Origin of the sequence: Bacillus sp. FSL W8-0920, assembly GCF_038593215.1 — a bacterium.
Lineage (GTDB): Bacteria > Bacillota > Bacilli > Bacillales > Bacillaceae > Bacillus > Bacillus pumilus.
This window is the reverse complement of the sequence record NZ_CP151974.1, coordinates 1,498,333-1,556,003: the sequence shown is the minus strand read 5'-3', so window position 1 is coordinate 1,556,003 and position 57,671 is coordinate 1,498,333. Positions and strand designations below refer to the sequence as shown.

60 protein-coding genes, 1 riboswitch and 1 other annotated feature (2 of these 62 only partly in view) are annotated in these 57,671 nt (G+C 43.3%); of the genes, 2 read left to right on the top strand and 58 right to left on the bottom strand.

Annotated elements, in window-relative coordinates:
- The 5 genes from recG to NSS78_RS07695 form a co-directional block, all read right to left on the bottom strand.
- Positions 1–1,019, bottom strand: partial view of an ATP-dependent DNA helicase RecG gene (recG, locus tag NSS78_RS07715; protein WP_342468326.1) — the start only. 1,030 nt of this gene lie to the left of the window's left edge; 1,019 of the gene's 2,049 nt are visible here — the first part of the coding sequence; its start codon is at positions 1,017–1,019; its stop codon lies beyond the left edge, outside the window.
- Positions 997–1,899 (bottom strand): L-serine ammonia-lyase, iron-sulfur-dependent, subunit alpha, encoded by a 903-nt coding sequence (sdaAA, locus tag NSS78_RS07710; RefSeq protein WP_342468376.1) that lies wholly within the window; start codon positions 1,897–1,899, stop codon positions 997–999. The genes recG and sdaAA overlap by 23 nt, the downstream gene beginning before the upstream one ends.
- Positions 1,900–1,919: 20 nt before the next feature.
- Complete coding sequence (sdaAB, locus tag NSS78_RS07705; protein WP_003212160.1) at positions 1,920–2,582, bottom strand: L-serine ammonia-lyase, iron-sulfur-dependent subunit beta; 663 nt, start codon at positions 2,580–2,582, stop codon at positions 1,920–1,922.
- A gap of 149 nt (positions 2,583–2,731) precedes the next feature.
- The gene (locus NSS78_RS07700) at positions 2,732–4,405 is read right to left on the bottom strand and encodes a DAK2 domain-containing protein (RefSeq protein WP_050945060.1); all 1,674 of its coding nucleotides are present in this window, start codon (positions 4,403–4,405) and stop codon (positions 2,732–2,734) included.
- A gap of 15 nt (positions 4,406–4,420) precedes the next feature.
- The gene (locus NSS78_RS07695) at positions 4,421–4,783 is read right to left on the bottom strand and encodes an Asp23/Gls24 family envelope stress response protein (protein WP_003211680.1); all 363 of its coding nucleotides are present in this window, start codon (positions 4,781–4,783) and stop codon (positions 4,421–4,423) included.
- A gap of 271 nt (positions 4,784–5,054) precedes the next feature.
- Between NSS78_RS07695 and rpmB the strand changes: the two genes are divergently transcribed.
- The gene (gene rpmB / locus NSS78_RS07690) at positions 5,055–5,243 is read left to right on the top strand and encodes a 50S ribosomal protein L28 (protein WP_003212514.1); all 189 of its coding nucleotides are present in this window, start codon (positions 5,055–5,057) and stop codon (positions 5,241–5,243) included.
- A gap of 69 nt (positions 5,244–5,312) precedes the next feature.
- On the opposite strand, the gene spoVM is transcribed toward rpmB, so the two are convergent.
- The 17 genes from spoVM to NSS78_RS07605 form a co-directional block, all read right to left on the bottom strand.
- On the bottom strand, positions 5,313–5,393 hold the full coding sequence (gene spoVM / locus NSS78_RS07685) for a stage V sporulation protein SpoVM (RefSeq protein ID WP_008354550.1): 81 nt from the start codon (positions 5,391–5,393) through the stop codon (positions 5,313–5,315).
- A 71-nt stretch (positions 5,394–5,464) separates the two neighbouring features.
- Positions 5,465–6,109 (bottom strand): thiamine diphosphokinase, encoded by a 645-nt coding sequence (locus tag NSS78_RS07680; RefSeq protein WP_003210934.1) that lies wholly within the window; start codon positions 6,107–6,109, stop codon positions 5,465–5,467.
- Between the two features lie 60 nt (positions 6,110–6,169).
- The gene (rpe, locus tag NSS78_RS07675; protein WP_050945061.1) at positions 6,170–6,820 is read right to left on the bottom strand and encodes a ribulose-phosphate 3-epimerase; all 651 of its coding nucleotides are present in this window, start codon (positions 6,818–6,820) and stop codon (positions 6,170–6,172) included.
- Positions 6,821–6,823: 3 nt separating this feature from the next.
- Positions 6,824–7,720: a ribosome small subunit-dependent GTPase A gene (rsgA, locus tag NSS78_RS07670; RefSeq protein WP_050945062.1), complete on the bottom strand. Its 897-nt coding sequence runs from the start codon at positions 7,718–7,720 to the stop codon at positions 6,824–6,826.
- A gap of 12 nt (positions 7,721–7,732) precedes the next feature.
- Positions 7,733–9,688, bottom strand: coding sequence for a Stk1 family PASTA domain-containing Ser/Thr kinase (gene pknB / locus NSS78_RS07665; RefSeq protein WP_003212486.1), 1,956 nt, complete (start codon positions 9,686–9,688; stop codon positions 7,733–7,735).
- The gene (locus tag NSS78_RS07660) at positions 9,682–10,452 is read right to left on the bottom strand and encodes a Stp1/IreP family PP2C-type Ser/Thr phosphatase (protein ID WP_050945063.1); all 771 of its coding nucleotides are present in this window, start codon (positions 10,450–10,452) and stop codon (positions 9,682–9,684) included. The genes pknB and NSS78_RS07660 overlap by 7 nt, the downstream gene beginning before the upstream one ends.
- A 3-nt stretch (positions 10,453–10,455) precedes the next feature.
- Positions 10,456–11,538, bottom strand: a complete 1,083-nt coding sequence (rlmN, locus tag NSS78_RS07655; protein ID WP_003212089.1) for a 23S rRNA (adenine(2503)-C(2))-methyltransferase RlmN — start codon at positions 11,536–11,538, stop codon at positions 10,456–10,458.
- A gap of 3 nt (positions 11,539–11,541) precedes the next feature.
- On the bottom strand, positions 11,542–12,885 hold the full coding sequence (gene rsmB, locus NSS78_RS07650; RefSeq protein ID WP_342468325.1) for a 16S rRNA (cytosine(967)-C(5))-methyltransferase RsmB: 1,344 nt from the start codon (positions 12,883–12,885) through the stop codon (positions 11,542–11,544).
- On the bottom strand, positions 12,872–13,825 hold the full coding sequence (fmt, locus tag NSS78_RS07645; RefSeq protein ID WP_137054644.1) for a methionyl-tRNA formyltransferase: 954 nt from the start codon (positions 13,823–13,825) through the stop codon (positions 12,872–12,874). Before fmt ends, rsmB begins: the two co-directional genes overlap by 14 nt.
- A gap of 5 nt (positions 13,826–13,830) precedes the next feature.
- Complete coding sequence (def, locus tag NSS78_RS07640) at positions 13,831–14,313, bottom strand: peptide deformylase (protein WP_050945066.1); 483 nt, start codon at positions 14,311–14,313, stop codon at positions 13,831–13,833.
- Between the two features lie 15 nt (positions 14,314–14,328).
- On the bottom strand, positions 14,329–16,737 hold the full coding sequence (priA, locus tag NSS78_RS07635; protein ID WP_050945067.1) for a primosomal protein N': 2,409 nt from the start codon (positions 16,735–16,737) through the stop codon (positions 14,329–14,331).
- Positions 16,734–17,951 carry a bifunctional phosphopantothenoylcysteine decarboxylase/phosphopantothenate--cysteine ligase CoaBC gene (gene coaBC, locus NSS78_RS07630; protein WP_065097254.1) on the bottom strand — a complete coding sequence of 406 codons (1,218 nt, stop codon included), beginning with the start codon at positions 17,949–17,951 and terminating at the stop codon, positions 16,734–16,736. Before coaBC ends, priA begins: the two co-directional genes overlap by 4 nt.
- A gap of 117 nt (positions 17,952–18,068) precedes the next feature.
- Entirely contained in the window at positions 18,069–18,272 is a 204-nt protein-coding gene (gene rpoZ, locus NSS78_RS07625) for a DNA-directed RNA polymerase subunit omega (protein WP_050945069.1), read from the bottom strand.
- Between the two features lie 3 nt (positions 18,273–18,275).
- On the bottom strand, positions 18,276–18,890 hold the full coding sequence (gene gmk, locus NSS78_RS07620; RefSeq protein ID WP_212045853.1) for a guanylate kinase: 615 nt from the start codon (positions 18,888–18,890) through the stop codon (positions 18,276–18,278).
- Between the two features lie 9 nt (positions 18,891–18,899).
- Positions 18,900–19,169 carry an extracellular matrix/biofilm regulator RemA gene (gene remA, locus NSS78_RS07615; RefSeq protein WP_008344898.1) on the bottom strand — a complete coding sequence of 90 codons (270 nt, stop codon included), beginning with the start codon at positions 19,167–19,169 and terminating at the stop codon, positions 18,900–18,902.
- Between the two features lie 76 nt (positions 19,170–19,245).
- A complete protein-coding gene (locus NSS78_RS07610; RefSeq protein ID WP_003211878.1) occupies positions 19,246–20,121 on the bottom strand; it encodes a YicC/YloC family endoribonuclease in 876 nt (291 codons plus the stop codon).
- Positions 20,122–20,204: 83 nt separating this feature from the next.
- The gene (locus NSS78_RS07605) at positions 20,205–22,880 is read right to left on the bottom strand and encodes a calcium-translocating P-type ATPase, SERCA-type (protein ID WP_251191283.1); all 2,676 of its coding nucleotides are present in this window, start codon (positions 22,878–22,880) and stop codon (positions 20,205–20,207) included.
- Positions 22,881–23,044: 164 nt separating this feature from the next.
- On the opposite strand from NSS78_RS07605, the gene NSS78_RS07600 reads away from it, so the two are divergent.
- Positions 23,045–24,754, top strand: a complete 1,710-nt coding sequence (locus tag NSS78_RS07600) for an NFACT RNA binding domain-containing protein (RefSeq protein WP_327840655.1) — start codon at positions 23,045–23,047, stop codon at positions 24,752–24,754.
- 30 nt (positions 24,755–24,784) lie between these two features.
- Here the strand turns inward: NSS78_RS07600 and NSS78_RS07595 are convergent, their stop codons facing one another.
- The 36 genes from NSS78_RS07595 to NSS78_RS07420 all read right to left on the bottom strand — a co-directional run.
- On the bottom strand, positions 24,785–25,288 hold the full coding sequence (locus NSS78_RS07595) for an NAD(P)-dependent oxidoreductase (RefSeq protein ID WP_212045850.1): 504 nt from the start codon (positions 25,286–25,288) through the stop codon (positions 24,785–24,787).
- Positions 25,269–26,054, bottom strand: a complete 786-nt coding sequence (locus NSS78_RS07590) for a sirohydrochlorin chelatase (protein WP_327840651.1) — start codon at positions 26,052–26,054, stop codon at positions 25,269–25,271. The genes NSS78_RS07595 and NSS78_RS07590 overlap by 20 nt, the downstream gene beginning before the upstream one ends.
- A 74-nt stretch (positions 26,055–26,128) precedes the next feature.
- Positions 26,129–26,884 carry a uroporphyrinogen-III C-methyltransferase gene (gene cobA, locus NSS78_RS07585; RefSeq protein WP_327840649.1) on the bottom strand — a complete coding sequence of 252 codons (756 nt, stop codon included), beginning with the start codon at positions 26,882–26,884 and terminating at the stop codon, positions 26,129–26,131.
- 29 nt (positions 26,885–26,913) lie between these two features.
- The gene (gene cysC, locus NSS78_RS07580) at positions 26,914–27,507 is read right to left on the bottom strand and encodes an adenylyl-sulfate kinase (RefSeq protein ID WP_003212173.1); all 594 of its coding nucleotides are present in this window, start codon (positions 27,505–27,507) and stop codon (positions 26,914–26,916) included.
- Between the two features lie 14 nt (positions 27,508–27,521).
- Positions 27,522–28,658, bottom strand: a complete 1,137-nt coding sequence (sat, locus tag NSS78_RS07575) for a sulfate adenylyltransferase (RefSeq protein WP_050945075.1) — start codon at positions 28,656–28,658, stop codon at positions 27,522–27,524.
- Positions 28,659–28,715: 57 nt separating this feature from the next.
- Positions 28,716–29,780: an inorganic phosphate transporter gene (locus tag NSS78_RS07570; RefSeq protein WP_003211192.1), complete on the bottom strand. Its 1,065-nt coding sequence runs from the start codon at positions 29,778–29,780 to the stop codon at positions 28,716–28,718.
- 13 nt (positions 29,781–29,793) lie between these two features.
- Entirely contained in the window at positions 29,794–30,495 is a 702-nt protein-coding gene (locus tag NSS78_RS07565; protein WP_003211029.1) for a phosphoadenylyl-sulfate reductase, read from the bottom strand.
- On the bottom strand, positions 30,482–30,673 hold the full coding sequence (locus NSS78_RS07560; RefSeq protein WP_003211143.1) for a DUF2292 domain-containing protein: 192 nt from the start codon (positions 30,671–30,673) through the stop codon (positions 30,482–30,484). Before NSS78_RS07560 ends, NSS78_RS07565 begins: the two co-directional genes overlap by 14 nt.
- A gap of 68 nt (positions 30,674–30,741) precedes the next feature.
- Positions 30,742–30,844, bottom strand: a riboswitch (SAM riboswitch).
- A 213-nt stretch (positions 30,845–31,057) separates the two neighbouring features.
- Positions 31,058–31,696 carry an orotate phosphoribosyltransferase gene (gene pyrE / locus NSS78_RS07555; protein ID WP_044141967.1) on the bottom strand — a complete coding sequence of 213 codons (639 nt, stop codon included), beginning with the start codon at positions 31,694–31,696 and terminating at the stop codon, positions 31,058–31,060.
- 7 nt (positions 31,697–31,703) lie between these two features.
- A complete protein-coding gene (gene pyrF, locus NSS78_RS07550; protein ID WP_212045847.1) occupies positions 31,704–32,408 on the bottom strand; it encodes an orotidine-5'-phosphate decarboxylase in 705 nt (234 codons plus the stop codon).
- Entirely contained in the window at positions 32,380–33,312 is a 933-nt protein-coding gene (locus NSS78_RS07545) for a dihydroorotate dehydrogenase (RefSeq protein ID WP_050945079.1), read from the bottom strand. The genes pyrF and NSS78_RS07545 overlap by 29 nt, the downstream gene beginning before the upstream one ends.
- Positions 33,306–34,082: a dihydroorotate dehydrogenase electron transfer subunit gene (locus NSS78_RS07540; protein WP_003211895.1), complete on the bottom strand. Its 777-nt coding sequence runs from the start codon at positions 34,080–34,082 to the stop codon at positions 33,306–33,308. Before NSS78_RS07540 ends, NSS78_RS07545 begins: the two co-directional genes overlap by 7 nt.
- Entirely contained in the window at positions 34,079–37,294 is a 3,216-nt protein-coding gene (gene carB / locus NSS78_RS07535; protein ID WP_050945080.1) for a carbamoyl-phosphate synthase (glutamine-hydrolyzing) large subunit, read from the bottom strand. The genes NSS78_RS07540 and carB overlap by 4 nt, the downstream gene beginning before the upstream one ends.
- Positions 37,279–38,373 carry a carbamoyl phosphate synthase small subunit gene (locus NSS78_RS07530; protein WP_212045846.1) on the bottom strand — a complete coding sequence of 365 codons (1,095 nt, stop codon included), beginning with the start codon at positions 38,371–38,373 and terminating at the stop codon, positions 37,279–37,281. Before NSS78_RS07530 ends, carB begins: the two co-directional genes overlap by 16 nt.
- Positions 38,370–39,656, bottom strand: a complete 1,287-nt coding sequence (locus NSS78_RS07525) for a dihydroorotase (protein WP_106033181.1) — start codon at positions 39,654–39,656, stop codon at positions 38,370–38,372. The genes NSS78_RS07530 and NSS78_RS07525 overlap by 4 nt, the downstream gene beginning before the upstream one ends.
- Positions 39,640–40,563: an aspartate carbamoyltransferase catalytic subunit gene (locus NSS78_RS07520; RefSeq protein WP_212045845.1), complete on the bottom strand. Its 924-nt coding sequence runs from the start codon at positions 40,561–40,563 to the stop codon at positions 39,640–39,642. The genes NSS78_RS07525 and NSS78_RS07520 overlap by 17 nt, the downstream gene beginning before the upstream one ends.
- Before the next feature lie 130 nt (positions 40,564–40,693).
- Positions 40,694–42,022: a solute carrier family 23 protein gene (locus NSS78_RS07515; RefSeq protein ID WP_050945084.1), complete on the bottom strand. Its 1,329-nt coding sequence runs from the start codon at positions 42,020–42,022 to the stop codon at positions 40,694–40,696.
- 153 nt (positions 42,023–42,175) lie between these two features.
- On the bottom strand, positions 42,176–42,718 hold the full coding sequence (gene pyrR, locus NSS78_RS07510) for a bifunctional pyr operon transcriptional regulator/uracil phosphoribosyltransferase PyrR (protein ID WP_003211705.1): 543 nt from the start codon (positions 42,716–42,718) through the stop codon (positions 42,176–42,178).
- A 170-nt stretch (positions 42,719–42,888) separates the two neighbouring features.
- Positions 42,889–43,803, bottom strand: a complete 915-nt coding sequence (locus NSS78_RS07505; RefSeq protein WP_050945085.1) for an RluA family pseudouridine synthase — start codon at positions 43,801–43,803, stop codon at positions 42,889–42,891.
- The gene (gene lspA / locus NSS78_RS07500; protein ID WP_003212011.1) at positions 43,800–44,267 is read right to left on the bottom strand and encodes a signal peptidase II; all 468 of its coding nucleotides are present in this window, start codon (positions 44,265–44,267) and stop codon (positions 43,800–43,802) included. Before lspA ends, NSS78_RS07505 begins: the two co-directional genes overlap by 4 nt.
- Before the next feature lie 94 nt (positions 44,268–44,361).
- Positions 44,362–44,736, bottom strand: coding sequence for a TraR/DksA family transcriptional regulator (locus NSS78_RS07495; RefSeq protein ID WP_342468324.1), 375 nt, complete (start codon positions 44,734–44,736; stop codon positions 44,362–44,364).
- 160 nt (positions 44,737–44,896) lie between these two features.
- Positions 44,897–47,662 carry an isoleucine--tRNA ligase gene (gene ileS, locus NSS78_RS07490; RefSeq protein WP_339162060.1) on the bottom strand — a complete coding sequence of 922 codons (2,766 nt, stop codon included), beginning with the start codon at positions 47,660–47,662 and terminating at the stop codon, positions 44,897–44,899.
- 59 nt (positions 47,663–47,721) lie between these two features.
- Positions 47,722–47,957, bottom strand: a binding site (T-box leader).
- Between the two features lie 61 nt (positions 47,958–48,018).
- Entirely contained in the window at positions 48,019–48,513 is a 495-nt protein-coding gene (locus NSS78_RS07485) for a DivIVA domain-containing protein (protein ID WP_003211323.1), read from the bottom strand.
- Positions 48,514–48,539: 26 nt separating this feature from the next.
- On the bottom strand, positions 48,540–49,316 hold the full coding sequence (locus NSS78_RS07480; RefSeq protein ID WP_212045842.1) for an RNA-binding protein: 777 nt from the start codon (positions 49,314–49,316) through the stop codon (positions 48,540–48,542).
- A gap of 53 nt (positions 49,317–49,369) precedes the next feature.
- Positions 49,370–49,651 (bottom strand): YggT family protein, encoded by a 282-nt coding sequence (locus tag NSS78_RS07475; protein ID WP_106028977.1) that lies wholly within the window; start codon positions 49,649–49,651, stop codon positions 49,370–49,372.
- A 6-nt stretch (positions 49,652–49,657) separates the two neighbouring features.
- On the bottom strand, positions 49,658–50,116 hold the full coding sequence (sepF, locus tag NSS78_RS07470) for a cell division protein SepF (RefSeq protein ID WP_003212271.1): 459 nt from the start codon (positions 50,114–50,116) through the stop codon (positions 49,658–49,660).
- Between the two features lies 1 nt (position 50,117).
- The gene (locus NSS78_RS07465) at positions 50,118–50,807 is read right to left on the bottom strand and encodes a YggS family pyridoxal phosphate-dependent enzyme (protein ID WP_106028978.1); all 690 of its coding nucleotides are present in this window, start codon (positions 50,805–50,807) and stop codon (positions 50,118–50,120) included.
- Between the two features lie 6 nt (positions 50,808–50,813).
- Positions 50,814–51,677, bottom strand: coding sequence for a peptidoglycan editing factor PgeF (pgeF, locus tag NSS78_RS07460; protein WP_212045841.1), 864 nt, complete (start codon positions 51,675–51,677; stop codon positions 50,814–50,816).
- A gap of 212 nt (positions 51,678–51,889) precedes the next feature.
- Positions 51,890–52,126, bottom strand: a complete 237-nt coding sequence (locus tag NSS78_RS07455) for a YlmC/YmxH family sporulation protein (protein ID WP_008344958.1) — start codon at positions 52,124–52,126, stop codon at positions 51,890–51,892.
- Positions 52,127–52,205: 79 nt separating this feature from the next.
- Positions 52,206–52,982 carry an ABC transporter ATP-binding protein gene (locus NSS78_RS07450; RefSeq protein ID WP_034620040.1) on the bottom strand — a complete coding sequence of 259 codons (777 nt, stop codon included), beginning with the start codon at positions 52,980–52,982 and terminating at the stop codon, positions 52,206–52,208.
- Between the two features lie 130 nt (positions 52,983–53,112).
- On the bottom strand, positions 53,113–53,469 hold the full coding sequence (locus NSS78_RS07445; RefSeq protein WP_007499733.1) for a PTS glucitol/sorbitol transporter subunit IIA: 357 nt from the start codon (positions 53,467–53,469) through the stop codon (positions 53,113–53,115).
- A gap of 26 nt (positions 53,470–53,495) precedes the next feature.
- Positions 53,496–54,506, bottom strand: a complete 1,011-nt coding sequence (locus NSS78_RS07440; protein ID WP_050945092.1) for a PTS glucitol/sorbitol transporter subunit IIB — start codon at positions 54,504–54,506, stop codon at positions 53,496–53,498.
- Positions 54,507–54,519: 13 nt separating this feature from the next.
- A complete protein-coding gene (locus tag NSS78_RS07435; protein WP_003210918.1) occupies positions 54,520–55,050 on the bottom strand; it encodes a PTS glucitol/sorbitol transporter subunit IIC in 531 nt (176 codons plus the stop codon).
- A gap of 18 nt (positions 55,051–55,068) precedes the next feature.
- On the bottom strand, positions 55,069–55,500 hold the full coding sequence (locus NSS78_RS07430; RefSeq protein ID WP_003212289.1) for a transcriptional regulator GutM: 432 nt from the start codon (positions 55,498–55,500) through the stop codon (positions 55,069–55,071).
- Positions 55,501–55,512: 12 nt separating this feature from the next.
- On the bottom strand, positions 55,513–56,757 hold the full coding sequence (locus tag NSS78_RS07425; RefSeq protein WP_003212501.1) for an SAF domain-containing protein: 1,245 nt from the start codon (positions 56,755–56,757) through the stop codon (positions 55,513–55,515).
- 244 nt (positions 56,758–57,001) lie between these two features.
- On the bottom strand, positions 57,002–57,671 hold the 3' portion of the coding sequence (locus tag NSS78_RS07420; RefSeq protein ID WP_050945093.1) for a sugar-binding transcriptional regulator. It continues 269 nt past the right edge of the window; only the last 670 of its 939 coding nucleotides appear in the window; the start codon falls outside the window, past its right edge; it ends in the stop codon at positions 57,002–57,004.

Sequence of the window (57,671 nt, the reverse complement as noted above, 5' to 3'; positions counted from 1 at the left end):
GTTAGTAGAGCGATATTTAGTCCCCATTTTTCAAACAGCTGATAAAGGGAATCTGCATGCTGCTCTGCCAAAATCTCTGTTGGAACCATTAATGCACCTTGATAGCCGGATAAATGAGCGGCATATAGTGCAATAGCTGCAACAGCAGTTTTCCCTGAACCTACATCCCCTTGCAGCAGACGGTTCATCCGGTACGGGGACGCCATATCAGTCATAATTTCATCAAGCACTCTTGATTGTGCCTTTGTCAGCGGAAATGGCAGACTGTGAACAAACTCAAAAACAGCGTCTTTAGAAAACGGATGCTGGATGCCCGATGTTTTTTCTCGTTCTTTCTTTCTGATGGCCTGCATCTTCAGCTGGAAAATAAGAAATTCCTCGTACACAAAGCGGCGTCTTGCTTGCTTGAGCGAGTCTCTTGTTTCTGGCAGGTGAATGGTTTTTAATGCTTCCTGATAGGACATGAGTTTATAGGTAGAGACAAGCTGCTTTGGCAGTGGATCTTCAGCTTTATCTACATAAAGTGACAAGGCTTGTTTGACAAAACGCCTCATCATTTTCACGGATACATTTTCTTTTACTGAATAAACAGGCTCTATACTGCCATCTTGCTCGTGCGTCCCTTTTTTAAATTCCTGCACCATGATCGATTGACGGTTTTTATCCCATTTGCCAGTGACGGATACCGTATCACCTAACACAAGGCTTCGTTTTAAATAAGGACGATTGAAGCAAATTGCTGTGATGAGAAAACGCCCGACAAGCAGCCTGAATGTCAGCCTGCTTCGTTTTTTTCCATAATAGGTGAGGACGGGCTCACTGTGCACTTTTCCTTCAACTGTGACACGTTCGTCATGCTTTACTTCTTCTAAGTTACGAAGCTCATAGTCGTCATATCGATAAGGAAAGTAGCCAAGTAAATCGGCTACTGTGTGAATTCCAAGTTCATTGAGTGTTTTTTCGGTTTCTTCTCCAATCCCCTTAAGGACTGAGACATTATCTTGCAGTTTCTGTATCACGAGATGGGGTCACACCTCCGAAAATCTTCTTTTCAAGCTCTCTTGCTGTCGGTGTCGCAGCAAGTCCGCCTTGTGCTGTTTCGCGAAGTGCCGTTGGCATGGTTTGACCGATTTTATACATCGCATCAATGACTTCATCACATGGGATACGGCTTGTGATGCCGGCAAGTGCCATATCTGCTGCAATCATCGCATTTGATGCACCCATGGCGTTTCGTTTTACGCACGGTACCTCAACAAGTCCAGCTACTGGGTCACAAACAAGTCCAAGCATATTTTTCAGTGTAATCGCCATTGCTTCAGCAGATTGCTGAGGTGTACCGCCTGCCATTTCGACAATGGCTGCTGCCGCCATCCCTGATGCTGAGCCTACCTCAGCCTGACAGCCGCCTGCTGCACCAGAGATGCTCGCATTATTGGCCACAACAAAACCAAATGCGCCAGAAGTGAATAGGAATCTGACCATTTGTTCCTTTGTTGGCTTTAATGTTTGTTTTACTGCAAATAACGTACCTGGCACAACACCTGCTGAGCCTGCTGTAGGCGTTGCACAGATCGTCCCCATTGCGGCATTGACTTCATTTGTTGCCACTGCCTTACTAACAGCATCTAATATCGTATGACCAGACAATGTTTTGCCTGATGCGATATACGCTTGAAGTTTGACCGCATCTCCGCCTGTTAAACCGGATAATGATTTCACACCTTTTAGCCCGTTTTCTACGGCTTGTTCCATCACTTCTAAGTTGCGGTACATCTGGGAGAAAATATCTTCACGTAATTTCCCTGTTACTTCCATTTCTTGCGTAATCATGATTTCTGAAATGGAGGTATTCCGTTCTTCTGTTAGCTGCACGAGTTCTTTGACGTTTTTAAACATCATTCATAACCTCCTTGTTGTTACTCTGCAATTTGTGTGACTTGAATAATGTTTGGCAGTGTTTCAAGCTCTGATAAGGCAGCTGGGTCAATATTTTGATCCACTTCGATGGTCATCAGAGCCTCTTGCCCGACATCTTTACGCGCCACTTCCATATGACCGATGTTGATGGCGAATTTCGCTAACACGTTGGCGACTGCCGCAATCGTGCCGTAGCGATCGTTATGAACCACAAGAATGGCAGGATGATTTCCTGAAAGTCTGAGCTCAAAGCCATTCAGTTCAGTAATTTCGATTTTACCACCGCCGATGGAAATCCCGATTAATTCAAGGCTTCCGTTCGCATCTGATATCTCTACTTTTGCTGTATTCGGATGCGCTGGTACCGCATCTTCTTCTTTAAATTCAATGTCGATCCCTTTGCTTTTTGCAATATCGATCGCTGTTTTGATGCGTTCATCAAATGTATCAAAGTCAAGAACGCCGCCGATCATGGCGACATCTGTACCATGTCCTTTATACGTATCTTTAAAAGAGCCATAAAATGAAACGACAATTCGCTTCGGTTCTCTTCCAAATAAGCTGCGAGCCACTCTTCCTATTCGAGCCGCACCCGCTGTGTGCGAACTTGATGGACCAATCATGACGGGTCCAATAATATCAAACACACTTCTAAATTTCATAGGTCTTCCCCTCTCATAACCACTCACATATTGGTTTGGTTCTTTCTTTAGACTAATGGATTCAATCGTTTCCCGCAACTCATTTCACCGTTGAATCGTTAGTAAAAAATTGCAAAAGAAGAAGAAGGGCTTTATTTGCCCTTCTTTCGTTATTCGACAGCCAAAATATATGAATAAAGCGGCTGTTTTCCATCGTGGACTTCAACTTCTATATCTTCAAATGTTTCTTCAATAAAGGCTTCTAACTCATCCATCTCTTCAGATGATGCATCTTCCCCTTTAATGATCGTAACAATCTCATCATCTTCTGTCACCATTTTGGTCAAAAGTTCTTTTGCTGCATCTAATTGATTTTTCGCAGTTAAGGTGATTTTTCCGTTAAAGAGACCCATATAATCTCCTTTGGCAATGTCGATTCCATCAATTTGGGTATCTCTCACCGCAAAGGTAATTTGGCCGCTTTTCACGTGGTCAATCGCTTCTAGCATCGCCGCTTCGTTGTCTTCATTTGAAGCTGCTTCATTGAGAGAAAGAAGTGCCGACATTCCTTGAGGAACGGTCTTCGTTGGAATGACAACAACCTCACGACTCGAGACAGTTGCCGCCTGTTTCGCTGCCATGACAATATTAGAATTATTAGGTAAGATAAAGACGGTTTCGGCATGTACGCTTTCAATTGCTGTGACAATGTCTTCTGTACTTGGGTTCATCGTCTGTCCGCCTTCAATGACGACGGAAGCTCCGATACTTTTAAACAAGTCAGCAATTCCTTCTCCCATTGCGACACTGACGACTCCAAAGCGCTGTTTTTCAGCAGCAGGTGCCTTTGGTGCAGCGGGCGCATGTTCTTTTTCTTCGTTCACAATCGAGCTATGCTGCTCTCTCATGTTTTCAATTTTCATATTGATCAGGCTGCCGTAGCGCTGTGCATAGGATAAGACATCTCCAGGCTGCTCTGCATGAATATGAACTTTCGCCAGCGTTTCATCAGATACCACAAGAAGTGAATCTCCGAATTCGCTTAAGTCTTCTCTGAAGGCATTCTCATCAAAGGACTGTTTCTCTTCTTCAAATTTCACCATAAATTCAGTACAATAACCAAATTCAATATCTTCAGTGTTCATATGGCTTTGTGCACTTTTATGATGCTCTGCACTGACAAGTTCTTTTAACGTTGGCAAAGAGGCCGCTTTCAGATGGAGGTCCTCTCCTCTTAATGAAGCAAGGAAACCTTCATATACGCAGAGAAGTCCCTTACCTCCACTATCGACAACGCCTACTTCTTTTAAAACAGGAAGTAGATCTGGCGTTCGATCAAGTGATGCTCTCGCTTCCTCAATCGTTAACTCAAGAACGCGATCAATGTCTTTTTCTGTTACTGAAACAGCAACCGCTTTCTTTGCTGCATCCTTTGCGACCGTTAAGATGGTCCCTTCAATCGGCTTCATCACGGCTTTATATGCTGTATCGACACCTGCCTGTAAGGCAAGGGCAAATTCTTTGGCGTCAATCGTCTCTTTTTGTTCTATATTTTTACTGAAACCTCTAAAGAGCTGTGATAGGATGACGCCTGAGTTTCCTCTTGCGCCCATCAATAGCCCTTTTGACAAGGCCACGCCGACCTTCCCAATATGATCGGTATTTGTTTCTTCAACTGCTTTTGCCCCTGAAGTCATTGACAAATTCATATTTGTCCCCGTGTCTCCGTCTGGCACTGGAAAAACATTTAACGCATCCACAATTTGTGCGTTTTGAGAAAGATGGTGAGCACCTGCAAGAATCATTTTTGCAAATGAGCGGCCATCAAGATTTCTAATAGACAATATATTTCCTCCTTACTACGGGTTCGTAACTCTTACTCCTTGTACATAAATGTTGACCGAATCAACAGAAAGTCCAACTGTGTGAGAAATCGTATATTTGACTTTCGTTTGAACATTATGTGCGACTTCTGATATTTTTGTACCGTAGCTGACGATGATGTACATATCAATATGAATGCGGTCTTCTTTTTGACGCACAAGAACACCCCGGCTGAAGTTCTCTTTACGGAGAATATCCGTCAAGCCGTCCTTGATTTGATTTTTGGACGCCATCCCAACAATACCATAGCAATCGATCGCAGCTCCTCCTGCCACCATTGCAATGACTTCATTTGATATATCAATTTGTCCGTATTTCGTTCTAAGTTCAATGGACACATTGGTTCCCCCTTTTTGAGAAATTGCCCTGAGTTATCACTATTTTACTATAAGACCCTTCTTTTTAAAAGAAATCATTCAATCCGACCCAATCCTACTTATACTATAGCCTTGATTTTTTATCAAGATGTCAAGGTATTTTTCTTGAAAGAGGAGTAAACAATCCTTGCAAACCCCTTGAAGCTGTGGTAAATTATTAAAGTATCTTGAGGCATCTCTAAGTACGTATATGAAGAATATGATGATGTTTTCGCAGTTAGGAGGGAAACAAATGGCACGTAAATGCGTTATTACAGGCAGAAAAACAAAAGCTGGGAACAATCGTTCTCACGCAATGAACTCTACAAAACGTACATGGGGCGCGAACCTTCAAAAAGTTCGTATTCTAGTGGACGGTAAGCCTAAAAGAGTATATGTATCAGCTCGAGCTTTGAAATCTGGTAAAGTTGAGCGTGTATAAGCAAGAGTAAACGCCTGCTACAATAACTTGTAGCAGGCGTTTTTATGTGGAAATAAAGGAGATTACTCATTAATCTTTCTTAAATGAACCAAGCATCGCACGGACAATGCCGCCAAGAAATCTAGGCAGTTTGATTGTATAAAATTTCATTTTGTCCCCCTCCTAAAAGTACCGCTTGCAGCACAATTGAGCTTAATCAGCCATCCACATTGATAGGTTGGTCAATCTTTGCTTCTTACCATTATTAATATGCCTTCATGAAAAGAAAAAGTACCATTTGAGTGGATGAGTTCGTTACTAATACATAGTGTGGAACCAGGCTCAATATGACAATTTTTCAGAGGATATTTGAAACCTTTTAACGTCAGCTTTTCAACCGGTGTTCCAAAGGGTAAAAACGATACATATTTTTTATCCTGATCTTCTTTTATTTCGTATGTACCAGGTTCAAACATTTGAATGATATTTTGTTTGTCTACAAGGGTGATATTCTGCTTGTGCTGAATCCCTTTGTAAAGAAGATGGATATTTCCTAGAAAATGATCCGCCCTTCCTCCTGTAATACCATAGATGTAAATATGTGCTGGGTGCTGACTTAGTGCCCAGTTCAGTGCAAGCTCTAAATCGGTTTCATCCTTTTCAGCTTGAAATACATTCAGAGCAGGCAATTTCTCTTTCAGCTCCCGAAGCTCTTTTTCTGTCACACTGTCAAAATCACCAAAGGCTTTGGCAGGGGTAATACCGTGCTCTAGTAAGAAGAGGGTTCCACGGTCTACGCCAATCCAGAGAACATCCTCCTGTGATGCTTCACGTTCAAGTGGCGGGATGTATTCAAAAGGACCGCCGGCTACGATATGTATGTGCATGATACACGCTCCTCTCCATGTAAAAAGAACCAAAGATCACAATGACTTTGGTTCCTTCCTTTACGCTTCTCGAATTGCCTGGATCGCTGCTGCGCGGTTTTCTTTACCATATACCGCAGAGCCCGCTACTAGTAAATTAGCGCCTGCTTCTTTGCAACTCTTTGCAGTCTCTACATTGACACCGCCGTCTATTTCTATTAGTAAATCGGTTAAGCCCTTTTGTTCACTCAGTGCTTTTACTTCTTTTACCTTCGTGAGGACAGATGGAATAAATGCCTGTCCCCCAAAACCAGGGTTCACTGTCATGAATAACACAAGGTCCACATCTTCTAATACATGCTCAATGTGAGAAACAGGTGTGTGCGGATTCAAGACGACCCCTGCTTTTACACCTTGTTCTTTCATATGTTGTATTGTTCGGTGTAAGTGCGGACAAGCTTCCACATGAACAGAGATAATATCAGCGCCTGCTTTTGCGAATGCAGGAATATACCGATCTGGCTGCTCAATCATTAAGTGAACATCAAGCGGCAGACGCGTATGCGGTCTGATCGCTTCAACGACATTTGGCCCAAATGTCATATTCGGAACAAAATGACCGTCCATGACATCGATGTGAATGTAATCTGCACCGCCTTGTTCCACATCACGGATATCTTTCTCCAAATTGGCAAAATCGGCCGATAAAATGGAAGGGGCAATATAAACCATGATTTAGTACCTCGGCTTTCTGTCTTTGATTTCAGTTAAAAACTCTAAATAATGCTGATAGCGATATTCTTTGATTTGATCATGCTCGACCGCATCTTTTATCGCACAGCCAGGCTCTTTCACATGCAGGCAGCCTCGAAATTTGCAATCTGCACTCCGGTCTCTAATGTCTAAAAAGTATAGACCTAGATCTTCTGCTTCGATGCCAGTAAATTCGAGCGAGCTAAAGCCCGGAGTATCTGCAATGAGCCCGTCTGCTGTTCGAATGAGTTCGACATGTCTTGTCGTATGCTTTCCTCGTCCGAGATGGGATGAGATATCATCTGTTTTCAGCGCCAATTCAGGACTCATCGCATTTAAAAGGGAGGACTTGCCTACACCAGACTGACCGGCAAATACCGTGATTTTATTGTGAAAATGCGGGGTCAGCTTCTCAATGCCATCTCCTTCAATCGTAGAGGTTAAATGAACCTCATAACCAATTTGCCGATAGTCGTCTGCATATGCCTTGATGGTTTCACGCTCTTCGTCTGTTTTCAATAAGTCAATTTTAGTGATACAGATAATCGGCTCAATATGATTGGCTTCTACAAGCACTAAAAATCTGTCTAAAAGTGAGGTGCTAAAGGCTGGTTCTGCCGCTGAGAAAACAAGTACCGCTTGATCAACGTTACTAATAGGCGGACGAACAAGTTCGTTTGTCCGTTCTTTTACTTCTAATAAGTAGCCTTCTTTATCATTGTCTGCTTGATACACGACGTAATCGCCAACAAGAGGTGTAATTTTGTTTTTTCGAAAGATGCCTCTCGCTCTGCACTGAACTACTTTTCCACTCTCTTGCGACTCATCCAGCACATAGTAGAATCCGCTTAATGCTTTAATAATTTTGCCCTCAGGCATAAAGTCCCTCCTTTATTCATCATCAGGGTATTCGATCGTTTTCGAGCTGACGACTTTATCATCAACCGTCACTTGATAATATCCTTTTTGACCTGGTTCAATCTTAAATTTAATGGTCCGTTCAGTCGGCGCAGTGATTTTAAAGCTTTCGTATGAATCAGAGATGCTATGCTCCGCATCATCAATGGAAATTTGGACATTCATCTCCTGCCCTTCCGCTTCTGGTTCATAAGGGATCTCAATCTTTTCAGTTACCGTTTTAGCTGGTTTTTCCTTCGGTCCAAGAGAGAATGTAATCTTGACCGTATCACCTGGTTTAACAGCCGTTCCTGCTCCTGGTTCCTGCTTCATGACCTCGCCTTTTGGCACATCGTCAGAATGCGCTTCTTTTTCATCGAGCTTTAAGCCGTTATCCTCTAAATAATTCGATGCCGCTTGCTTACTATACGTCGTTAAATCACGTAATGTAATATCGGCAGGACCTATGCTGACAGTCAACGTGACTTCTTCATCTGCTGCTACAAGCTCAGTATTCGCGGAAGGACTCTGTTCCATGACAATCCCAGACTCGGTGTCATTATCATTCACTTCCTCCACAACGACCTGTTTAAATCCTTTTTTCTCTAATATTTCTTTTGCTTTATCAACCTTTTCGCCTGTAACATCAGGTAATTCGGTCTTTTCCTTGCCAGTACTTTCGTAAAGCTGAATCTCTGTTCCTTCTTTGACCTTTGTGCCGATTTTCGGGTCTGTTTTGACGACGAGACCTTTTTCAATTTTCTCATCAGCGATCTCTATTGACTCCGAAGCGACGGTAAACCCAGCTTTCTTTAAGGTATCTTCTGCTTTTTCAACCGTCATGCCAGATACATCTGTGACTTCCACATCTTTTGGAAAAAGCAGCCCTGGAAACACAGTGATGGCTAAAATTGACGCAGCAGTCAATATAAATAAGATGGATGCCACAATCCATGGCCATTTTTTTCGTTTCTTTTTCGGCTTTTGTTTCTCTTTTTTCTTCGGTTTTTGAGCCGGATGGACGGCTGTTTTTTCATTGTCTTGATCGATTTGATGATCTTGAATGATTGGGATCGCTTTCGTTGCTTCATGGTCTTCTTCAATAACAAAGCGTTTTTCTTTTAATCTGGCTGGATCGAAAGCGGTTTTTAAGTCTTTTTGCATTTCAGATGCATCTTCATATCGATAAAATGGATCTTTGGCCATCGCCTTTAAAATGATGTTTTCCACGCTTTGTGGAACAGAAGGATTCCATCTTCTCACAGATGGTGGCTCTGATTGCAAATGCTTCAGTGCAACACTGACAGCCGATTCTCCTTCAAATGGCATGCGTCCTGAGATGAGTTCATAGAGCACAATCCCAAGTGAATAGATGTCTGATTTTTTCGTTGCAAGACCCCCGCGTGCTTGTTCTGGAGACAAGTAGTGCACGGAGCCTAGGACAGAATTTGTATGGGTAATGGTCGCTGAGCTGAGTGCCATGGCAATCCCAAAATCAGTGACTTTGATGTTCCCCATATTGTCTATTAATATATTGTGAGGCTTAATGTCTCGGTGGACGAGCTGTTTCGCATGGGCTTCTTCCATCGCCGCAACGACTTGCTCCATGATGCGAACGGCTTCTTTCGGATGAAGCGGGCCATTGGCGTGTATGTATTCTTTCAGCGTCATCCCTTCGACATATTCCATGACAATATAATAAATGTCATCTTCTTCCCCAACATCGTAGATGCTGACAATATTCGAATGATCTAAGCTTGCAGCTGACTGCGCTTCCCGCCGGAAACGTCTAATAAAATCATCATCGCTCGCAAAGTCAAACCGCAAAATTTTAATCGCTACTTCGCGATCTAAAATCATATCCTCCGCCAAATAGACGTTGGCCATTCCGCCTCCGCCTATGACGCGAAGAATCTGATAACGGCCGCTGATCCTTTTTCCGATCAACACTTGCTGTCACCCTCCTCTGGCTGGGAGGAGATTTCTAACAGTACTGCTGTAATGTTATCTTCACCGCCGTTGTCATTCGCTGTTTGTATTAACTCTGTTACTTTTTCCTCTGGCGCGGTCATTTGCGTTAATATATGAGTCAAATTCTCTTCTTCTACTTTATTCGATAGACCATCTGAGCAAAGCAGGATTTGATCTCCTGGGTCCACTTCAAAAGTACGTGCATCAATTTGAACCTGTTTATCTGTTCCTAATGCTTTCGTGAGCACATTTTTTCTTGGATGATATTCTGCATCCGCTTTTGAAATTTCACCTGTTTTCACAAGCTCATTCACGAGTGAATGATCATCTGTTAATTGGGTCAGCGCTCCTTCTCTTAGCAGGTAGCAGCGGCTGTCTCCAATATGCGCAATTGTGACCGTTTGCAAATGAACGAGCGCGCATACAATAGTCGTCCCCATTCCTTGGCACTCCTCATTGTTTTGCGCATGTTCATAAACTTGGTCATTAATGTCACTGATTTTTGAGATTAACCAGCTTTCTTGATCGGCTGGCTTTTCTGGAATTGAAGATGTTTCTTCCCAGTATTCTTTTAAAGAAGAGACTGCCATCTTGCTGGCGACATCACCAGCAAGATGACCTCCCATGCCGTCTGCTACAACAGCGAGAAGTGAATCTTCTTTTGCTTCAAAAATACCTGCATCATCTTCATTATGCTGACGGACTTTTCCTGTATCGGTAAGAAAGGCTGCCCTTATCAACATTCGTCACCTCGTCTCTTCCTGACGCTCCTTCGCTCTTAGCTGACCGCAAGCAGCATCAATGTCATGGCCTTGCTCTCGTCTAATCGTTACGTTTACGCCTCGTTCTTTTAGCGTTTTTTCAAATAGGAAGATTTGTTCTCTAGGTGTTCTCACATAATCTCTCTCTGGTACATAGTTCACCGGAATGAGGTTCACGTGGCACTTGATTCCTTTTAATAGGTCTGCAAGTTCTTCTGCATGGTGAACTTGATCATTTACTCCGCCAAACAGGCCGTATTCAAAGCTGACACGTCTACCCGTCTTTTGAATGTAGTATTCGATGGCTTCCATTAATTTTGGCAGCTTATATGCCTTATTAATCGGCATTAGGCGGCTTCTGATCTCTGTGTTCGGTGCGTGCAATGACACAGCAAAGTTGATTTGCATTTGCTCATCAGCGAATTGATAGATCTTTGGAATGATTCCGCTTGTCGAAACCGTAATATGGCGTGCACCAATATTTAAGCCATGATCATGGTTGATGATTTTAAGGAAAGCAAGCATTTCTTCAAAGTTATCAAACGGTTCGCCAATTCCCATGATGACAACAGAGCTGACTCTCTCGTCTGTTTCGTCAAGTGCCTGCTGTACTTTTAATACTTGTGCAACGATTTCTCCGGCTTCAAGGTTTCGTTTTAAACCGCCGAGTGTAGATGCACAGAATGTACAGCCAATTCTACAGCCAACCTGTGTTGTCACACAGACAGAGTTTCCATATTCATGACGCATAAGCACTGTTTCAATTGTATAACCATCATGCAGTTCAAATAAAAACTTGATCGTTCCGTCTTGAGACGTTTGTTTGATCACGGTTTTTAATGTTGTGATTGTAAATTGATCTTTTAATTTTTCTCTTAAATCTTTGGAGAGGTTAGACATTTCATCAAAGGATGTCACACGTTTCTCATAAAGCCACTCAAAAATTTGAGCTGCGCGGAAAGGCTTTTCGTCTTGTTCTTTTAACCATTCTTTCATTTCGTGAAGCTCAAATGAATAGATCGACGGCATATCTGTTTTCAGTTCTTTTCTTACTTTTTGTTCTGTCATTTTTTATCCCTTCTTTCTCATGCTGCAAATAAAGAAACCATCTGTTCCGAAATAATGAGGAAGAATTTGCACACTTCCGTTTTGAACAAACGGAGCAACCTGCTCAGGCAGCCGTTCATTAAGAGATAGATCGGGTTCGAAGTCTTGGTGTTCTTGTAAAAACGCATGAATCACTTGTTGATTTTCTGTTGGGTCCATTGTACATGTACTATATACAAGGGTTCCGCCAGGCTTTAAAAGCGGAGCTGTTTCTTTTAAGATTGCCTGCTGAATTGCAGCAAGCCTTGCTGAGTCTTCTGGAGACTTTGTATATTTCATATCTGGTTTTCGTCTAATGACGCCAAAACCAGAACACGGCGCATCAATCAGAATCCGGTCAAATGAAGCTTCGCTGTAATCGTCTTTTGCCTTCCTTGCATCAAGCGCTTTTGCTTCAATCTGAGTAAGGTTCAGGCGTTTTGCTGCTTGTTTGATGAGTTTCACTTTATGTTCGTGCAAATCAAGTGAAACAATTTGTCCTTCGTCGTTCATACGCTCTGCGATATGTGTTGATTTTCCGCCTGGAGCCGCACAGGCGTCAAGCACAGCTTCTCCCGGCTGAGGGTCTAGTGCTCTTGCGACAAGCATTGAGCTTTCATCTTGAATGGTCACATAGCCTTCTTGAAAAGAAGGGGTTGAAACGATAGACCCTTTCATCAGCTTAAGTGCATCTTCAGATAAGTCGCCAAGCTCCGTTTCAATTCCGGCATCCAGCAGTTCTTGCTGCAGTGCTGTGCGCTCCGTTTTCATTCGATTGACACGAAGGGTTTGCTTTGGCGGTACTAAATGAATGCGGCACATGCTTTCTGCCGCTTCAAATCCGTACGACTGAACCCATTCCTGCACGAGCCATAATGGGTGGCTTGTCTCAATCGAAAGCCGCTTGACTGGATCTTTGATGTCATCAAAAGCCGGAACGCCTTCTCTTTGCACGGATCGAAGAACGCCGTTCACAAGTGAAGAAATGCCCTTGTGCCCTCTCTTTTTCGTTAGCTCAACCGCTTCATGGATGGCTGCACGATCTGGAATCTTTTCAAGGTAGACCATTTGATAAAGGGACATCCGCAAAAGCTGCATGACCCACGGAGCCACCTTTTGCGGTTTTTTCACAAATGGTGCCAGCATATAATCTAATGCCAGCTTGTTTTGCAGTGTACCGTACACAAGCTCTGTTAAGAGCGGTTTGTCCTGATCAGCCAAGTCTTTGTCTTTCATGACTGACTGCAAAAGCAAATTACTATAAGCTTGGTTTTGTTCGAGTTTGATTAAAGCGTCCAGCGCTACTTCTCTCACATTACTTTTCTTCATTTATTAACCCTAATTTCTGTCCCATTTCGATATTTGCGCCTCTTAGGAAGTCTTCGCCGCTCATTTTTTTCTTACCAGCTGGCTGCACACCTGTTAATAAAAGGCCTTGTTTATTCCCAGTTCCAATGACTGGACCTTCTTTTTGAAGCTCAATCACTTTCCCAGGTTCTTCTTGCGCTTCGAGTGGAACTTTTTTCGCTTCCCATACTTTTAGATGAGCCCCGTTCCATTCAGTATAGGCAACTGGCCACGGATTTAAGCCGCGAACTTGGTTGTAAAGCTCTTCTCCGGTCTTTGTCCAGTCTAACCTTTCCTGCTCTCGCTTTATATTAGGTGCATACGTTGCCGCTTCTTCATTTTGCGGAATTGGAGAAATAGATCCGCTTAGAACATTCGGCACAGTATCTTTCAATAGTGCGGCGCCTGCTACACTTAATTTATCATGTAATGTACCGACATTGTCTAATTCGTCGATTTCCACTTCTACTTTACTGATCATGTCCCCTGCATCGAGCCGTTCCACCATGTACATGATCGTGACGCCTGTTTTCTTTTTGCCTTGAAGGATCGCATAATGGATCGGCGCGCCCCCTCTTAGTTCTGGCAGCAGCGAGGCATGTACATTGATACAGCCGAACTGAGGTTCATCTAGTAATCGTTTTGGTAGAATTTGTCCAAATGCCGCCGTGACAATTAAATCTGGCTTTAAGGCAAGCACTTTATCAATTTCTTCATCAAGGCGTACCTTTTCAGGCTGCAAGACCGGAATGCCGTGCTTTAAGGCTTCTACTTTCACAGGAGGCGGCGTGAGTACTCGTTTTCTGCCTTTCGGGCGATCTGGCTGCGTGACGACCCCGACAACTTCGTATCCTTCTGTTATAAGTGTCTGCAGCACAGGTACTGAGAAATCAGGGGTTCCCATAAATACAATACGTGCCATTTTCTTCACCCTTCCATTTCCGCAAGTTCTTTTTCTGTATAGGTTTGAATGATTTTCGACGTAAATAATATGCCGTCTAAATGATCAATTTCGTGCAATAAGGCTCTTGCTAAAAATCCTTCTGCTTCTATTGTAAATGGTTTGCCTTTCTTATCAAAGGCTTTTACCTTCACATAGCTCGGTCTTTCTACTGTGCCGTATAAAGATGGAAAGCTCAGGCAGCCTTCAATATCTGTTTGACTTCCTTTCACTTCAAGAACCTCGGGATTCACTAAATCAATTCTGCCCGTTTCTTCTCCGATATCGACAACAGCAATTCTTTGTGAAATGCCGATTTGTGGTGCTGCTAGTCCGACTCCATCTAGCTCAAGCATTGTATCATACATATCATCAAGCAGTTTTTTGAGCTTTTTATCGAACGTATCGACAGGCTCTGCCTTTTGTTCGAGTACTTCAGCCGGATGCATGACTATTGGTTTGACTGCCACTTAAAGCCCTCCGTTTTACATCATCATATATGGATTCATATCTATTGAAATCATCAATTGTTTTTGTTCCATTTCCTTTTGATAATGATCTTGTATTTTCCGTAGTAAACTTGCCAGTTCATTTTCCCTTTTGTATTTTATCACGCATTGATATCGATATCTATCTTTGATCTTAGCGATTGGTGATGCAGCCGGACCAAGAATTCTTGTATTCGGTGCACAGTTCATTTTTAGGAACTGAACAATTTGATCCGTGACATGCGCTGCCTTCGTCACTTCCTCATGTGATACTGTCACCATCGCCAAAAAGTAATACGGCGGATAGGACTGGTGGCGGCGATGCAGCATCTCCTGTTCATAAAAGGCTTCGTAGTCATGCTGCTGCGTTAATTCAATACTATAGTGAGAAGGTGTATACGATTGAATGATCACAGAGCCCGCTTTTTCATGTCGTCCTGCCCTGCCGCTGACCTGCGTGAGAAGCTGAAATGTTTTTTCACTTGAACGGAAATCAGGGATATGAAGAGACGTATCCGCACTTAGAACACCAACAAGTGTGACATCTGGGAAATCTAGCCCTTTTGCAATCATCTGCGTCCCGAGCAAAATATCTGCTTCTTTATTGCCAAAAGATGTGAGAAGCTTTTCATGAGCACCTTTACGCGACGTTGTATCCACATCCATTCGGATGACTCTTGCCTCTGGCAGTACTTTTGTCAGCTCTTCTTCTACACGCTGTGTACCCGTACCAAAATAGCGAATATGCTCACTATGGCATTCTGGACATTCAGCTGGCACCGGTGCCTCGTGACCGCAATAATGGCATTTCAGCCGTTTTTGATAGCGGTGATAGGTGAGAGAAATTTCGCAATGAGGACATTGCTCCACATATCCGCAATCACGGCACATCACAAAGGATGAATAGCCCCTTTTATTCAGAAATAAGACGGCTTGTTCTTTTCTTTCAAGCACTTCCTTTAATCTGAGCATTAATTCTTCTGAAAACATGGACCTGTTGCCATTTCTCAATTCTTCTCTCATATCAATTAACGAAACGTGCGGCAGCTGCTGCTGGTTGACTCGGTTTTTGAGCGTCAGCAATGTAAACACGCCTTTTTTGGCACGCGCGTAGGTTTCAAGTGAAGGAGTTGCACTACCTAAAACAACTGGGCATCGATGCTTTTTGGCTCGTTCAATGGCGACGTCCTTGGCATGATAACGAGGCATTTCCTCTTGTTTATAAGAAGATTCATGCTCTTCATCTATGATAATCATGCCTAGATTTTCAAATGGTGCGAAAACAGCCGATCTCGCGCCCACGACAAGTTTGACTTCCTTGCGGTGGATTTTCCGCCATTCATCATATTTTTCCCCTGTCGATAAGCCGCTGTGAAGTACAGCCACATTTGAACCGAATCGTTCTTTAAACCGCTGAACCATTTGAGGGGTTAACGAGATTTCTGGAACGAGGACGATCGCTTCTTTTCCTTTTTGTAGGGCATGATCAATCGTCTGCAAGTATATTTCCGTTTTACCGCTTCCTGTCACCCCGTGCAGCAGAAAGGTTTCATGCCGGTCATCACTGACTGCTTGATGTATATGTTTTGCCGCTTCTGCTTGTTCTGGCATAAGGTCAAGTGAAGCAGAAGGTGTAAATGCCCGGTCACGATAAGGATCCCGGTAGACCTCTTCATAGCTTTCTGTTAGCAGCCCTTCTTGAATAAAGGTTTTAAGCGTTTGAGAACTCGCGCCTGTTTGCTGCTGCAAGTCTTTCGCTAAAAAGGTCGTCTCACTCGCTTGAAGCAAAAAGGAGAGCAGAGCCTTTTGTTTCACCGCATTTTTTTTCAGCTGCTGCTGTTTTTCTTCAAGCTTATCTTTTGATGCAGCTAGTTGGAGCGTGCGCACTTTTTTCTTTCCAGATTTTTGCGAGACGTGATACCTTACCTCTAGATGACCTTTTTGGACATGCTTTTGAATCTGTTTTAGTTGTTCGGCTGGGATGTCAGCGTAAAGAATGCTATCTCGCTGACCGAAAAGCTCTTTCAATGACTGCGGAAGTTCTTCATCTGACAGCACTTGAATTTCTTTTTCATACTTCGCCTTCATGGCTGCAGGCAGCATCGATTGAAGTGCCGTAATGTGATAGGACAATGTTTTTTCCGTCAGCCAGTGGGAAAGCTCCAATAGCTCATCTGTCAGAACAGGTGATAAATCAAATAAATCGACAATGTCCTTTATGCTTCCTGTTTTTACGTCTGTTTCTTCTTTGACTTTTGTCACAAACCCTTGAATCTTCCTCGGGCCAAAGGGAACGACCACCCTCATTCCCGCTTTGACGAGATCTTTGAATCGATCTGGTACACGGTAATCGAATGGCCGGTCAATGGCTTTCGTTGTGACATCTACGATGACTTCAGCAATCATGCGCGATCACGCTCTTTTGGCAACAGCTGTTTTGCCTCCTTTAAGATTTCAAAAGCGAGGTCTTTTTTGCTCATCATTGGCAGTTCTGTTGTTGTACCATCTGCTTTGATGATTGCTGCTACATTTGTGTCTGTGCCAAAGCCTGCACCTTCTTTTGTGACATTGTTGGCCACAATCATATCTAAATGCTTGGATTCGATTTTCTTTTTCGCATAATATTCTACATCCTGCGTTTCAGCTGCAAAACCGACAAGCACTTGATGCTCTTTTCTTTTCCCCAGCTCTTTTAAAATATCTTTTGTCCGGGTGAATTCAATTTCTAAGCCGCCGTCCTGTTTTTTCATTTTATGAGGATATGAGGTCACAGGGGTATAGTCGGCGACTGCTGCTGATTTAATGACAAGGTCCGCTTCCTCGTACACAGCTAATGCGGCTTGATACATGTCCTCTGCCGATTCAACGTGCACCACATGTACATGATTAGGTGCCGTTAAAGAAACAGGTCCTGAAATAAGCGTGACATCAGCCCCCATTTGCTGCGCAGCCTCTGCAATCGCATAGCCCATTTTTCCAGACGATCGATTTGTAAAGAAACGCACAGGATCGATGACTTCTCGTGTAGGACCTGCTGTCACCACGACTTTTTTACCTGAAAGCGGTAAGTTTTTTGGCTCTTCGAAAAAAGCACGGATGTGCTCAACTATTTTTTCAGGCTCCTCTAATCGCCCTTTTCCAATATAGCCACAGGCTAAATAACCTTCACTCGGTTCAATAAACCGGTAGCCGTCCTCATATAATGTGCGAATGTTCCGCTTTACAGCCGGGTGATCATACATATGCACATTCATAGCTGGCGCGATCCATACAGGAGCAGTTGAAGCAAGTAAGGTCGTCGTGAGCATATCATCTGCAAGCCCTGCCGCCATTTTACCAATCGTATGTGCTGTTGCAGGGGCAACAAGAATGAGATCGGCCCAGTCAGCTACGTCAATATGCGCAATGACTTTTGGATTGTTTTCTTTAAATGTATCCACATACACCTCATGTCGAGACAGAGCTTGGAAGGTAAGCGGAGACACAAACTCACGAGCAGATTCCGTCATAATCACTCTTACATTTGCGCCCGCCTGTACGAGTTTACTAGTAAGTGCAGCTGCTTTATATACGGCGATTCCTCCGCTGACGCCGAGCAAAATATTTTTTGACTGTAACATTTGTTTGTCCCCCTTAACGGCCTTTTTCACAAATTCGTCTACAATTCAAAAAAGTCAAAACCAATCATAGTTTTGACTTTTTTGAACGTATCGTATCTGCATAGCAGAAGCGATGTGTTATACTTGATCCTCTTTTTCAAATGTCAAAAGACCGGCATCGATTTCTTCAAGTGCTTTACCTACAAATTTGTAAGATTTCGTATTTTCGATTTGCTGATCTTGGTGGATCTGCATTTCACGTGCACGGCGTGCAGATACTGTCACAAGTGTGTATTTTGAATCAAGTTTGTTCATCAATGAGTCAATTGAAGGATCTAACATAGTTTATTCTACCCCCAGCATTTTTTTATATCTTGGTGCGACTCTGTCTCTGCGCAGGTGTTCTGCAAGGACGATCGCTTTGATTCTTTCACAAGCAAGCTCGACATCATCGTTTTCCACGACATAGTCGTAAGCATCCATCATTTCAATCTCTTCTTTTGCAGCAGCCATTCGATTTCGAATGAGCTCCTCAGACTCTGTACCACGTGTAATGATGCGGTTCTGAAGTTCTGAAAGACTAGGCGGTGCAAGGAAAATAAAAAGACCTTCTGGGAATGCTTCTCTTACTTGAAGTGCACCTTGCACTTCGATTTCAAGGAAAACATCTTTTCCTTCGCTTAATGTCTGTTCTACATAGTCAACAGGCGTGCCGTAGTAATTCCCGACATACTCTGCCCATTCTAACAGCTTTTTGTTTTCAATCATATGTTCAAATTCTTCCCTGGATTTAAAGAAATAATCGACACCATTTCTTTCACCTTCACGCGGTTTACGTGTTGTCACAGAAATTGAGTATTCAAATCTCGTATCTTCCTGGGAGAAAATGGCTTGTCTGACCGTTCCTTTTCCAACTCCCGAAGGTCCAGAGAGAACGATTAAAAGTCCTCTTTCTTTCATAATGGCGTATTACCCCTGCCCTTCATCTATGATTTCTTCTTTTACAGAAAGTCTTTGCGCGACAGTCTCAGGCTGAACGGCAGATAAGATGACATGGTCACTGTCCATAATGACAACAGCACGGGTTCTTCTTCCGTATGTAGCATCTATGAGCATGCCTCGATCTCTTGCGTCTTGTATCATTCGTTTAATCGGTGCTGATTCCGGACTGACGATCGAAATCATCCGATTCGCTGAAATGATGTTTCCAAATCCGATATTGATCAACTTTATGGTCATCTTCTAACGTCCCCCTGTATTATAAACGTCTCTAGTCTCGCCGAAAGAGACGTACTGTAAACAGCATACACAATGACTATTCTATATTCTGCACTTGTTCTTTTATTTTTTCAATAGCACTTTTCATTTCAACCACCAGCTTAGTTAAATGATGATGGTTCGCTTTTGAGCCAATGGTGTTCACTTCACGGTTGAGCTCCTGTACAAGAAAATCAAGTTTTCTGCCAGCAGCACCGCCTTGCATCAAGATTTGCTGGAATTGCTGAAAGTGACTTTTCAATCTCGTAATCTCTTCTGTAATGTCACAGCGGTCAGCAAAGATCGCAGCCTCTGTTGTCAATCTGCTTTCGTCAAGCGCCTCTCCGATCCATTCTTGCAATCGCTGATTGAGCCTGTCTTTATACTGACTCACAACCTCTGGTGCAAAGACTTTGATTTCTTCTGTATAGGCCTCTAATTCAGAAAGCCTCAGCTCACAGTCTTTTTGAAGTGATGTTCCCTCCTGCTCTCTCATGAAGCAAAGCTCCTTGACAGCCGTTTCACAAGCTTCCATCAGCAATTGCTCTAATTGCTCATTTCGGCTAGCCGATTCTTCTACTTGAACGGCATGCTCCAGCCCCAGTAAGTCATGTGCATGCTGAATGCCTGAAATGTGATAGCGTTTCTCGAGATCTTTTGCGGCTTTCATGTATTCATCAAGCAGCGGCCAGTCGATCTGCAAGGACCGGCTTGCTAGTTTACCGCCTTCAATCGTAACAAACAGCTCAATTCTACCGCGCTGCACGTGACGAAGAATGATTTTTTTTAATGTGTCTTCGAAATATAAAAGCGGCCTCGGCAAACGGGCATGAACCTCTTTAAAACGGTGATTGACCGATTTTAGCTCAACTGACACTGTCAGTTCTCCATCCGTTTTACTCGCTTGGCCGAATCCCGTCATACTGCGTATCATGTCAAAACACCCAATTCTTTCATATTAATAAAATGAAAAAGGTAATAGCAGACACTATTACCTCAAAATTATACCATAACGAATTATTTTTTTCTTGTCAAAAGTGATCCTGCCAGTAAAAAAGTTGGCAGTGCAGACATACCGATGATCAGCAGCCAATCAATTGGTGCAATCGCCACCGTTTTGAAAATCGGCTGAAGCGGCGGATAATAAATGACCACAAACATCAGTAAAAGTGATGACAAAACCGCACCGATTAAGTAGAGATTCCCGAATGGATTGCGTTCAAAGATGGATCGTTCACTGCGGCAGTCAAATACATGAATGAGCTGCGCCAACACAAGCGTACTAAATGCAACAGTCTGTGCATATGGCAGGTTGTTTGGATCACGGTGATACACAAACATAAATGCTAAAAGGGTCGCAAGTCCAATGAGGAACCCTCTAGATACAACCTTCCAGCCGAGCCCTCTAGCAAAAATCCCCTCTTTCATATTCCTCGGCTTCCTTTTCATGACATCGCCTTCTGGCTTATCCATACCAAGCGCCATCGCCGGGAGACCATCTGTGACGAGGTTGACCCATAAAATTTGAATAGGAACGAGAGGAAGCGGAAGCGCTAGAAGCATCGCAAACAGCATAACCAAAATTTCTCCCACATTTGATGCGAGCAAATAGCGAACAAACTTACGAATGTTTTCATAAATATTTCGGCCTTCTTTAATGGCCGATTTAATGGTCGCAAAGTTGTCATCAAGTAAAATAAGAGAGGACGCTTCCTTGGCTACGTCTGTTCCAGTGATGCCCATGGAGATACCGATATCTGCTTGCTTAATTGCAGGCGCATCATTGACCCCGTCACCTGTCATCGCTACAATATGTCCATTTTTTTGATAGGCCTTCACAATTCTCAGCTTATGCTCCGGTGATACCCGTGCAAAGACGTATACATTTTCAGCCGTTTGCTCAAGCTCTTTGTCACTCAGCTGATCCAGCGCTTTTCCGTCGAGCACCTTTCCTTGCTTTGGTAAAAGGCTCAAGTCTTTTGCGATCGCTTTGGCTGTTTCCACGTGATCCCCTGTAATCATGACTGTTTTTATGCCCGCATCCCTGCACTCTTTAATCGCTCGTCTCACTTCAGGACGAGGCGGGTCGATCATGCCCTCTAGTCCGATAAAAGTTAAATCAGTTTCAGCCTGCTGGACAGTGGTGATTGTTTCGGTCAGACCAACTTTTTTATACGCAATGGCAATCGTTCTCAGCGCCTGTCTTGCTAAACCTTGAATCGCAGCCTCTGTTTCTTGCCTGTGAGTGGTTGAAAATGAAGCTGTGCGTCCGCCGTGCATGATATGGCTTGAACGGTTCATCAGGACATCCGGCGCACCTTTTGCAATGACGTACCGCTCTTTTTGATTTGTTTCGACGACGACTGACATCATCTTTCTTTCTGAATCAAAAGGAAACTCTTCTACCACGTGAAATCCTGCTTCGATGAATTGCTCTGTAAAACCCGCTTTACGTGCTGCGGTGAGAAGTGCACCCTCTGTCGGATCACCATCAAGCCTCATTTCGCCATCTTTTTCAACGATGGTCGATGTATTACAAAGCGCCCCATATAATAACACCTTTTGCAGGCTTGGATGTTTGTCTACATGGACAAGTTCTCCGTTCAAGGTGAAATCACCAGATGGCTCATAGCCCGTACCAGAAATATTCCACGTTTTGCCCTCTGCCCATACATGGGTCACAGTCATTTTATTTTGCGTCATGGTTCCTGTTTTATCTGAGCAAATGATCGACGCGCAGCCAAGAGTCTCCACCGCTGGGAGCTTTCTGACAATCGATTTTTGTTTGATCATCCGCTGCACTCCTAAGGAAAGTGCGACGGTAACAATTGCCGGCAGGCCTTCGGGAATGGCAGCAACCGCAAGTGATACTCCCGCCAGGAACATATGATACAAATCATGTCCTTGCACAACGCCAAGAACCACAACGAGCACCGTTAAAAATAAAGCAGCCACAATGAGGATTTTCCCCAGCTGTTCGAGACGTCTTTGCAGTGGTGTTTCCATATTCCCTGCAGCATCCAGCATACCGGCAATTTGTCCCATCGCTGTATTCATTCCTGTACCAATGACAACGCCCACGCCGCTTCCTCTAGTGACAAGCGTCCCCATAAAGGCCATGTTCGTCAAATCTCCAAGCGAGACATGATTGCTAGAAAGCGGACTTGCGTGTTTGACTGCTGGGATGGATTCGCCAGTGAGAGCAGACTCCTCGATTTCCAGACTCTTTGTTTCTAGTAATCTAATATCTGCCCCAATCCGGTCTCCGCTTGAAAATTTCACAATATCCCCTGGCACGAGATGTTTAGACGGGATCTTGATCCATTCATGATTTCTCCTTGCATACACATGTGGGGTTGATAATTCCTTTAGTGCTTGAAGGGATTTTTCCGCCCGGCGTTCTTGATAAAAGCCGAGCACTCCATTAATCAGAACAATCGCTACAATGGCTACTGCATCAATGTATTCGCCTAGAAAAGCAGAAATGATCGTTGCTGCAAGCAAGATTAACACCATAAAGTCTTTAAATTGCGCTAAAAAAATGATCAGAGCTGACGCCTTTTTCCCTTCTTGCAATTCATTTGGCCCGTGTTTTTCAAGCCGTTTTTGTACATCTTTTTCTGACAGTCCGTCACCTATCGATGTATTCATTGTTTTTAATAAATCGGTTTGGTTCAGTTCATGCCAATTCATTTGACCTCGTCCACTCCTCTTTTGTTCTCTCTCATATGCAGTGTTCTATAAGCCAGTTTATTCAGACTCGTCCTAAATCATGCTATAATAATAAGACTGCCTAAAGAACGAGAAATGGAAGGTTCTTTCAGTAGATTTGTGTGAAAGAAGAGGGTGTATCCAACATGTCATTTGACGGCATTTTTACATATGGTATGACAAATGAATTGCAAGAGACATTAACTGGTGGAAGAATTTCAAAAATTCATCAGCCATATAAGCACGAGTTGATTTTTCATATCCGGGCAAACGGAAAGAATCATAAGCTCCTTTTATCCGCTCATCCGAGCTATGCTAGAGTGCAGCTCACAGAGCAGCAATATGACAATCCAAGCGAACCTCCAATGTTTTGTATGCTCCTTAGAAAGCATCTTGAGGGCGGATTTATTGAGCGTTTTGAACAAATTGGATTTGACCGGGTGATCGTACTTCATGTACGAAGCCGCAATGAAATTGGCGACGAACAGACGCGAAAGCTCTACATTGAAATCATGGGAAGGCATAGTAATTTGATTCTTGTCGAAGATGACACGCAGCAGATCATCGATGGCTTGAAGCATCTTTCTCCATCTGTGAACAGCTATCGAACAGTGCTTCCTGGGCACGAATACCTTCTGCCGCCTGCGCAGCAAAAATTAAATCCGTTTGCAGTAACGAAGGACGATATTTTAAAGCATTTACGCTTTCAAGAAGGAATGATCACAAAGCAAATTGTCGATACATTCTCTGGGGTTTCTCCGCTGTTTGCAAAGGAAGCTGTACACAGGGCCGGTCTTGCCAATCAGGAAACAATTCCAAATACACTAGTCGACATGTTCCAGCTGATTCGCATGCATTCCTTTACCCCGCAGCTGACAAGAAAAGATGGGAAGGAGTATTTCTATTTATTAGAACTACAGCATGTCCAAGGCGAGATGAAGACATTCGACTCTCTCAGCCAGCTGCTTGACCGCTTTTATTTCGGCAAAGCTGAAAGAGACAGAGTGAAACAACAAGCTTCTGACCTTGAACGGTTTGTCGTAAATGAAAAAAAGAAAAATGAAAACAAGCTCAAAAAACTAATCAGAACCCTTGAAGAATCTCAAAATGCCCATAAATACCAGCTCTATGGCGAATTGCTAACAGCCAATATCTATGCCATCAAAAAAGGGGATAAAGAAGCGACTGTCATCAATTATTATGATGAAGATGGCGGAGAGATCACAATACCGCTCAAAACAAACAAAACCCCTTCTGAAAATGCGCAAGCATATTTCACAAAATATCAAAAGGCAAAAAATGCAGTAGAAGCGGTCAATGAGCAAATTGAGCGGACACATAAAGAGATTGCTTATTTTGATGAGTTGATTCAGCAGCTGTCCTCTGCCTCACCGAAGGATTTAGAGGAAATGAGAGAAGAGCTTGTTGAAGGGAAATATTTACGCGCCAAACAAAAGCGCAACGCCAAAAAGAAAAAAGCGGCGGCCATTCAGCTTGAAACGTATGAATCGTCTCAAGGGATTCCGATATTAGTCGGAAAAAACAACAAACAAAACGAGTATTTAACCACAAAGGCGGCTGCCCGTGACGATATTTGGCTGCACACGAAAGATATTCCTGGATCACATGTCGTCATCCGTCATCAAACGCCTGACGAACAGACGCTGCTTGAAGCGGCTCAAATCGCTGCCTACTTCTCGAAGGCAAAGGAGTCGAGCTCCGTTCCTGTCGATTACACGAAAATCCGGCATGTGAAAAAACCAAATGGAGCCAAGCCCGGATTTGTGACGTATGATCAACAGCAAACATTATTTGTCACGCCTGACGAAGATGTGGTTCTTAAGCTGCGAAAATAATAAAAGCCGATAAAATCCTTTCAAGAGATTTTATCGGCTTTTTCTTTGTTGTTTTTTTCTTTCGATATAGAGAGCATCAAGTGCATCTACATCCTCTTGTTCAAGCAATGTCTCAATTTCCGCAGCCAGCTGTTTTGTCCGGGCTGGGCTTGCACCGCTTGTAGAGACTGAAATCGTCACTTTCCCTGCTTTGACCACCTTTGGCACGATCACATTGCCAAGCTCTGATTGGCTCACACAATTCACAAGCTGGTGAGGCCGTGCTGTTTGTGCAATCCATTCATTTACTGCCGGATCATTTGTAGCAGCGACAATGAAAAAAGCATCCTCTACATCTTGAGCTTCCACTTTCTTTTCTTTCCAATTCAGGTTGTATGTATCAATGAGACGCGCCATCTCTTTAGAAATATCAGGACTCACGATGGTGATATGGCAAGGCTCTATGCATAGCACCTCTGCCCTTCTTGCGGCTATTTTTCCACCGCCGGCGATGAGCACTTGTTGATTGGTTAAATCAAGATGGACTGGAAGCATGGCTTTCTCCTTGGAAATGAAACACATCGTCTTTGTTTAAAATGGTTTCTTGCACGCGTTCAATATAAGCTGCTTTTACATGCGGATGAAAGCCAATATACCGGCATACCCGGACAGCTTTCAGCCTCTCTCTCGCCTGAGCCGCTTCGCTTTCAATCTCTTTCATTAAAATACCCGTAAACAACAAGTAAGGAACGAGATAAACAGGCGCATCATCATCTGCTGTTAATTGCGCAAGAACATCTCGGTAATTTGGCTCACATGCTGTAATAAAACATGGCAAGACCTCAGCAAAAGAAAGCAGGCGCCGGACATCGTCCGCAATGCCAAACACATCTCGCTTCACATCTGGATCAGAGCTTCCGCGGCCAATTAAAAGAATACGTGCTTCCCCGCCTTGATATCCTGCTTCTTCAATTCTTGCAGCAACTGCTTTTGTCACTTCTTGATTGACCCCAATTGGTTTCCCGTATGTGACCTTCACTTGCGGGTATCGTTTTTGAACTTTCTCAATCTCAACTGGAATATCCGATTTAGCATGCATAGCAGTTAAAAGGAGGAGCGGGACGATCGCAATGTGTGTAGCTCCTTTTTTCACACAGGCTTCAAAGCCTTCCTCTATAGAAGGGGCTGTTAGTTCTAAAAAACAAATTTCTTGTATATCGGCTTCTACTAATGGCATACAGCTTTTCATAAAAGAAATGGCTTTATCTTGTGCTTCTTTTACCCTGCTTCCATGCCCAACATAAAGTACAGCTTGTTTCATGCGGCTCCTCCCTCTCACTTGTATTATTCAGACGAAAAGACACGATCAATGTACGTGTCTTGTCTTTATCAATCTCATTTCTCAATAAGGGCAGGTTCAAACCAGTTCAGCTTTTGGTGAAAATGAACGACATCTCCAACAACTATTAAGCTTGGATGCTCGATGCCTTCTTTTTCAACGGTTTCAGACAGTGTCTTAACAGTGCAGCAAGTCGTCTTTTGCCTTGTCGTGGTTCCCCAGTGTATAAACGCTGCTGGCGTTTCTGGATCACGTCCATTTTTTATAAGAAGCTGCTGCACTCTTTCTACGTTTTTGACGCCCATGTAAATCACAAGGGTATCAATCCCTGTAGCCAGTGCCTCCCACTTTTCTTCAAAATGCTCATCCTTTTGATAGTGACCCGTGACAAACGCAACATTCGAGCTGAATTCACGGTGCGTCACGGGAATGCCTGCATAAGCAGCTGCTGCAATACCAGAGGTAATCCCCGGGACAACTTCATATGGAATTCCGTGCTCAGCTAAGCATTCGATTTCTTCACCGCCGCGGCCAAATACAAAGGGGTCGCCGCCTTTCAGACGGACGACAACATTCCCTTCCTTTGCATGGGTCACAAGGGCTTCATTGATGGCTTCCTGTCTCATCGTATGATGATTCGGGAGCTTGCCGCAATAGATTAATTCCGCCTCGGGTTTGGCGTGGGCGAGTATTTCTTGATTGACAAGACGATCATATAAAATGACATCTGCCTGCTGTATTGCCTTAAGGGCTTTTAATGTAATTAAGTCTGGATCCCCAGGTCCAGCCCCCACAATGTATACTTTCCCCATCGTGCTTTTCTCCCCCTGCCATCAGGCGATTATTTCGCTTTTCCCTTTACATAATCAACAAGACGCTGTTTGGACTCTTCACGCGATAATTCACCTGTATCTAGAACAAGCTCAGGTGCAGCTGGCTCTTCATACGGCGAATCAATCCCGGTAAAAAATGGAATTTCGCCATTTCTAGCTTTTTTATATAACCCCTTTGGGTCACGCTCTTCGCATACGTTCAGATCACATTTCACAAACACTTCGTGAAATTCTCCCGCTTCAACTAACTGTCTGACAATGCGGCGGTCTTCTTGAAATGGAGAAATAAAAGCCGTGATGACAATCGTTCCTTGCTCAACAAATAATTTCGCCACTTCTCCGATACGTCGGATGTTCTCTTTTCTGTCATCATCTGAAAACCCTAAATCTTTATTCAGACCATGCCGCACATTATCGCCATCAAGAACAGTGACTTGATAACCTTGTTCAAACAGCTCTCTAGCCGCTGCATTTGCAATTGTAGATTTACCTGATCCACTTAGACCTGTGAGCCAAATAATGCCGCTTTTATGATTGTTTTTCTGTTGATATTCTTTTTTTGTAATAGATGAATCATGCCACACGATATGTTCGTTGCTCATGTCATACCCTCCCATTAAGATACCGTCGTTTTTAATCCTTCGATTAATGTTTCAATGACTTCTTTTCGGCTGAACGTGCTTGGCGGTAATTCTCCGTTTCTCAGCATCGTTCGAACCTTTGTACCTGAAAGAATGACATGCTCGCTTTTATCGTGAGGACATGTTTTTGGTGTTGCCATTGCTTCACATGTATTACAGTAGAAGCTATGTTCAAATTTTAACGGGGTAATGCCAATTTCTTCGCTTGTAAATTGTTCAAATAACTCCTGCGCCTCGTATGTGCCGTAATAATCACCAACACCTGCATGATCTCTTCCCACAATAAAGTGAGTACAGCCGTAATTTTTACGAACAAGCGCGTGAAAGATTGCTTCCTTTGGTCCAGCATAACGCATTGCCGCAGGAAAAACACCTAAAAAGACGCGATCCTTTGGGTAATAACCGTTCAATAACACTTGATAGCTTTTCATTCTCACGTCTGCCGGAATATCGTCTGATTTTGTTTCACCGACAAGTGGATTTAAAAACAAACCATCGACGGTTTCAAGTGCTGTCTTTTGAATATATTCATGGGCACGGTGAACAGGGTTTCTCGTTTGGAAACCAACAATCGTTTTCCAGCCGTTCTCTTTAAAATGACGTCTTGTTTCTTCCGGCTCATACGTAAATTGAGGGAATGGTTTTTCGCTTCGTTTCGTCAGTGTAATTTTACCACCAATGTACGTATCACCGCGTTCAAATAATTTTTTCACGCCTGGATGATTGCGGTCATCAGTTTTATACACATTCACCGCTTCTTTTTCCTTATCTGGTGTGTATTGATCCTCTACTTCAATCACGCCATATACAGTTCCATTATACGATAGACGCACAATCTCGCCTCGATGGATTTCCGCTGCCTTTTCCTTTGTCACTGGCAGTGTAATAGGAAGAGACCAAACGACACCACTTGCTAGCCGCATACTGCTCACAACCGCTTCATAATCAGCTTTTGTTAAAAACCCTTCAATTGGACTATACCCGCCAATTGCTATGAGCTCAAGGTCTGCAAAAGAGATAGCATCTAGTTCAATTTCCTTTGCAGCCGTGCTGAGGTCATACTCTTCATTTACTCGATTAATTAATACGCCACCATGTGGTGTTAAACTCATTTGTTCATCTTCCTCTCAATGTTCATATTTATTAGATGTAAATAGTCGGATTTGTCGTTAAATCCCGCCGCCCTGTTCATGAATCGAGCTGCTTTCATTTTTGACTGCCTTCATCAGACTTAGCGCACCAAGTGAGGCAAGCAGTACACTCATCATGATAAAGATAGAGTAATAGTCCCCTTTTAAGAAAAGACTCACCAGCAAATACGATAGACTAAGTGATAAAAAGGGTGATACTACCCACACTTTCAGCATTTTTTTCACCACATGTTTATGAAAAATATTAGGTCCACCTTTTGCCATGCCAAGTCCAATGATAGACGAGGAGGTGATTTGGGTAAGTGGAACTGGCAGCCCAAAAATAGAGCTGACGATGACAAGTCCAGCACCGGTACCGGAAAGCAATATCCCTTCGCCCGTTTGATAGCGGGTAATCTTCTTTCCATTTGTTTCTAGTACTCTTCTGCCAAGCAAGAGGGCTCCAATGGCGACGAAGATTCCGCCGTAAAGTGTTCCTTGCCCAACTGACAAAACGCCCGCGGCAACAAGTGGACCGACTGCATTTGCCACATTGTTCATACCTGCTGAAAATGCTTCTAAAAACCCACTAAGGATTAAAACAATGGATAAAATGACTGTTCCTTTTTTAGACAGCTTACGTTTAGGGAACATTCTGATGATTTTGACTACAACAAAGGTAAAAAGAAAGGCGACAAGCGGAATGATAACCCAAAATGCCACAATGACTAAAATGGATTTCACATACAATACTTTATATGCGACCGCGACACCAACTACAGCTCCTACTGTCACCTCACTCGTTGATAAAGGGATGGCCATCAGATTCGCTATAAAGAGTGATAATGCAGCAGAACCAATAATAATACAAACAATTTCAAGTGTAATGACGGATTCAGGCATAATTCCAGAGCTAATCGTTTTGACAACCTCACCACCGCCAATAACTGAACCTGCTAAAATCCCAACTGCACATACACTGAGTGCATAGATCGGCTTTCGAATCGCACCTGATCCGTACGCGATACCCATCGAAGCTGCTGCACCACTCGCGCCAATGTTTAGAGCGAAAAATAAACTAAATAAAATTGCGGCAATTTCCATACACTATGCTCCCTTACTCATGTAATCCGCACTCAGTCTTAGCTGTGCCTGACCATCTGCCAGACCGCAGATCCTCGGCAGTAAATGCTGGCTGTGTACACGGGGCACACCCGATACTTGGATATCCCTGATCATGTAGCGGATTATAAGTAAGTTCCTCTCTAGATGCATATCTCCATATGTCCTTCCACGTCCAGTGGATAAGCGGACATACTTTCACTGATTTGAATTTTTCATCCTTATTTAAAAAGTTCGTCCCTGCTCGCTTAGGAGACTGCTCTCTCCTTAAGCCAGAAAGCCATGCCGGATAGCCAGATAGCGCTTCTTGCAAAGGAATGACCTTACGCATATGACAGCAGCTTTGAGGATCTGTTTTCCATAGTTGATCACCATGCTGCTCGTTTTGCTCCTCAACCGTCAGCTCAGGGGTTTTCAGCACAATATCTAAACCCGGGTATCTTTCCTTTACCGCATCAATTGTGTCGTACGTTTCCTTAAAATGCAGACCTGTATCTAAAAAGACAATTCTTGCATCCTTTTTTACCTTCGCAATCAAATCAATGAGGACGATGCCTTCAATACCAAAACTGCATGCATAAACGAGCTGATCACCATAATGACCGTATGCCCATTTCAGCACAGATAAGGCCCCTTTATACAAATCATCTTCTTGAAATGTAATGGACGGCTCTTGCCAATTTTCATAAGTTAACATTGTTTCTCCCCTTCCGGAGTATCACTACTCTCCGCACTACGTCAACTGAATTTTTTCTGTCTTCTTCCACTTGGATCACTTGACCGTCCTGAACAATCAGTGTAACTAAACTGAATTCATATCCCCAATCAGTTTCTGCATAGGCTTCAATTAAGTCTTCATCCTGCTTTTGCTTCACTTCCCCCTCACCGTTAAAATAAAAAAACTTCCTTTCAGTCCGAAAGAAAGATGAGGAAGCTCACGATTTCCTTATCTTTCAAAATAGAATCATTTTGCAGGAAGTAGCACCTTGCAAATCGCAGGTTGCCGGGCTTCATCGGGCCAGTCCCTCCACCTCTCTGGATAAGTGTTTTAATTTGTCTTAAATATTAACACAATTCAAACAAAAGTCAACCCGACTTTATTGATAGGATTAGTTTTTATTTAAATTTGAGTCTATTTTACTATTTTTAACCAAATAAAAAAGCTGTGCGGGTATGCGCAGCTTCATATTGTATTCAGCGTGATAGAAAACCTTTGCAGTCCTGACAAAGAATGCGAGGGTTTGTCTACACGAAGCTATTTAGACGGTTTCTTCCATCCAAGATTCAGAGGAAGGATCTTGTCTCCAGCGTTTCAATTTATTCATAGCAGAAGGCTCAATCGCTTTCAGCTCAAGTGCCACGTCTGTCAGGGTGTCATAGTCTGTTAGGGTGACATATGGAATGTTTTTCTCTTGGAATGCTGCCGCAGCTTTTGGCAGACCGTATGTGAAGATCGCGGCAACGCCTAGTACGTCACAGCCCGCTTCTTGAAGAGCAGCGACCACTTCAAGCACACTGCCTCCTGTTGAAATCAGATCTTCTACGACGACCACCTTTTGGCCCTTTGATACGGCACCTTCAATTTGATTTCCTTTTCCATGTGCTTTTGGCTTACTTCTGACATAACACATCGGGACGTTTAGACGATCTGCTGCTAATGCCGCATGCGGGATGCCTGCTGTTGCAGTACCAGCAATCACCTCCGCTCCCTCAAAATGAGTGAGAATCAACTCTTTAAGACCTTCAGCAATGTCGTGTCTAACTTCTGGATAGGACAAGGTGAGACGGTTGTCACAATAGATCGGTGATTTGATACCGCTTGCCCATGTAAACGGTTCGTCTGGTTTCAATGAGACCGCTTTGATTTGTAATAGGTGTTTAGCGATTTTTGTTTTCATCTTGCAGTCACTCCCACTCTTTCAAAATTTGATGATAGGCTTCCAATGGTTTTTCAGCTTTTGTGATTGACCTTCCGACAACAATCTGTGAAACACCCTGCTCTTTTGCATAAGCAGGGGTTGCCACACGCTTTTGATCATCGGTTTGATCATTTAGTAAACGAATCCCTGGCGTAACAGTGAGGAAGTCAGGTGAGATGTGCTCATGAAGAGCTTTGGATTCATGAGCAGAGCAAACAACACCGTCTAGTCCACTTTCATGTGCCAATTGACCGTACCGGATGACAGTCTCTTGCAGCGGACGGTCTATGAGTAATTCGCTTCTCATCATGTCTTCAGATGTACTCGTCAGCTGAGTCACTGCAATAATGCCCGGACGTTTTTGCCCAGCAGGCGTTCCGTTTTCAAGCCCTTCTAACGCAGCTTGCATCATCTGTTTCCCGCCAGCAGCATGTACATTGACTAGATCAACGCCAAGTGCGGCAAGCCGGTTCATTGCTTTTTGCACCGTTGTTGGAATGTCATGTAATTTGAGGTCGAGGAAAATGTGGCAATTTTTTTCTTTAAGTGCGTCAAGGATGGCAGGTCCTTCTTGGTAAAACAGCTCCATGCCGACCTTCACAAATAATGGTGTCCCTTCAAAGGGTTCTAAAAAGGCAAGCGCCTCCTGCCCTGATGGAAAATCAAGCGCGATGATGGGCAAGTGCTTCATATTTCCAGCTCCTTCCGATACATTCCTCTACAGATGAATACCCATAGGCTGCTAATACATTTGGCAGTTCTTCTATGATTTCTGGGCAAATAAATGGGTTTACAAAATTGGCTGTGCCAACAGCTACTGCACTCGCACCTGCTAGTAAAAATTCAAGTACATCTTCAGCGTTTTGCACTCCGCCCATTCCGATAATCGGGATAGAAACCGCTTGACTGACCTCATGTACCATGCGCACAGCGACAGGTTTGACAGCAGGGCCTGATAATCCGCCTGTTTTATTGGCAAGAATCGGTTTCCCTGTTTTTAAATCTAAACGCATACCGATTAACGTGTTAATCATCGTGAGTCCATCCGCTCCAGCACATTCAATCGCTTGAGCAATCTCCACAATATTAGCTACGTTAGGAGACAGTTTGACATAGACAGGAACGGAGGACACGTCCTTCACCGCTTTTGTCAATGCTGCTGCCATTTGAGGATCTGTACCAAAGGCAATTCCGCCTGTTTTGACATTTGGACACGAGATATTCAGTTCAAGGGCATGGACATTTTTTGCTTGGCTGATCTGCTTCGCTACTTCAACATAATCATCGACCTGTGAGCCAGCGACGTTTGCAATAATAGGCGTATCAAACTGCTCAAGCCAAGGCAATTCATTTTCCAGCACGCCTTTTAGGCCAGGATTTTGAAGACCGATAGCATTGAGCATCCCGGCACCTGTCTCCGCTACCCTTGGTGTCGGGTTGCCAAATCTCGGCTCTAAGGTTGTGGCTTTGATCATGATACCGCCAAGCACGGATAAGTCGTATAATGAAGCAAATTCTCTCCCGAATCCAAAGCAGCCTGATGCAGGGATAATCGGATTCTTTAAAGATAAGCCGGGTAACTCAACGTTTAGCATGACAACGCCACCTCCTCTGCTTTAAATACAGGTCCGTCCAGACAGACTTTGACGTAAGCTTTTTCGTGCTGATCGGTATGACAGACACATGCAAAGCAAGCACCAATTCCGCAGCCCATTCGTTCTTCCATTGAAATGTAGACAGGCTTATCGGGGTAAGAGTCTTTTAGTGCTTTTAACATAGGGGTCGGCCCGCAGGAAAGCATGACATCAAAGCTCAAATCATTCTCTTCAATGACACTTGTCACGAAGCCCTTTGCGCCATATGTCCCATCAACTGTTGCGATAAATGTATCTCCGAGTGCTTGGAATTTCTCCTCGTAAAATACATCCTTTTTCGATTGAAAGCCAAGGACATGCTTGACAATGACGCCTTTTTTCGTTAAACGTTTGGACAGCTCATATAAAGGCGGTACTCCAATTCCACCACCGACTAGTAACGCTGTCTGACCTGGCTGAACAACTGAAGGATCGTACCCGTTGCCAAGCGGCCCTAAGACATCGATGGATTCCCCATCCCGCCTTTGGGAAAGAAGCTTTGTGCCCTCTCCCTCTGCGCGATAGATGATGGTTGCTTCTTGCTTCTCGGCATGAATATTGGCAATACTGATCGGTCTTCTCAGCAACGGTGTCATGGACTCGCTGACCTTGATATGAAGAAATTGTCCAGCCGTTTGAAAGGAGTCCACAAGGTCACCTTTTAATGTCATTTCGTAAATATGATCAGCGATCTCTCGATTTGAGACGACCGTCAAGTATGCTTTTTTCATATCGTTACTGTCACCTCAGCATTCGTTTTCACTTCTGGCATTTCGTCCGCTCTAAATGTCATGCTTTCTAGTACTCTTAAAATCGCTTCTGCTGTATCTAGCGACGTTAAGCAAGCTACGCCATTTTCAACAGCTTCACGTCTGATTCTAAAGCCGTCTCTTGCCGGCTGTTTTCCTTTTGTCAGAGTGTTGATGACAAATTGGGCTTCCCCGTTTCGAATGACATCGAGAAGGTTTTTGCCTTCTTCTCCTATTTTGCCGACAACACTTGATGGGATGGAGGCTTGTTTTAAGTAATTCGCTGTTCCTTCTGTCGCTAAAATATGGTAGCCGATTGAATGGAATCTTCTCGCAATCTCCAGTCCTTCTTCTTTATCCTTATCAGCAACTGTCAGAAGAACTGTCCCATCTTTAGGAATTTGAATGCCTGATGCAATTAATCCTTTGTAAAGAGCTTTTTCGATTGTGACATCTTTCCCCATGACTTCACCTGTCGATTTCATCTCAGGTCCGAGTGTAATATCGACTCTTCTTAGTTTTGCAAAAGAGAAGACTGGAACTTTGACGTACACCCCTTCTTGCTCTGTGTGAAGTCCTTCTTCGTAGCCATAGTTTTTGAGTTTTTCTCCTAAAATGACTTTTGTCGCTAGGTTTGCCATCGGGATGCCCGTGATTTTACTTAAGAAAGGAACTGTCCGGCTTGAACGCGGATTCACTTCAAGTACGAACACTTCACCTTTTGAGAGAACAAATTGAATGTTTAGCAGCCCAATAATGTTGAGTCCTTTTGCAAGCTTGATCGTGTATTCTGCGATCTTCGCTTTGATCTCTTCAGACAATGTTTGCGGCGGGTAAACCGCAATCGAGTCACCAGAGTGAACCCCGGCTCTTTCAATGTGTTCCATAATGCCAGGGATCACGACAGTTTCGCCATCAGACACGGCATCTACTTCGATTTCTTTTCCTGTTAAATATTTGTCAATTAAGACTGGGTGCTGCGGATTGACTTTCACTGCATTCTCCATGTAGTGAAGAAGCTCGGCTTCTTGATAAACAATTTCCATCGCACGACCGCCTAATACATAGGAAGGACGGACAAGGACTGGGTAGCCGATCTGATTGGCAATCGCTACAGCTTGAGGCACAGAAGTAGCTGTTTTTCCTTTAGGCTGCGGCACGCCGAGTGCTTCTAATGTTTGTTCAAACTTGTCCCTGTTTTCGGCTCGGTCTAGGTCTTCAAGAGAAGTGCCGAGAATCTTCACCCCTCTATTTGATAATTCATCTGCTAGGTTGATTGCTGTTTGACCGCCGAACTGGACAACGACTCCTTCAGGTTGCTCTAGATCGATGATGTGCATCACATCTTCTACAGTGAGTGGTTCAAAGTAGAGCTTGTCCGAAATACTAAAGTCTGTTGAGACCGTTTCAGGGTTGTTGTTAATAATGATTGCTTCATACCCTGCTTGTTTAATTGCCCACACAGAATGAACGGTCGCATAATCAAATTCTACTCCTTGACCGATTCTGATAGGACCTGAGCCTAATACGATGACGCTTTTCTTGTCTGTACGTTCTGATTCATTTTCATCTTCATATGTGCTGTAGAAATATGGCGTCTCGGATTCAAATTCAGCCGCACAAGTATCTACCATTTTGTAAACAGGTACGATGCTTGCTTCTTGTCTTAGCGTATAGACATCCGCTTCATTCATATTCCACTCGCGGCTAATATAGATGTCTGAGAAGCCTTTTTCTTTCGCTTCTTTTAATACGTCTGTATTGCCTTTGTTTTCTTTTAATGTCTTTTCAAAAGCGATGATGCCTTCCAGTTTATGAAGGAAGAAGTAATCAATTTTTGAGAACTCATGTATTTGTTCAACCGTATAGCCTCTTCTAAGTGCCTCGGCGATATAGAATAATCGTTCGTCTCCCGCCTTGATAATCCGCTTTTCAAGCACTTCGTTTGTGATATCTGCTTCATCTTTTAATTCAATGTGGTGCACATCCGCTTCAAGTGAACGAACAGCCTTTAGAAGAGACTCTTCTAATGTACGACCGATCGCCATCACTTCACCCGTTGCTTTCATTTGCGTACCAAGACGTCTGTTGGCCGATTCGAATTTATCAAACGGCCAGCGCGGAATTTTAGACACAATATAGTCGAGTGCCGGTTCGAAGGCGGCATAGGTTTTACCTGTGACTGGGTTCATCATTTCATCAAGCGTTAAGCCGACAGCAATTTTCGCTGCAAGTTTGGCAATTGGATAACCAGTTGCTTTCGACGCAAGTGCAGAAGAGCGACTCACGCGCGGATTTACTTCGATGATATAGTATTGAAAGCTGTCTGGATCAATCGCCAGCTGTACGTTACATCCGCCTTCAATCCCAAGTGCCCGGATCAGCTTGAGCGACACATTGCGAAGCAGCTGATATTCACGGTCACTTAACGTTTGGCTTGGCGCCACAACGATACTGTCTCCTGTGTGGATACCGACTGGATCAAAGTTTTCCATGTTACAAACAACGATCGCATGATCACCGCTATCACGCATGACTTCATATTCAATTTCTTTAAAGCCTGCAATACTTTTTTCAAGTAAGCATTGTGTGACTGGGCTTAGCTTCAAACCGTTTTCGACGATTTCCTTCAGCTCTTGCTCGTTTGTACAAATTCCGCCGCCTGTTCCGCCTAATGTATAAGCTGGTCTCACAATGACAGGGAAACCAATTTGATTCGTAAACGCCATCGCTTCTTCTAGGTTATGGATGATTTCACTTTCTGGTACAGGCTCATTTAGTTCATTCATCAAATTACGGAATAGATCTCTGTCCTCTGCTTTTTGAATAGCTGAAAGTTTTGTTCCTAATACTTCAACACCACATTCAGCTAATACGCCAAGGTCTGATAATTCAACAGCAAGGTTAAGTCCAGTTTGTCCGCCAAGTGTTGGCAAGATCGCATCAGGACGTTCTTTTCGAATGATTCGTGTTAAGAATTCTGGTGTCAGTGGTTCGATGTATACCTTATCGGCCATTTCTGTATCTGTCATGATGGTCGCTGGATTGGAATTCACAAGAACGACTTCATAGCCTTCTTCTTTCAGTGCTAAGCAAGCCTGTGTGCCTGCATAGTCAAACTCCGCTGCCTGACCAATGATGATTGGACCTGAACCGATAACTAAAATCTTTTTGATGTCTACGCGTTTTGGCATACTTCTTCCCCTTCTTTCTCAGTTGTATGAATCATGTCCATGAACTGGTCGAATAAGTAGTTCGCATCTTCTGGACCTGGTGATGCTTCTGGGTGGTACTGGACAGTGAATGCTGGTGCTTCTTTATGTTTTAAGCCTTCAATTGTATTGTCGTTTAGTGCGATGTGTGTGACTTCGAGCACGTCCTCGTTAATGGCACTAACTGTGTAGCCGTGGTTTTGAGCTGTCAGGGTGACCTTGCCGGTTGCTAGTTCTTTCACTGGGTGATTCGATCCTCTGTGACCGAATTTCATTTTTTCAGTACTTGCGCCGCATGCAAGCGCGAATAATTGATGTCCAAGGCAAATGCCAAAGAGTGGAACTTTTCCAATCAATTGCTGAATCATCTCGACTGCTTCTGGTACATCCACAGGATCCCCAGGGCCGTTTGAAAGCATGATTCCATCAGGCTTCAACTGCAGTACTTCATCTGCCGTGATATTGTACGGCACCACAATGACATCACAGTCCCGTTTATTGAGCTCACGCAAAATGCCGTGCTTCATGCCGAAATCGACAAGGACAATTCTTTTTCCTCTTCCCGGGCTTGGATACGCATTTTTCACAGAAACTTGACTCACTTGATCTGTTGGCAGCTGCATTGTTTGAAGGCGGCGCACCACGTCTTCTACTTCTTCATCCGGTCCTGCAAATGCCCCTCTTAATGTGCCTGCACTTCGAATCATTCTCGTCAGCTTTCGTGTATCGATTCCGCTAAGCCCTGGAATGTTTTTCATTTTCAAATACTCATCGAGCGAGTATGCAGAGCGCCAGTTTGAGGGCTTTTCACAAAGTTCCTTCACAATCAGCCCTTTGACAAACGGTGTGATCGATTCAAAATCATCACGATTAATGCCGTAGTTGCCGATAAGCGGGTAAGTGAGTGTGACAATTTGTCCGCAGTATGATGGATCAGACAAAATTTCTTGATAGCCTGTCATCCCTGTATTAAAGACGACTTCTCCGACTGATGATTCTAAGCTGCCAAAGCCTGTTCCTTCGAATACTGTTCCGTTTTCTAGCACTAAGCGTCTCTTCATTTTACTAGTCTCCCCTCTTCATACACGACTTTCCCAGATGCAAGTGTCATGACCGGCCATCCTGATACAGTCAATTTGTCAAACGGTGTATTTTGTCCTTTTGATAAGAAGCTCTTTTTATCGATTGCCATTTCTTTGTTTAGATCAATGAGTGTAATATCAGCTGTTTGTCCTTCTTCCAGCTTTCCATAAGGAAGGGAGAAGGCTTCTGCTGGCTTGATCGTCATATAATCAACGAGTTTTTTTAATGTCCATTCGCCTGTTTTGACAAATCGCGTGTAAAGAAGCGGGAACGCTGTTTCAAGCCCGACTATTCCAAAAGGTGCGCGCTGCATCGTTTCGTTCTTTTCTTCTTCTGTATGCGGTGCATGGTCTGTTGCGATGAAATCAATCGTTCCATCTAACAGTCCCTCGATTAGTGCCTCGCGATCCTCTTTTCCTCTAAGAGGCGGGTTCATTTTATAGTTCGTATCAAGCCCTGGGATGTCTGCATCACATAAGAGCAGGTGATGTGGTGACACCTCAGCCGTCACACGGATGCCTGCTTTTTTTGCATCGCGAACGACTCGCACAGATTCTTTCGTACTGATATGACATACATGATAATGACAGTTCGCTGCTTCTGCTAAAAGAACATCTCTTGCAATATGCACCGATTCACAAATGGACGGTATACCGTTTAATTCATTTGCTTTTGAAAATTCTCCTTCATGAACGCATCCGCCGTAAATGAGCGAGTTATCCTCACAGTGCGCGACAATGGCTTGATCAAGACTTGCTGCCTTTTTCATCGCTTCGTACATCATTCCTGCTGTTTGGATGCCAACCCCGTCATCTGTGAAAGCGAAGGCGCCTGCTTCTTTTAGTGCTGCAAAGTCTGTCATCTCTTCCCCAATTTGTCTAGTTGTGATGGAGGCGTATGGCAGTACTCTGACAGAAGAGGTCTCTTCGATTCGATTCATGAGCCATTCCATTTGCTCTTTTGTATCTGGAACTGGGCGTGTATTCGGCATCGCTGCAATCGTCGTATAGCCGCCTCTTGCTGCTGCTTTAGAGCCTGTTTCAATCGTTTCCTTTTTCTCTCCGCCTGGCTCTCTTAAATGTACATGCAGATCAATTAAGCCTGGTGAAACAAATAGCCCTTTAGCATCAATGACCTCTTCTCCGTCTTCTCTTTCTAAGTGACCAATCGCTTGAATCACTTTTCCTTCTACCCTAATATCCTGCTGCACTTTTTCACCTGTGCTTGTTAAGATAAAACCGTTTTTAATGAGATACGACATAGACAGAATCTCTCCCTTTTTGATGTAGTCTGCTATTTTGAAAAGCTCTTTTTAATACCGCCATTCGGACATAAACGCCATTTTCCATTTGCTTGAAAATTCGTGACTGCTTTGATTCCACTAAAGAATCATCTATCTCCACACCTCTGTTTACAGGTGCTGGATGCATAATTATCGCTCGTTCTTTCATGTTGTTTGCCCTGTCAACTGTTAAGCCATAAGCCGATAAGTAATTTTCACTGCCCATTTTTTCAGCGTGCCGTTCATGCTGGATTCTAAGCAGCATCACCACATCAGATTGTCTAATGGCTTCATCTACTTGGACATACGTTCCGTGAGGGTTTTGCTCATCTTGGAAGGAAGCCGGCCCTGAAAAAAGGACTGTCGCTCCCAGCCTTGAGAGAACCTCAGCATTTGACCTTGCCACCCTGCTATGTTTGATGTCTCCATGAATCGAAATCGTTAAGCCCTCAAAGCCGCCAAACTCTTCATAGATGGTCATCAGGTCAAGCAGTGATTGGGTCGGATGCTGTCCGCAGCCATCACCAGCATTAATGATCGGAATCCTAACCTTCCCGATCAGCTCATTGTAATATTCATCGGTGCTGTCTCTGATCACACATGCTTTCACACCGATGGATTCGAGCGTTTTTACCGTATCGTAAAGGGTTTCGCCCTTTTGAACGGAGGTGCTTGCTGCATCTAAGCTTAGTACATTCATCCCCAGTTTCTTTTCGGCGACTTCGAAGCTAAATCGTGTTCTTGTGCTTGGTTCAAAGAAGAGGTTTGCTACAAATTCTCCCGCTAAGCCAAGTTCTTGCTTCCCCTTTTTGAGAGCTGTTGCTTCTTCAATCAGCTGTAAAATCTCTTCTTTAGACAAGCTGCTCATTGTCGATAGATCATTCATTTTTTCTTCCCCCTCTAGTTTTTCATCACTTTCAGGTTCAAAAAAACCCTAAGCCTCGGCAGCTTAGGGTTCTCCAAAAGAAGCAGCGGCACGTTCGTGCATTCTGCTCATTTTAGAACCCTTGTCAGCCTCACTGGACTTCTTTTAAAAGGTTTTCTGTATTCGATTCATTTGACTCGTCATCCTCCGCTTTTTGCTGCGGCAGGATCAGGTTCAACAGGACACCCGTGATGGCAGCAAGTGCCATTCCAGATAGTGTGAGGTTGATTTGTTTCACCTCAATGAATGCCCCGCCAATTCCGATGACTAAGATGACTGATGCGATAATGAGATTACGCTTTTCTTCAAAATTCACTTTATGATCAATCAGGATTCTCAGGCCGCTTGAGGCAATGATCCCAAAGAGCAAGAATGAAACGCCTCCCATGACCGCGGACGGCACTGTACTGATTAATGCTGAGATTTTTCCGACAAAGCCGAAGCAGATTGCAAATACTGCTGCTCCGCCGATGACGAAGATACTGAACACTCTTGTGATGGCAAGGACGCCGATATTCTCTCCATACGTTGTTGTCGGCGGTCCGCCAATGAGTGAAGCGAAGATTGTCGCCGCACTGTCTCCTAAAATGGAGCGGTGAAGACCAGGTTTTTTAATGAAATCTTGCCCTACAACTTTACTTAACACCACTTGGTGGCCGATGTGCTCAGACATTGTCACAAAGGCAACCGGCACCATTACGGTGAGAATGCTTAAAGTCACAGCTGGTGTGTAGTCAACAAATGGTACAACGAAGTCTGGTACAGCAAACCATTTTGCATCAATGACCGGCTGGAAGTTCACAATGCCTTGTGATAAGGCAAAGAGATAGCCGCTGATAATGCCGATTAATACTGGGATCAAGCTAAGGAATCCTCTTAGGAAAATCATGCTGATAATCGTGACAGCCAGTGTGAAGCCGGCGACCATTAGGTGCTTCAGGCTGTAAACAAGCTCGGTTGCATTCGGATCAGCATACATCGCCATGTTGACAGCTGTTCCAGCGAGTCCGAGTCCGATGACCATAATGACCGGCCCTACGACGACCGGTGGTAGAAGTTTCATCAGCCAGCCTGTGCCGAGCCATTTAATAAATAGTGCAATGAGTGCATAAGCGACACCCGCCATGAAGGCACCCACCATGGCGGCTCCAGGGCCGCCTGTGGCTTTCACATTCAGTATGGGGGCGATAAAGGCAAAGGACGATCCAAGATACGCTGGAATTTGGCCTCTTGTGATGATTAAGTAAACTATGGTTCCAACACCACTTGAGATGAGCGCGACCGCTGGACTCATATCGATGATTTTTGGTACTAGAATGGTTGCACCAAACATGGCAAACAAATGCTGAAGGCTAAGTGACAGCCATGTGAACGGTTTTGGGATATCTCGAATGCCTAAATTGGCTTTTTGCTGACTCATGATTTTCCTCCTAGATGTGTCCTTTTTCATTAAAAAAGCCTCTTTGCGAGTACGCGCAAAGAGGCCTAGAAAAACCGTACACGTCATGTTTGCCGTGCTTGGTATCTCTGTTATTGCCCTCTTTGCAAACTCTCTGGAATGCATTTAAAAAGGTTATTTTTCATATATAGCGACAAGGTCGTTTTGATCTACTTCATTCAGTTGAACCATAACTGTCTCTGCTTTTGATGTCGGAATGTTCTTCCCGATATAATCCGCTCGAATCGGTAGCTCCCGGTGTCCCCGGTCGACGAGAACAGCAAGCTGAATGGAAGATGGTCTTCCTACATCCACAAGGGCATCCATGGCTGCTCTGACGGTTCTGCCTGTAAACAGGACATCGTCAACGACAATCAGTGTTTTGTCATTAATGTCAGCTGGAATGTCTGCACCCTTCACAAGCGGGTCTTGGTTCTCTGTCTTTTTTGTCAGGTCATCACGGTATAGCGTAATATCAAGTTCACCCACTATGACTGGATTTCCTTCAATTTGCTCGATGCGCTCTGCAAGGCGCTTTGCAAGATGAATACCTCTAGTCTTGATCCCCGCAAGGATGACATCTTTCATCCCTTTGTTGCGCTCAATCATTTCATGTGCAATTCGGGTAAGCGCTCGTCTGATCGCTTGTTCATCAAGAATGACTGCTTTTTGTTCCATCTTTTACACCTCTTTTTGACAAATAAAAAGCCCCTTCTGCAAAGGGCAGAGAGGGGCGTTCATTTGTGCATACACGTGCACAAATTGATCCGTTATCCTTCTCAGCCTCTCTGGACTGTTTTAAAGAATCTTCATTTCTTCGTTCATTATTTCAAAAAAAGAACGGCCTGTCAATCATTATTTCTTAATGAATCGATAAAAGCTTGCATATCAGCAGGAACTGGTGCTGTGAACTCGATATATTCGCCTGTTCTTGGATGATCAAATCCTAAAACACCTGCATGAAGCAGCTGACCATTGAAATCGACTGTCTTTCTCGGTCCATATTTCGGATCTCCTGCAAGCGGATAGCCGATATATTTCATATGAACACGAATTTGGTGTGTTCTTCCTGTTTCAAGTCGGCACTCCACCACCGTGAAATCCTGAAAGCGTTCAATCACATCAAAGTGAGTGACTGCTTGTTTTGCACTTTCTTTTGTGACCGTCATGCTTTGGCGGTCTTTTTTGTCTCTGCCAATTGGGGCATCAATTGTGCCTGTATCATGCTGAATGATGCCATGGACAACGGCCGTATATTTTCTTGTGACAGTTTTAGCCACAAGCTGATTGACGAGTGATTCATGCGCCATATCGTTTTTTGCGACCATTAACAGCCCAGATGTGTCTTTATCAATACGATGGACAATTCCAGGACGCATCACACCATTAATCCCTGATAAGTCCGTGCAATGTGCCATCAGGCCATTTACAAGTGTTCCTGACACGTGACCTGGTGCTGGATGAACGACCATTCCTCGTGGTTTATTCACCACTAGCACATCTGCATCCTCATAATAAATATCAAGATCCATTGGTTCTGCTTCTACATCTAGTACTTCTGGTTCTGGAATCTCGACTTTAATCTGATCTCCAGCTTGTACTTTGTAATTGGCTTTCACTTGTTTCCCGTTTACCTCGATCAGCCCATCCTTTACCCACTGCTGGACCTGGGTTCTTGACCATTCTGGTTCTGTCGTGCTTAGAAATTTATCAAGCCGTTCACTCGTTTGTTCCTCTGAAACGGCAATATTTACTTGATTCATGTAGTTGACTCCTTCGTTTTCTTTCCATCTAACAGCATTTGAATGAAGAGCAGAATAACTCCTACACATAGAGAAGAATCTGCAATATTAAAGATTGGGTAGTGATAATTCCCAAAGACGAAATGAGCAAAATCTACCACTTCCTGACGGAAAACGCGGTCGATAAAATTCCCAATCGCTCCGCCAAGCATTAAGGCCAGTGCAACTCCAAGCAGCTTGTCCTTTTGTCCATGCTTTTGCAAATAATAAACAATTCCCGCAATAACAACGAGTGTGATCACATAGAAAAACCACATTTGTCCTTGGAGAATTCCCCATGCGGCGCCTGAATTTCGGTGAGACGTGATATAAAAGAAACCATCAATCACTGGATAAGAATCTCCGGGCATCATATTTTTGACAATGAGCCATTTTGTTAATTGATCTAAACAAATCATCACGAATGCGATTATGTAATAGAACACACACGTTCCTCCATCTTCATACTTTGATCTTTATGCATTTTATCAAGAAAACAGGAAGGAGTAAAGAAACTTTAGTTGACAGACAAAAACCTCCCTACATATGGAAGGCTTCAAAATGAGAATCATCTGATTCATGAGGATAAGGAGTGAATGCTTTTTTCTCGTATTGCTTATGATATAAAAAGTCGTCAGCCGTGCGGGCGGTAGGAAGAATACTCATTTGTTCAAGCGGAATGACATCACCTGTCGCCTCACATATACCAAAGGTTCCTTGCTCAACTTTTGCAATAGCGAGAGACACATCTTGCAGTTCTTCTTTGATGTGATAAAGAAGCGTGGCCGTTTGGACCTCGTTCATTGAGACATGCTCAGCGGGTGAACGAAATGATGCGTATTCAAACAGTTTAGCTTGCAGCTCTTCTTTCATTTGAAGGAGTTCCGTGTAAATCGTCTCTAGATCGCCATTCATGTCGCTATTTCAACTCCTGCCCTGTCGTGATAATCATATTGTTGCCCCGGCTGTCCACTTTAAAGCCATAAGATTTTTCCTTTCGTTCTAAACGCTGTCATTTCCGCAAAAAAGAAAACACCCCGCATATGGCGGGGCGCTAGTTGGTCATATCACACTGTTAATTCTGGTAATATTTTTCCACGATTTCAGCATTTTTCAGTGACAATGTTGGATATTTCGGATTTGCACCAACATCTTTTGAAATAATACGAGAACGTTCGCATAGTTCTCCTTCTGCTTTTTGAACCAAAATTCTTCCTGAAGTGTATTCAGGTGCTGATGTGTCAGCATTTTGCTCATCTTCTACCGTTAATTCAGAGATGATAAAGAGCTGCTTCACATCTTCTTTAATGGATGCAAGAAGGTTTTTCACTTCTTCTGTCGCATAAAGGGTCACACTTGCTTCAAGAGAACGTCCGATGACTTTCTCATTACGCGCAATTTCGAGCGCTTTTAGCACATCGTCACGCACTTCCATAAAGCGGTCAAACTTCGCTTCTGTCGCTTCCGCTTGAGAAACAGCCACACCTTCTGGCATATCTGTTAACTGAACACTTGGCTCTTCAACAAAGCTTAAGTGGCTCCATAATTCATCTGCTGTATGCGGAAGAATTGGTGCAGTCAGCTTCACTAATGCCATTAATGTTTCGTAGAAGACCGTCTGCATGCTACGGCGGTCTGGATGATCCGCATGCTCAATGTACACGACATCCTTTGCAAAGTCGAGATAGAAAGAGCTTAGCTCAATTGTACAGAAATTGTGAATCGCATGATACACGACCGCAAATTCGTAATCATCATAAGCCTTTTTCACTTTATCAATCAATTTGTTTAATTTGATCAAGATATATTGATCCACTTCGCGAAGCTCTTCTACAGGTACTGCATTGACTGCTGGATCAAAGTCAAATAGGTTACCGTGCAGGAAGCGGAACGTGTTACGGATTTTACGATAGACCTCTGCTACTTGTTTTAAGATATCATCAGACACCGGGTGATCGGCTTGATAGTTGACAGAAGATACCCAAAGTCTTAGAATCTCTGCCCCAAGCTGCTTCGCTACCTTTGTTGGGTCAATTGTATTGCCTAATGATTTACTCATCTTGCGTCCTTCTTTATCAAGCGTAAAGCCGTGGCTGAGAACACCTTTATACGGTGCTTTTCCAGTGACTGCAACTGCTGTTGATAAGGAAGAGTTAAACCAGCCGCGATATTGGTCAGAGCCTTCAAGGTAAAGGTCTGCCGGACGAACAAGATCATCTCTTTCTTCTAAAACAGCTTGGTGAGAAGAACCAGAATCAAACCATACATCCATGATGTCCTGCTCTTTTGTGAATTCACCGTTTGGACTGCCTGGGTGTGTAAAGCCTTCTGGCAATAGTTCTTTCGCTTCTTTTTCAAACCAAATATTCGAGCCATGTTCTCTAAATAATTGAGAGACATGCTGAATGGTTTCATCTGTGATGATCGGCTCACCATTTTCTGCATAAAAGACCGGAATTGGAACGCCCCATACACGCTGTCTTGAAATGCACCAGTCGCCTCTGTCACGCACCATATTGAATAGGCGCGTTTCGCCCCATGCTGGCACCCATTTCGTTTCTTTAATATTGTCTAATAGCGCTTCTCTGAAGTCTTTAATCGAAGCAAACCACTGAGCGGTTGCACGATAAATCGTTGGTTTTTTCGTTCTCCAGTCATGCGGGTAGGAGTGCGTGATAAAGTCGAGCTTTTTCAGCGCGCCTTTTGCTTCAAGCTGTTCTGTGATAGCTTTATTGGCATCCTCGTAAAATAGACCTTCAAAACCAGGCGCTTCTTCTGTCATGACACCTTTTTCGTCTACTGGACATAGTACGTCAAGACCGTACTTCATGCTGACAATAAAGTCATCTTCCCCGTGACCTGGTGCTGTGTGAACACAGCCTGTACCTGCATCCGTTGTCACGTGGTCACCAAGCATCACAAGGGAATCTCTACCATAGATCGGATGCTCTGCAACGACGTTATCTAATTCTTTTCCTTTTAATGTTTTCACGACTTCATACTCTTCAAAGCCAAGCGTTTTTGCCACTTGTTCAACAAGCTCAGATGCGACAACATATCGCTCAGCACCTACTTGAAGAACACTGTACTCTAGGTTTGGATGAACACAAATACCAAGGTTTGCAGGAAGTGTCCAAGGTGTTGTTGTCCAGATGATGAATTGTTCGCCGTTTTCAAGTACGCCTTTTCCATCTTTCACTTTAAATGAAACGTAAATGGATGGTGAACGTTTGTCTTTATATTCAATTTCCGCTTCAGCAAGAGCTGACTCACTTGAAGGAGACCAGTTAACAGGCTTTAGTCCTTTGTAAATATAGCCTCTCTTCGCCATTTCTCCGAAGACAAGAATTTGCTGCGCTTCATACTCAGGCTTTAACGTGACATATGGATTGTCCCAGTCTGCTCTGACGCCTAATCGCTTAAATTGATTGCGCTGACCCTCGATTTGCTTCCATGCATACTCCTCGCATAGTTTGCGGAATTCAGCTGTCGACATTTCTTTACGTTTGACTTTTTTATTTTTAGTGAGTGCTGTTTCAATTGGTAAGCCGTGTGTATCCCAGCCCGGTACGTACGGTGCGTGGAACCCATTCATTGATTTAAAACGGACAATAAAATCTTTTAGGATTTTATTGAGTGCGTGCCCCATATGAATGTCACCATTCGCATATGGAGGTCCATCATGCAAAATAAAGGTCGGGCGTCCTTTTGTCCGCTCTAAAACCATTTGATAGATGTCTTGTTCTGCCCACTCCTCTTGGATTTCAGGCTCTTTGTTCGGCAAGTTCCCTCTCATTGGGAATTCTGTTTTCGGCATTAATAAGGTGTCTTTGTAGTTCATACCCATTCCTCCATATGCAAATTCTGATTAAAAAACAATAAAAAAAGCCCTCTCATCCCATAAGGGACGAGAAGGCTTGTCTCGCGGTACCACCCTTTTAGACAAGCGCTATTTAAACAGCCGCTTATCCACTCTAAAATCGTAACGTGATCAGACGCCTTTTCTTACTGGTCATTTCAGAAAAGGAACTAAAGGGGTGATCTCATTGCAGCATCTCGTAATGTCAGGCTTCCACCATCCCTGATTCGCTTTATTACGCATATGACAACTGCGAGTGTCCCTTTCAAACGTTTATCTCTTGTTAATTTATGATGGTATTATATGCAACTTGTACACGTCATGTCAAGATGATGCGCTTATTCTTTTTCGTCAAAGACAGCGTCAACTTCATATTCCAGTAAATGATCCCAATCGTCATTTTTTAGAAGATCAAGCTGAGCTTCGATGAGCATTTGGAAGCGAGTTCTAAAGACCTTCGACTGCTTCTTCAGCTCTTCGATTTCCATCGCAATCTTTCTTGATTTAGATAGCGCTTCGTTAATAATACGATCGGCATTTTTCTCCGCTTCACGAATGATCAATTTCGCTTCTTTATCAGAATGACGTTTGACGTCTTCTGCTGCTTCCTGCGCTACAAGAATTGATTTGTTTAATGTCTCTTCAATTGTTGCAAAATGACCTAATCTTTCGTCAAGCTCGTTTACTTTTTCTTCGAGTTCATTCTTTTTGCGAAGCACGATTTCGTAATCTTTACGTACTTGGCTTAAAAACTCGTTTACTTCATCTTCGTCATAGCCGCGAAAGCTTTTTGTGAACGTTTTATTATGAATATCATTAGGTGTTAATGGCAACCTCGCCACCTCCAGATTCAAGTTCGTTATGTCAGAAGCTCAAATGTTACTTTAAATTTATCTTTTTTGGTCTTCCCATCAATCGTTTTGAGGCTAAAGCGGCCGAATCCCCTAACAGAGAGCTGATCGCCTTCGCCGATTGTAAAGGAAGGGTCCTCAGTGACTTTCCAGTTAACTTTGACAAGCCCATTTTTGACCAAAAGCTGTGCTTTTTGCCGAGACTGACGGCTGATTGCAGCACATACCGCATCAAGCCGCAGTGAAGAAATCGTATCTTCTTTGATGTCAGTCTTGCTCTTAACCGGCTTTAAATCTGCCTGCGTGATTTCCTCTAATGAAACGGAGGCTCTGCCGACATGCGTCAGCTGCGCCCGAACAAAATCGGCGACATCACTCGTACAAATAAACTGCACATCTTCCTCTGAAAATAACAAATCTCCAAATTTTTGGCGCTTCAAGCCTGTCCCAATCAGTGAACCAAGGAGCTTCGGGTGTTCTAACGAAATAAACTTTTTCGCATAGTTCACCTGAAAATAAGAGAGCTCAGCATCCTGAGTAGCCGGTTGTAAATATTCGGGATAAATGAGCGCTCTTTTGCGCTCCGCTCCCTCATACCCGCCAAAAAACATGATCCCAAGCTCATCAGCATGCTGGATGACGGACTCGGTAATAAACTGCTCACGCGGATCAAGAAAGTCTGTTAATTTCATTCGATACTGGTCGAGTGCGATTTTTTTCCAGCCTAACACTTGGTCGACAAATGGCTGTTCGTCTTTTCTAAAATGTTGATAAATATCGCTCATTTTGTTCCCCTCTTATGTAAAAGAGCCTGGCAGCGCCAAGCCCGGCAGCCTGTCTACATGAAGCGTGCAATCATATTGTAAAGACCAGTTAGTCCATATGTTGATGCAAAACGAATCACAAGCAATGCCACAATTGGCGAGATGTCAATCATGCCAATTGGCGGAATAATTTTACGAAATGGTTCTAAATATGGTTCGCAAATATTTGTCAGAAAACGCCCAATTGATGTTTCTCTTGCTGATGGCACCCATGACATAAAGATGTAAATAATAATCGCGAATGAGTAAATCGTTAATACAGTCTGTAAAAGCTGGAAAATGTAATTTAGAATCACTATGATTTACCACCTCTGAGGTTCTTCCTCTGTCAAAAGTTCTGATATTGTGCCAGATACATCTACATTATCAGGTGTACAGAGGAATATATTCGAGCCAATACGCTGGATATCTCCACCGATTGCATATACAGTGCCGCTTAAGAAGTCGATGATTCGCTTTGCTTGATCGTGCTGAATGCGCTGCAAATTGACGACGACTGCACGTCTGTTTTTAATATGGTCTGCAATCTCCTGCGCTTCTGCATAAACACGCGGCTCACTTAACACCACTTTAGAGGATTTCTGCACGCTTTGCAAGCTGACGACATTTTGTTTTCCTGTCTGCGGACGCTCTTGAAATGCCGCTTTGTCCTTTGTTCCTTTTTCTTCTTGGACTGGTTCTCTTTCTTCATCAATATATTCGTACTCATACTCTTCATCGTCGAGAGTGAAAAAGCTTTTAAACTTATTTTTTATGCTCATGTCACGCACCTCCTGTTTCATTTCCAACAAGTGAAGAGCCAATCCGAACGAATGTCGCACCTTCTTCAATTGCGATTTCAAAATCATTTGACATGCCCATCGATAAATGCTGACAAGGTGCATTTACTTGGTTAAGATGTTTTACTTCTTCTTGAAGGTTTTTTAATGTTTTAAAGCAGTTTCGTATCACAGTGTGATCATCTGTAAATGGAGCCATCGTCATCAGTCCAGCAATTTCAATGTGTTTGAAATCAGCGAGCTGCTTGACAAACGGGATCACGTCTTCACTTTGTAAGCCATGTTTTGACTCCTCCAGCGATGTGTTCACCTGTACAAAACAGCGAACCGTGTGATCTGCTCTTTTTTCAATTTCATTCGCAAGAGAGATCCTGTCGAGCGAATGTAAGTAGTCAATGCTCTGAATGACAGATTTTACTTTTCGTGTTTGTAAACTGCCGATGAAGTGCCAGCTAATGCTTTCATCGGTTATAGCCGCTTGTTTTTCAAGTAACCCTTGGTCACGATTTTCACCAAAATGCAAAATTCCTGCTTCCTTGGCTTCTTGTGCTCGTTCAATTGAGACATATTTTGTGACAGCGACGACTGATATATCGTCTGGGTTCCGGCCGGCTCTTTTACATGCTTCGTTTATTTGTTCATTTATTTGTCTGAGATTCTCTCGTACATTCAATTGCTCTTATGCCTCCTTAAACCCGACAAAAGACATCATACGTCCTGTTTTTCCTTGATCACGCCGGTGTGAGAAGAATAGCTGATCATTACAGCTTGTGCACATCGAACTGACATGTATGTTTTCTTCTTTCATCCCTGCATGTAGCAATACGTTTTTGTTTAATGTTTTTAAGTCTAATTTATATTGTCCTTGTGATATCTCGGAATACACATCCTCTGTAGAAAAGGGAAGCTGTTTCACTTGATTCAAGACCACATCATCAACTATGTAGCAACAGCTGCCAATGGATGGTCCAATGACGACTTGTATTTGATCGGTCTTAACACCTTCTTGGTTGACCCATAGATCTACCATTTTTGCACCAATTTGTTTGACGGTTCCTTTCCATCCGGCATGGGCTGTTCCGATGAGGCCATGTTGCGGAGCTAGAAAATAAAGCGGAACACAATCGGCGAAACAAAGAGCGAGCATGATGTTCGGTTCAGACGTATATAAGCCGTCTGTTCCAGGCAGTGCCTCATGATAATGAAGACTTCCTCTTCCTCTTTGCTCCTTGGTGACTTTCTTGATGCGGTCCTCGTGTGTTTGGTCTGCAAACACCCAATCAGAGAGCGGCACAGCAGTAGCATCTGCTATGACTTGACGATTCATTTGGACACTAGAAGCATCATCTCCTACATGGAGTCCAGTGTTCAATGATTGATATGGAGAAAGGCTGAAGCCGCCATTTTTTGTCGTAAATCCGGCTAATACCTCTTTACCAGAACATGTCATGTTCGTCCAATCATGAATCATCATTGCATAAGGTGATTTCTGCTGAAAGGGGTCATAATTGTGTGTCAAAGCTGCCTCCCACCTTTCATTCATCTCTCTTTATATCGCTCCTATTTTACCACAAGACATGCGTAGACAGTTAGTGGGATTCATTAAATATTACACTCAAATGTGCCCTTTCTACAGGTTTTTTTGCAAATTGATATGAAAACGTAATCTTTTTACCCGAAAAAGACATTGTTTGCTGAGAATGGAGAGCTTATGTTAAGGATCATTAAATGATTCATTGAGGAGTTATACGAATTTTAAGAAGACAATCGGACAAGTATCACATCTTCGCCAATTTTTACTATATTTCGCCACGGGACAATCATTTCCTCTTCTTTTCCGAAAAATCCCATCATTTTACCTGTACCGCCGATAATGATTGCTTGTATTTTACCACTCGTAACATTGATATCAATGTCCCCAATGGTGCCTAGTTTTTTTCCGCTGGACACATCGACAACATCCTTGATTTGGAATTCAGAAATACTGATCATCTGTCCTTCCCCGCCTTTCGTTTTCTACTATAATATGTATGATGGAAAAGCAGGGACGCAGACCAATAGTTTCTTTTATCTACAATTTACTTAAATGAGGACGGCCATTTCTCCACATCACATCTACCGGACATTCAAAGAAGGAAGAAAGCAAGTCGCTTGTCATCATCTCTTTTGTTTTCCCTTGATCAAAAACCGTCCCATCTTTTAATAATAAGGTGTGCTGAAAAACAGGCAAAATCTCTTCTGCATGATGGGTCGTGTAAAGCAAAGTAGGCGCATCAGGCTTTGAAGCAATGAATGAGATGGTCTCCAGCACCTGTTCTCTTGCTAAAAAATCAAGACCTGTCACAGGCTCATCTAAAATCAGGAGCTTGGGATCATTCATTAAAGCCCTCGCAATCAGGACTTTCTGCTTTTCTCCTTGCGAGAGTGTTTCATATGTCCGGTTTGCATATTTGAACGAACCAAATGCTTTTAATAGATCAATGGCTTTCTCCCTTATCTCATCTGTCGGGGTTTCATAAAGCCCGATAGAGGCAAATGCCCCGCTGAGAACAATTTCAAATGCATTGTCGTCTCTGTGCAGTTTCTTTTCAAGTCCCGCAGAAATGAGGCCAATTTTCTTCCTGAGCTTTTCGCCAAGAGCCTCCTTGCCAAAGATATGTCCCAGCACGGTCATCTCACCTGATGTAGGGAAATAATATGAGCAGAGCATATTTAATAAAGCGGTTTTCCCCGCACCATTTAAACCGTAAAGCACCCAGTGCTCCTCTTTGTTCACATGCCAGTCAACAGACTGAAGCAGCCATTTTCCATTTCGTTTTAATGAAACATTCTTCAATTCAAGTGACACCATCATTTCCCCCTGAGTAAAAATTCTGAATAAACAAATAATGAATGTTTACAGCATATCGCAATTGCTCTTTCTGGTAAACCTCACATAAAAAAAGCTGCTCCTTCTACGGAACAGCTTTTCTTCATAGCTACGAAATTTCAATTCGTACGCCTTCTTTTATATCAGGAAACGTGTGCGGGGATGCAAAGACAGCTCCCGGTAATACATCATCAAACGGCTCTTGGAAGTAGATCGAAATATGGCCGAGTTCTTTAAAGTTGTCATTTGCTTTATTGCCGAGGGCTGTGATCGTGTACGTTTGATCGCCCACTTGAATGGTACCGCCCAGTTTCAACGGCTCTTCTTCTAAATGTTCGAACTCATGAATGACGGACATATCTCTTAATTCCTGCGGCGCTGCGGGTCCAAATAAAACAATCAGCTTATCTTCTTTAAATTGCGGGACTAAGATCCCGATTTCTTTTACGACAGATTGTGTGACCATGTATATCGATTCCTCCTTTAATACGTTTAATACATACCGAAGCTGGCAGCGTATGCGATCACAACAGATAGAACCCCTGTAATGAGACGGCTATACAAAACAGCTGGTACTCCATATTGTACCGTTTCCGGCTTCGCTTCACCAAGTGACAGACCCACTGGAATGAAATCACACCCTACTTGACCGTTGATTGCAAATAGTGCAGGAAGTGCAAATTGAGGCGGGATATTTCCTAGTGCAATTTGACTACCAATGAGAACACCGATTACTTGTGCAATGACTGCACCAGGTCCTAAGACAGGTGATAGGAATGGCAATGTACAGACCACAACGAGCAGTAAGAGTCCCCATATAGATCCTGCCAATGGTGATAGAAAATGGGCAATCAAGTCACCAATTTTTGTATAATTGATAATTCCAATTAACATACTGACAAATGCCATGAATGGAATAATGTTTTTCAAAAGCATATCAACGGAATCACGGCCAGCCTGGTAGAACGTACCGGTAACTTTCCCAATTCCTCTTGAGAACCTCATCAGGAAATTACCTTTTTCCTGACGCTCGAGATTTTCCTCTTTCAGTTTTGAATAGGTTTCTTTGAAATTCTCCTTGTCAATCGGCTCACTGTTTTCCTGACCTTCTACTTTTTCCTCACCACTTGATGCATCCGCAAAGGAAATATCTTTTTCTGTGACGCCTGATACGAAGATATCCTCTGTAATATGTTTTGCAAGCGGTCCAGAAGGAGAGGATGCCAAAACGTCTACAGTTGGAATGCGCTTCATTGGATAAAGTCCGATTCGTGCGGTTCCTCCGCAGTCAATGACAACACACATCATTTCATCTTCTGGTATCGAGTTTTTAAAGCCGTCACATGCTTCTGTCCCTGTCATTTCTGCAATTTTACGTGCAACTGGGTGAATGCCTCCCCCTGTAATGGAAACAACCTTTCTTTTTTTACCGGTTGGTTCAAGCTCCAAGCCTTCTCCCCATCCGCCAGCACCTTTTGCAACAAATACTTTGTGGTTTGTCATGTCTAACCCTCCCCTATTGTGAATTCGCTTTCATTTTTCCTGCTAAGTACTTTGTAATCCATTCAGTAATAATACCGCGAAGTAAAATGACGACGATCCCGACTAAGAAGTACCGTACAGCAAGCTCTGACATTGAGTATCCTGCTTCTTTAATACCGTTCGCAATCCCTAAGTAGACAAACAGTTCTCCTGCGTTGGCATACGGAAACAGTGATGTCACCGGATGAACAAATGAAACAGCTGAATCATAGAATGCTGGTTTTTGTTTTTCGGGTAAGAAGCGGCCAAACGTATAAGCCATCGGGTTTGTCAAAATAAGAACGGATAAGATCGGCATTAACGTGTAGCGCAAAATGGTATATTTCGCAGCAAACTGAATCGCTCTATTCACTCGCTCTTCTCCAATAAACTTCATGACAGCATAAGTGAAAGTAAGTAACACAACAAGCGTTGGAACGATACCTGTAACAAGACCCATGAATTGCTTTCCGCCGGCTTCAAACATTCCGATAAAGTGCTCTCCAAACCATTGAATCCATTCCATGTTTCATCTCCCCTTTCTTTAGTTCACATTTGTTATATTTTTTTTCGAAATCGAGACAAGTGCCTGTTCAGCCGCCATGGAAAGTGCGTGCATGACAGCTGGCCCCTTTTTGCGTTTTTTCAACGTCTGCTTCATCATATGGTGCTCGTCTAACACAGCCCCTACATGCTTTCCTTCATATGAAGGGACTTCTTTAAATTTAGATAAGATCGACACACCGCCAAGCACATGGCATTTTTGAATGATATACGATTCATCTACAATGATGAGCGCAATGGCTCCAGGGCCAACTTTGCGCCGCTCCATTCCTGAAAATAAGTGATAGCCCTGCTTCCCTCTGTAATCATCAATAAGTGAATCCATGCTCTTGCGGTAGTACTTGATTTGAATAAAAGATAACCCGTACTGCACAATGAGAATGATACAAAGTACGATCGCTAATTTTTCCACAGCTTCACGTCCTTATGATTGAAATAAATGATCTTGTAATGATCGCAGCTTCCAGACCGTTGTGTTTGAATCAAGCTCTACATCATCATGAGTCAGGAATTGTCCTAATTTGATGTCTTTTTTCGCTACGACTTTTCCGCTAATTAAACCAATTGGAATGTGGCCGTTCGTTTTCATGTCTTGATGTGTTTCAAGAACACCTCTTACAGAGTATCCGCCAATCCCGTCAAGTGATTCTCCAGCTTTAATATCTCTTTTTGCCACAGCGACTGTTTCTGATACTGGTACACCAATTGGGTGAATGGATGAATCATGCTGTAAGACCGCTTTTGCGATGGTAACAGGTGTTTCAAGACTCGCTAAGTGGAAAGGACGGTAAAGTGTGTAGTGTGGGCCTTTTCCAACTTTTAAGTAGCGCAGCTCTTCATCTACTGGCTCAAGGTCACTCTTCACGATGACAAATACACCTGGTGCAAGTCCATTTACATATTCAACGACTCCGAAGTTGTCGAGCACGCCGCCTTGCTGTTTTTGATTCAATTTATCTGCTACATTTTCTAAATTGGCTTCGACTCCGTGCATACCAACTTTATCTGGCAGAAGCCCAGTCGCGTTACTTAACAAGTTCATTTCCGCCATTGTTTTTGTTCCGTCCTGGAATGCAGCCAGCATATGTGAACTCATATGTTTACTATCTGCTTCTGCTTGACACGTATCTGGATTTGCTTCTGGGAAGAATGGGTTGTTCTTTCCTTTCCCTGCAACGAGTACCTCAAGACCCATTGTTTTCGCAAATTCATATAATTCTAGTGTTGCTGCTGGTTCGTCTCCAGCTGATCCTGAGTAAACAAGTCCTGCATTTGTGAATAACTTATGCATGACCAACCCGATGGTAATATCAACTTCTACATTTAAAAGAACGAGATGTTTTTTTGAATTAAGCGCTTCCAAAGAAATGTTTGCACCGACCTCTGGGACACCTGTTGCATCTACGACAACTTCTACGGAATCTGATTGAATCACTTCTCTGTAATCATTTGTGACAACCATTTGATGCGGCTTTGCATGCTGCTTGTAAAAATTCGCTGCCTTCTCTGCTGCACTAAGGTGAATATCACAAACACCAGCAACAATCATGCCTGGAATTTTAGAAATTTGTGAAATGAGTCCAAAGCCCATTTGACCTGCTCCAATAATCCCTACTTTGATTGGATCTCCACTGCGTTCTCGAGCTAACAATTGTTGATAGATTGACATCTAAATCATCCTTTCAGGTTTTCTTGCTTCTCGGGTAGATTGCTAGAAATATAATCTGAAACTTTTAACAAATGTTATAAAAATTAACAAAAATCCGTTTATTGTAACATTTGTTATTTTGTTTATCATTTGTTATGAACTTAGTTTATATGATGTGTCAACTTTGTGTCAAGCTAAAATCGATAAAATTTTCAATCTTTTTGAGTCTTTAGACTCAAAAAAACTACCTAATGATATTAGGTAGTTACTTTAATAAGGCATCTCCAGTTCGTTCATCGGTAATTAATACATGAATTAATCCACCTGCTAATGCCGCCCGAATTGCTTCAATTTTCTCTTCGCCACCAGCGACACCTATGACAAGTGGAATTTCTTTTAGCTTTTGGGGGCTTATGCCCATCACCCGGTCGTTCCATGGGTGGGGATATACTTCCCCTTGATGATCAATAAAGTTATAGCAAATGTCACCTGCTACATCCTTTGCTTGAAGGATGTCCTCTTCACCGCTTGTCATATAAGATTTCACCATCGTTGAATGCTGCGGAACACCACCAATTCCGACAACCGCGATATTTGATGATTCTCCTAGTTCAATCACTTTTTTGATTGACGGCTGTCGGATCAGTACATCTTTCGCTTCTTTCGTATCAAGCATGACAGGTACATGTAAAAACTCACATTTAGATTTGAGCGCCTCTGTGCATCTCGCAATAATATAGTTGGCGTGGATATCGACATCTTCATTTCCCACACCTCCGACAAGCGGAACAAATGTCACGGATGGATAGTGCTGAACAGACGTAACCGCTTTCGCCATCTCATGCAGCGTTGTCCCAGAGGAAAACCCAATAACTTGTCCATCCTTCATCACTTTTAATAAAAAGCTTGCCGCCGCGGCACCGATTCGGCTTTTG

Excerpts from the sequence above, each read along its gene's own strand:
- sdaAA (WP_342468376.1), bottom strand. The coding sequence starts at position 1,899 with ATGTTTAAAAACGTCAAAGAACTCGTGCAGCTAACAGAAGAACGGAAT.
- sdaAB (WP_003212160.1), bottom strand. The coding sequence starts at position 2,582 with ATGAAATTTAGAAGTGTGTTTGATATTATTGGACCCGTCATGATTGGT.
- rpmB (WP_003212514.1), top strand. The coding sequence starts at position 5,055 with ATGGCACGTAAATGCGTTATTACAGGCAGAAAAACAAAAGCTGGGAAC.
- spoVM (WP_008354550.1), bottom strand. The coding sequence starts at position 5,393 with ATGAAATTTTATACAATCAAACTGCCTAGATTTCTTGGCGGCATTGTC.
- NSS78_RS07680 (WP_003210934.1), bottom strand. The coding sequence starts at position 6,109 with ATGCACATACATATCGTAGCCGGCGGTCCTTTTGAATACATCCCGCCA.
- rpe (WP_050945061.1), bottom strand. The coding sequence starts at position 6,820 with ATGGTTTATATTGCCCCTTCCATTTTATCGGCCGATTTTGCCAATTTG.
- rsgA (WP_050945062.1), bottom strand. The coding sequence starts at position 7,720 with ATGCCTGAGGGCAAAATTATTAAAGCATTAAGCGGATTCTACTATGTG.
- NSS78_RS07660 (WP_050945063.1), bottom strand. The coding sequence starts at position 10,452 with ATGTTGATAAGGGCAGCCTTTCTTACCGATACAGGAAAAGTCCGTCAG.
- rlmN (WP_003212089.1), bottom strand. The coding sequence starts at position 11,538 with ATGACAGAACAAAAAGTAAGAAAAGAACTGAAAACAGATATGCCGTCG.
- rsmB (WP_342468325.1), bottom strand. The coding sequence starts at position 12,885 with ATGAAGAAAAGTAATGTGAGAGAAGTAGCGCTGGACGCTTTAATCAAA.
- fmt (WP_137054644.1), bottom strand. The coding sequence starts at position 13,825 with ATGGCACGTATTGTATTTATGGGAACCCCTGATTTCTCAGTACCTGTG.
- priA (WP_050945067.1), bottom strand. The coding sequence starts at position 16,737 with ATGATTGCTGAAGTCATCGTAGATGTCACAACGAAAGCCATTGACCGG.
- coaBC (WP_065097254.1), bottom strand. The coding sequence starts at position 17,951 with ATGTTACAGTCAAAAAATATTTTGCTCGGCGTCAGCGGAGGAATCGCC.
- rpoZ (WP_050945069.1), bottom strand. The coding sequence starts at position 18,272 with ATGTTAGATCCTTCAATTGACTCATTGATGAACAAACTTGATTCAAAA.
- gmk (WP_212045853.1), bottom strand. The coding sequence starts at position 18,890 with ATGAAAGAAAGAGGACTTTTAATCGTTCTCTCTGGACCTTCGGGAGTT.
- remA (WP_008344898.1), bottom strand. The coding sequence starts at position 19,169 with ATGACCATAAAGTTGATCAATATCGGATTTGGAAACATCATTTCAGCG.
- NSS78_RS07610 (WP_003211878.1), bottom strand. The coding sequence starts at position 20,121 with ATGATACGCAGTATGACGGGATTCGGCCAAGCGAGTAAAACGGATGGA.
- NSS78_RS07605 (WP_251191283.1), bottom strand. The coding sequence starts at position 22,880 with ATGAATTGGCATGAACTGAACCAAACCGATTTATTAAAAACAATGAAT.
- NSS78_RS07600 (WP_327840655.1), top strand. The coding sequence starts at position 23,045 with ATGTCATTTGACGGCATTTTTACATATGGTATGACAAATGAATTGCAA.
- NSS78_RS07595 (WP_212045850.1), bottom strand. The coding sequence starts at position 25,288 with ATGCTTCCAGTCCATCTTGATTTAACCAATCAACAAGTGCTCATCGCC.
- NSS78_RS07590 (WP_327840651.1), bottom strand. The coding sequence starts at position 26,054 with ATGAAACAAGCTGTACTTTATGTTGGGCATGGAAGCAGGGTAAAAGAA.
- cobA (WP_327840649.1), bottom strand. The coding sequence starts at position 26,884 with ATGGGGAAAGTATACATTGTGGGGGCTGGACCTGGGGATCCAGACTTA.
- cysC (WP_003212173.1), bottom strand. The coding sequence starts at position 27,507 with ATGAGCAACGAACATATCGTGTGGCATGATTCATCTATTACAAAAAAA.
- sat (WP_050945075.1), bottom strand. The coding sequence starts at position 28,658 with ATGAGTTTAACACCACATGGTGGCGTATTAATTAATCGAGTAAATGAA.
- NSS78_RS07570 (WP_003211192.1), bottom strand. The coding sequence starts at position 29,780 with ATGGAAATTGCCGCAATTTTATTTAGTTTATTTTTCGCTCTAAACATT.
- NSS78_RS07565 (WP_003211029.1), bottom strand. The coding sequence starts at position 30,495 with ATGTTAACTTATGAAAATTGGCAAGAGCCGTCCATTACATTTCAAGAA.
- pyrE (WP_044141967.1), bottom strand. The coding sequence starts at position 31,696 with ATGAAAACAAAAATCGCTAAACACCTATTACAAATCAAAGCGGTCTCA.
- pyrF (WP_212045847.1), bottom strand. The coding sequence starts at position 32,408 with ATGAAGCACTTGCCCATCATCGCGCTTGATTTTCCATCAGGGCAGGAG.
- NSS78_RS07545 (WP_050945079.1), bottom strand. The coding sequence starts at position 33,312 with ATGCTAAACGTTGAGTTACCCGGCTTATCTTTAAAGAATCCGATTATC.
- NSS78_RS07540 (WP_003211895.1), bottom strand. The coding sequence starts at position 34,082 with ATGAAAAAAGCATACTTGACGGTCGTCTCAAATCGAGAGATCGCTGAT.
- carB (WP_050945080.1), bottom strand. The coding sequence starts at position 37,294 with ATGCCAAAACGCGTAGACATCAAAAAGATTTTAGTTATCGGTTCAGGT.
- NSS78_RS07530 (WP_212045846.1), bottom strand. The coding sequence starts at position 38,373 with ATGAAGAGACGCTTAGTGCTAGAAAACGGAACAGTATTCGAAGGAACA.
- NSS78_RS07525 (WP_106033181.1), bottom strand. The coding sequence starts at position 39,656 with ATGTCGTATCTCATTAAAAACGGTTTTATCTTAACAAGCACAGGTGAA.
- NSS78_RS07520 (WP_212045845.1), bottom strand. The coding sequence starts at position 40,563 with ATGAATGATCTATCGACAATGAGCAGCTTGTCTAAAGAAGAGATTTTA.
- NSS78_RS07515 (WP_050945084.1), bottom strand. The coding sequence starts at position 42,022 with ATGAGTCAGCAAAAAGCCAATTTAGGCATTCGAGATATCCCAAAACCG.
- pyrR (WP_003211705.1), bottom strand. The coding sequence starts at position 42,718 with ATGGAACAAAAAGCAGTCATTCTTGATGAACAAGCGATCAGACGAGCG.
- NSS78_RS07505 (WP_050945085.1), bottom strand. The coding sequence starts at position 43,803 with ATGAATCAAGTAAATATTGCCGTTTCAGAGGAACAAACGAGTGAACGG.
- NSS78_RS07495 (WP_342468324.1), bottom strand. The coding sequence starts at position 44,736 with ATGAATGGCGATCTAGAGACGATTTACACGGAACTCCTTCAAATGAAA.
- ileS (WP_339162060.1), bottom strand. The coding sequence starts at position 47,662 with ATGAACTACAAAGACACCTTATTAATGCCGAAAACAGAATTCCCAATG.
- NSS78_RS07480 (WP_212045842.1), bottom strand. The coding sequence starts at position 49,316 with ATGAGCGATATTTATCAACATTTTAGAAAAGACGAACAGCCATTTGTC.
- sepF (WP_003212271.1), bottom strand. The coding sequence starts at position 50,116 with ATGAGCATAAAAAATAAGTTTAAAAGCTTTTTCACTCTCGACGATGAA.
- pgeF (WP_212045841.1), bottom strand. The coding sequence starts at position 51,677 with ATGAATGAAAGGTGGGAGGCAGCTTTGACACACAATTATGACCCCTTT.
- NSS78_RS07455 (WP_008344958.1), bottom strand. The coding sequence starts at position 52,126 with ATGATCAGTATTTCTGAATTCCAAATCAAGGATGTTGTCGATGTGTCC.
- NSS78_RS07445 (WP_007499733.1), bottom strand. The coding sequence starts at position 53,469 with ATGGTCACACAATCTGTCGTAAAAGAAATCGGGATCTTAGTCCCGCAA.
- NSS78_RS07440 (WP_050945092.1), bottom strand. The coding sequence starts at position 54,506 with ATGACAAACCACAAAGTATTTGTTGCAAAAGGTGCTGGCGGATGGGGA.
- NSS78_RS07435 (WP_003210918.1), bottom strand. The coding sequence starts at position 55,050 with ATGGAATGGATTCAATGGTTTGGAGAGCACTTTATCGGAATGTTTGAA.
- NSS78_RS07425 (WP_003212501.1), bottom strand. The coding sequence starts at position 56,757 with ATGTCAATCTATCAACAATTGTTAGCTCGAGAACGCAGTGGAGATCCA.